53 protein-coding genes and 1 pseudogene (1 of these 54 running past the window's edge) are annotated in these 55,426 nt (G+C 69.1%); 32 read left to right on the plus strand and 22 right to left on the minus strand.

Annotated elements, in window-relative coordinates; all coding sequences use genetic code 11:
• Positions 1-114 precede the first annotated feature (114 nt).
• Both ACFE65_RS04450 and ACFE65_RS04455 read right to left on the minus strand, forming a co-directional pair.
• Positions 115-765: an NAD(P)-dependent oxidoreductase gene (locus ACFE65_RS04450; RefSeq protein ID WP_375381138.1), complete on the minus strand. Its 651-nt coding sequence runs from the start codon at positions 763-765 to the stop codon at positions 115-117.
• The gene (locus ACFE65_RS04455; protein ID WP_375381139.1) at positions 762-1,661 is read right to left on the minus strand and encodes an alpha/beta fold hydrolase; all 900 of its coding nucleotides are present in this window, start codon (positions 1,659-1,661) and stop codon (positions 762-764) included. The genes ACFE65_RS04450 and ACFE65_RS04455 overlap by 4 nt, the downstream gene beginning before the upstream one ends.
• 107 nt (positions 1,662-1,768) lie before the next feature.
• Here ACFE65_RS04455 and ACFE65_RS04460 point away from each other — a divergent pair, with 107 nt between their 5' ends.
• Positions 1,769-2,149, plus strand: a complete 381-nt coding sequence (locus ACFE65_RS04460; RefSeq protein ID WP_375381140.1) for a winged helix-turn-helix transcriptional regulator — start codon at positions 1,769-1,771, stop codon at positions 2,147-2,149.
• Positions 2,150-2,548: 399 nt separating this feature from the next.
• Here ACFE65_RS04460 and ACFE65_RS04465 read toward each other — a convergent pair whose 3' ends face one another.
• Positions 2,549-4,045 (minus strand): replicative DNA helicase, encoded by a 1,497-nt coding sequence (locus tag ACFE65_RS04465; RefSeq protein ID WP_375381141.1) that lies wholly within the window; start codon positions 4,043-4,045, stop codon positions 2,549-2,551.
• A gap of 106 nt (positions 4,046-4,151) precedes the next feature.
• Between ACFE65_RS04465 and ACFE65_RS04470 the strand changes: the two genes are divergently transcribed.
• Positions 4,152-4,646, plus strand: coding sequence for a UPF0262 family protein (locus ACFE65_RS04470; protein ID WP_375381142.1), 495 nt, complete (start codon positions 4,152-4,154; stop codon positions 4,644-4,646).
• Positions 4,639-5,097: a cytidine deaminase gene (locus tag ACFE65_RS04475; protein WP_375381143.1), complete on the plus strand. Its 459-nt coding sequence runs from the start codon at positions 4,639-4,641 to the stop codon at positions 5,095-5,097. Before ACFE65_RS04470 ends, ACFE65_RS04475 begins: the two co-directional genes overlap by 8 nt.
• Here ACFE65_RS04475 and ACFE65_RS04480 read toward each other — a convergent pair.
• Complete coding sequence (locus ACFE65_RS04480) at positions 5,037-5,558, minus strand: hypothetical protein (protein ID WP_375381144.1); 522 nt, start codon at positions 5,556-5,558, stop codon at positions 5,037-5,039. The two genes, ACFE65_RS04475 and ACFE65_RS04480, sit on opposite strands and share 61 nt — an antisense overlap.
• Before the next feature lie 92 nt (positions 5,559-5,650).
• On the opposite strand from ACFE65_RS04480, the gene dcd reads away from it, so the two are divergent.
• A complete protein-coding gene (gene dcd / locus ACFE65_RS04485) occupies positions 5,651-6,205 on the plus strand; it encodes a dCTP deaminase (RefSeq protein ID WP_375381145.1) in 555 nt (184 codons plus the stop codon).
• A 110-nt stretch (positions 6,206-6,315) separates the two neighbouring features.
• Here the strand turns inward: dcd and ACFE65_RS04490 are convergent, their stop codons facing one another.
• From ACFE65_RS04490 to ACFE65_RS04505, 4 genes are all read right to left on the minus strand, one after another.
• Complete coding sequence (locus ACFE65_RS04490; protein WP_375381146.1) at positions 6,316-6,741, minus strand: ExbD/TolR family protein; 426 nt, start codon at positions 6,739-6,741, stop codon at positions 6,316-6,318.
• A 33-nt stretch (positions 6,742-6,774) separates the two neighbouring features.
• On the minus strand, positions 6,775-7,260 hold the full coding sequence (locus ACFE65_RS04495) for an ExbD/TolR family protein (protein WP_375381147.1): 486 nt from the start codon (positions 7,258-7,260) through the stop codon (positions 6,775-6,777).
• 109 nt (positions 7,261-7,369) lie between these two features.
• The gene (locus tag ACFE65_RS04500) at positions 7,370-8,170 is read right to left on the minus strand and encodes a MotA/TolQ/ExbB proton channel family protein (RefSeq protein WP_375381148.1); all 801 of its coding nucleotides are present in this window, start codon (positions 8,168-8,170) and stop codon (positions 7,370-7,372) included.
• An 86-nt stretch (positions 8,171-8,256) separates the two neighbouring features.
• Positions 8,257-8,934, minus strand: coding sequence for an energy transducer TonB (locus tag ACFE65_RS04505; RefSeq protein ID WP_375381149.1), 678 nt, complete (start codon positions 8,932-8,934; stop codon positions 8,257-8,259).
• Positions 8,935-9,155: 221 nt separating this feature from the next.
• On the opposite strand from ACFE65_RS04505, the gene ACFE65_RS04510 reads away from it, so the two are divergent.
• Positions 9,156-10,184 carry a hypothetical protein gene (locus ACFE65_RS04510; protein ID WP_375381150.1) on the plus strand — a complete coding sequence of 343 codons (1,029 nt, stop codon included), beginning with the start codon at positions 9,156-9,158 and terminating at the stop codon, positions 10,182-10,184.
• On the opposite strand, the gene ACFE65_RS04515 is transcribed toward ACFE65_RS04510, so the two are convergent.
• Both ACFE65_RS04515 and ACFE65_RS04520 read right to left on the minus strand, forming a co-directional pair.
• Positions 10,159-10,530: a dihydroneopterin aldolase gene (locus ACFE65_RS04515; protein WP_375381151.1), complete on the minus strand. Its 372-nt coding sequence runs from the start codon at positions 10,528-10,530 to the stop codon at positions 10,159-10,161. The two genes, ACFE65_RS04510 and ACFE65_RS04515, sit on opposite strands and share 26 nt — an antisense overlap.
• A 90-nt stretch (positions 10,531-10,620) precedes the next feature.
• Positions 10,621-11,256 carry a glutathione S-transferase family protein gene (locus tag ACFE65_RS04520; RefSeq protein ID WP_375381152.1) on the minus strand — a complete coding sequence of 212 codons (636 nt, stop codon included), beginning with the start codon at positions 11,254-11,256 and terminating at the stop codon, positions 10,621-10,623.
• Positions 11,257-11,344: 88 nt separating this feature from the next.
• On the opposite strand from ACFE65_RS04520, the gene ACFE65_RS04525 reads away from it, so the two are divergent.
• From ACFE65_RS04525 to ACFE65_RS04540, 4 genes are read left to right on the plus strand one after another with little or no spacing between them, the layout of a single operon-like run.
• Entirely contained in the window at positions 11,345-11,869 is a 525-nt protein-coding gene (locus tag ACFE65_RS04525) for a GNAT family N-acetyltransferase (RefSeq protein ID WP_375381153.1), read from the plus strand.
• 45 nt (positions 11,870-11,914) lie between these two features.
• Positions 11,915-12,511, plus strand: coding sequence for a DUF1285 domain-containing protein (locus ACFE65_RS04530; protein ID WP_375381154.1), 597 nt, complete (start codon positions 11,915-11,917; stop codon positions 12,509-12,511).
• Positions 12,508-13,095 (plus strand): CoA pyrophosphatase, encoded by a 588-nt coding sequence (locus tag ACFE65_RS04535; RefSeq protein ID WP_375381155.1) that lies wholly within the window; start codon positions 12,508-12,510, stop codon positions 13,093-13,095. Before ACFE65_RS04530 ends, ACFE65_RS04535 begins: the two co-directional genes overlap by 4 nt.
• Entirely contained in the window at positions 13,086-14,261 is a 1,176-nt protein-coding gene (locus ACFE65_RS04540) for a CCA tRNA nucleotidyltransferase (protein WP_375381156.1), read from the plus strand. The genes ACFE65_RS04535 and ACFE65_RS04540 overlap by 10 nt, the downstream gene beginning before the upstream one ends.
• A gap of 132 nt (positions 14,262-14,393) precedes the next feature.
• Here the strand turns inward: ACFE65_RS04540 and ACFE65_RS04545 are convergent, their stop codons facing one another.
• Both ACFE65_RS04545 and parC read right to left on the minus strand, forming a co-directional pair.
• A complete protein-coding gene (locus ACFE65_RS04545; protein ID WP_375381157.1) occupies positions 14,394-16,016 on the minus strand; it encodes a putative bifunctional diguanylate cyclase/phosphodiesterase in 1,623 nt (540 codons plus the stop codon).
• A gap of 125 nt (positions 16,017-16,141) precedes the next feature.
• Entirely contained in the window at positions 16,142-18,391 is a 2,250-nt protein-coding gene (gene parC, locus ACFE65_RS04550; protein ID WP_375381210.1) for a DNA topoisomerase IV subunit A, read from the minus strand.
• Between the two features lie 179 nt (positions 18,392-18,570).
• Here parC and ACFE65_RS04555 point away from each other — a divergent pair, with 179 nt between their 5' ends.
• The 6 genes from ACFE65_RS04555 to ACFE65_RS04580 all read left to right on the plus strand — a co-directional run bounded on the left by ACFE65_RS04555 (position 18,571) and on the right by ACFE65_RS04580 (position 25,334).
• Positions 18,571-19,572 carry a hypothetical protein gene (locus ACFE65_RS04555; RefSeq protein WP_375381158.1) on the plus strand — a complete coding sequence of 334 codons (1,002 nt, stop codon included), beginning with the start codon at positions 18,571-18,573 and terminating at the stop codon, positions 19,570-19,572.
• A gap of 160 nt (positions 19,573-19,732) precedes the next feature.
• Positions 19,733-20,650, plus strand: coding sequence for a glycosyltransferase family 2 protein (locus ACFE65_RS04560; RefSeq protein WP_375381159.1), 918 nt, complete (start codon positions 19,733-19,735; stop codon positions 20,648-20,650).
• Positions 20,622-21,416 (plus strand): ChbG/HpnK family deacetylase, encoded by a 795-nt coding sequence (locus tag ACFE65_RS04565; protein ID WP_375381160.1) that lies wholly within the window; start codon positions 20,622-20,624, stop codon positions 21,414-21,416. Before ACFE65_RS04560 ends, ACFE65_RS04565 begins: the two co-directional genes overlap by 29 nt.
• A 1-nt stretch (position 21,417) precedes the next feature.
• Positions 21,418-21,969, plus strand: coding sequence for an RNA polymerase sigma factor (locus ACFE65_RS04570; RefSeq protein ID WP_375381161.1), 552 nt, complete (start codon positions 21,418-21,420; stop codon positions 21,967-21,969).
• Positions 21,962-22,945 (plus strand): FecR domain-containing protein, encoded by a 984-nt coding sequence (locus ACFE65_RS04575; protein WP_375381162.1) that lies wholly within the window; start codon positions 21,962-21,964, stop codon positions 22,943-22,945. Before ACFE65_RS04570 ends, ACFE65_RS04575 begins: the two co-directional genes overlap by 8 nt.
• Positions 22,887-25,334, plus strand: a complete 2,448-nt coding sequence (locus ACFE65_RS04580) for a TonB-dependent receptor domain-containing protein (RefSeq protein ID WP_375381163.1) — start codon at positions 22,887-22,889, stop codon at positions 25,332-25,334. The genes ACFE65_RS04575 and ACFE65_RS04580 overlap by 59 nt, the downstream gene beginning before the upstream one ends.
• Before the next feature lie 10 nt (positions 25,335-25,344).
• Here the strand turns inward: ACFE65_RS04580 and ACFE65_RS04585 are convergent, their stop codons facing one another.
• Together ACFE65_RS04585 and dinB are read right to left on the minus strand one after the other, a co-directional pair.
• Entirely contained in the window at positions 25,345-26,835 is a 1,491-nt protein-coding gene (locus ACFE65_RS04585; RefSeq protein ID WP_375381164.1) for a hypothetical protein, read from the minus strand.
• Between the two features lie 78 nt (positions 26,836-26,913).
• Positions 26,914-28,053, minus strand: coding sequence for a DNA polymerase IV (gene dinB, locus ACFE65_RS04590; protein WP_375381165.1), 1,140 nt, complete (start codon positions 28,051-28,053; stop codon positions 26,914-26,916).
• A gap of 99 nt (positions 28,054-28,152) precedes the next feature.
• Here dinB and ACFE65_RS04595 point away from each other — a divergent pair, with 99 nt between their 5' ends.
• Positions 28,153-28,401: a glutaredoxin domain-containing protein gene (locus tag ACFE65_RS04595; RefSeq protein ID WP_375381166.1), complete on the plus strand. Its 249-nt coding sequence runs from the start codon at positions 28,153-28,155 to the stop codon at positions 28,399-28,401.
• Between the two features lie 5 nt (positions 28,402-28,406).
• On the opposite strand, the gene ACFE65_RS04600 is transcribed toward ACFE65_RS04595, so the two are convergent.
• Complete coding sequence (locus tag ACFE65_RS04600; RefSeq protein ID WP_375381167.1) at positions 28,407-29,489, minus strand: NAD(P)/FAD-dependent oxidoreductase; 1,083 nt, start codon at positions 29,487-29,489, stop codon at positions 28,407-28,409.
• A 104-nt stretch (positions 29,490-29,593) separates the two neighbouring features.
• On the opposite strand from ACFE65_RS04600, the gene ACFE65_RS04605 reads away from it, so the two are divergent.
• The 8 genes from ACFE65_RS04605 (at position 29,594) to ACFE65_RS04640 (ending at position 37,557) form a co-directional block, all read left to right on the plus strand.
• Positions 29,594-30,067, plus strand: a complete 474-nt coding sequence (locus tag ACFE65_RS04605) for a prepilin peptidase (protein WP_375381168.1) — start codon at positions 29,594-29,596, stop codon at positions 30,065-30,067.
• 81 nt (positions 30,068-30,148) lie between these two features.
• Positions 30,149-31,201, plus strand: a complete 1,053-nt coding sequence (gene cpaB / locus ACFE65_RS04610) for a Flp pilus assembly protein CpaB (protein ID WP_375381169.1) — start codon at positions 30,149-30,151, stop codon at positions 31,199-31,201.
• A 1-nt stretch (position 31,202) separates the two neighbouring features.
• Positions 31,203-32,918: a type II and III secretion system protein family protein gene (locus ACFE65_RS04615; RefSeq protein WP_375381170.1), complete on the plus strand. Its 1,716-nt coding sequence runs from the start codon at positions 31,203-31,205 to the stop codon at positions 32,916-32,918.
• A gap of 23 nt (positions 32,919-32,941) precedes the next feature.
• A complete protein-coding gene (locus ACFE65_RS04620) occupies positions 32,942-33,577 on the plus strand; it encodes a CpaD family pilus assembly protein (protein WP_375381171.1) in 636 nt (211 codons plus the stop codon).
• The gene (locus ACFE65_RS04625; protein WP_375381172.1) at positions 33,578-34,888 is read left to right on the plus strand and encodes a CpaE family protein; all 1,311 of its coding nucleotides are present in this window, start codon (positions 33,578-33,580) and stop codon (positions 34,886-34,888) included. It abuts the gene before it with no gap.
• A gap of 67 nt (positions 34,889-34,955) precedes the next feature.
• A complete protein-coding gene (locus ACFE65_RS04630) occupies positions 34,956-35,930 on the plus strand; it encodes a type II secretion system F family protein (protein ID WP_375381173.1) in 975 nt (324 codons plus the stop codon).
• On the plus strand, positions 35,927-36,934 hold the full coding sequence (locus ACFE65_RS04635) for a type II secretion system F family protein (protein ID WP_375381174.1): 1,008 nt from the start codon (positions 35,927-35,929) through the stop codon (positions 36,932-36,934). Before ACFE65_RS04630 ends, ACFE65_RS04635 begins: the two co-directional genes overlap by 4 nt.
• Before the next feature lie 197 nt (positions 36,935-37,131).
• Entirely contained in the window at positions 37,132-37,557 is a 426-nt protein-coding gene (locus ACFE65_RS04640; protein WP_375381175.1) for a hypothetical protein, read from the plus strand.
• A gap of 49 nt (positions 37,558-37,606) precedes the next feature.
• On the opposite strand, the gene ppdK is transcribed toward ACFE65_RS04640, so the two are convergent.
• From ppdK to ACFE65_RS04655, 3 genes are all read right to left on the minus strand, one after another.
• On the minus strand, positions 37,607-40,315 hold the full coding sequence (ppdK, locus tag ACFE65_RS04645; RefSeq protein WP_375381176.1) for a pyruvate, phosphate dikinase: 2,709 nt from the start codon (positions 40,313-40,315) through the stop codon (positions 37,607-37,609).
• A 103-nt stretch (positions 40,316-40,418) separates the two neighbouring features.
• On the minus strand, positions 40,419-42,869 hold the full coding sequence (gene glyS, locus ACFE65_RS04650; RefSeq protein ID WP_375381177.1) for a glycine--tRNA ligase subunit beta: 2,451 nt from the start codon (positions 42,867-42,869) through the stop codon (positions 40,419-40,421).
• A gap of 157 nt (positions 42,870-43,026) precedes the next feature.
• Entirely contained in the window at positions 43,027-43,881 is an 855-nt protein-coding gene (locus ACFE65_RS04655; protein WP_375381178.1) for a glycine--tRNA ligase subunit alpha, read from the minus strand.
• Between the two features lie 134 nt (positions 43,882-44,015).
• On the opposite strand from ACFE65_RS04655, the gene ACFE65_RS04660 reads away from it, so the two are divergent.
• From ACFE65_RS04660 to pth, 3 genes are all read left to right on the plus strand, one after another.
• Positions 44,016-44,909 (plus strand): TraB/GumN family protein, encoded by an 894-nt coding sequence (locus tag ACFE65_RS04660; RefSeq protein ID WP_375381179.1) that lies wholly within the window; start codon positions 44,016-44,018, stop codon positions 44,907-44,909.
• 197 nt (positions 44,910-45,106) lie between these two features.
• Positions 45,107-45,748, plus strand: coding sequence for a 50S ribosomal protein L25/general stress protein Ctc (locus tag ACFE65_RS04665; RefSeq protein ID WP_375381180.1), 642 nt, complete (start codon positions 45,107-45,109; stop codon positions 45,746-45,748).
• Positions 45,749-45,823: 75 nt separating this feature from the next.
• Positions 45,824-46,393, plus strand: coding sequence for an aminoacyl-tRNA hydrolase (pth, locus tag ACFE65_RS04670; protein WP_375381181.1), 570 nt, complete (start codon positions 45,824-45,826; stop codon positions 46,391-46,393).
• Here the strand turns inward: pth and ACFE65_RS04675 are convergent.
• Together ACFE65_RS04675 and ACFE65_RS04680 are read right to left on the minus strand one after the other, a co-directional pair.
• Positions 46,359-47,294, minus strand: coding sequence for an oxygenase MpaB family protein (locus tag ACFE65_RS04675; RefSeq protein WP_375381182.1), 936 nt, complete (start codon positions 47,292-47,294; stop codon positions 46,359-46,361). The genes pth and ACFE65_RS04675 overlap by 35 nt on opposite strands.
• 75 nt (positions 47,295-47,369) lie before the next feature.
• Positions 47,370-48,062, minus strand: coding sequence for a hypothetical protein (locus tag ACFE65_RS04680; RefSeq protein ID WP_375381183.1), 693 nt, complete (start codon positions 48,060-48,062; stop codon positions 47,370-47,372).
• A gap of 228 nt (positions 48,063-48,290) precedes the next feature.
• On the opposite strand from ACFE65_RS04680, the gene ychF reads away from it, so the two are divergent.
• On the plus strand, positions 48,291-49,391 hold the full coding sequence (gene ychF / locus ACFE65_RS04685; RefSeq protein ID WP_375381184.1) for a redox-regulated ATPase YchF: 1,101 nt from the start codon (positions 48,291-48,293) through the stop codon (positions 49,389-49,391).
• A gap of 378 nt (positions 49,392-49,769) precedes the next feature.
• On the opposite strand, the gene ACFE65_RS04690 is transcribed toward ychF, so the two are convergent.
• Positions 49,770-50,297: an AAA family ATPase gene (locus ACFE65_RS04690; protein ID WP_375381185.1), complete on the minus strand. Its 528-nt coding sequence runs from the start codon at positions 50,295-50,297 to the stop codon at positions 49,770-49,772.
• A 151-nt stretch (positions 50,298-50,448) separates the two neighbouring features.
• A pseudogene (locus tag ACFE65_RS04695) lies at positions 50,449-50,922 on the minus strand (DUF5946 family protein); the annotation flags it as partial.
• Between the two features lie 416 nt (positions 50,923-51,338).
• Here ACFE65_RS04695 and ACFE65_RS04700 point away from each other — a divergent pair.
• From ACFE65_RS04700 to ACFE65_RS04715, 4 genes are all read left to right on the plus strand, one after another.
• A complete protein-coding gene (locus ACFE65_RS04700; RefSeq protein WP_375381186.1) occupies positions 51,339-52,400 on the plus strand; it encodes an NAD(P)-dependent alcohol dehydrogenase in 1,062 nt (353 codons plus the stop codon).
• Between the two features lie 172 nt (positions 52,401-52,572).
• Positions 52,573-52,875 (plus strand): hypothetical protein, encoded by a 303-nt coding sequence (locus ACFE65_RS04705; RefSeq protein WP_375381187.1) that lies wholly within the window; start codon positions 52,573-52,575, stop codon positions 52,873-52,875.
• A gap of 92 nt (positions 52,876-52,967) precedes the next feature.
• Positions 52,968-54,314 carry a hypothetical protein gene (locus tag ACFE65_RS04710; RefSeq protein ID WP_375381188.1) on the plus strand — a complete coding sequence of 449 codons (1,347 nt, stop codon included), beginning with the start codon at positions 52,968-52,970 and terminating at the stop codon, positions 54,312-54,314.
• 116 nt (positions 54,315-54,430) lie between these two features.
• On the plus strand, positions 54,431-55,426 hold the 5' portion of the coding sequence (locus ACFE65_RS04715; RefSeq protein ID WP_375381211.1) for an ectonucleotide pyrophosphatase/phosphodiesterase. The gene runs 315 nt beyond the window's last position; 996 of the gene's 1,311 nt are visible here — the first part of the coding sequence; the start codon lies at positions 54,431-54,433; its stop codon lies off the right edge, out of view.

A 55,426-nucleotide genomic window follows, 5' to 3' on the forward strand; every position in this document is an offset into this window, starting at 1 on the left:
TTTCGAGAAAGCGCAATCGAGAACAGGTTTTGGGAAAGCGCACTCGTCCGCGGCCGTCAGGGCGACCAGTAGGGCGGCCTTCCCGCTACAGGTTCGTTTGCGGGAATGCTCCGGTCAAGGTTTGCCAATCGTCATGGTGGTCGCCATCGATCCGCGCTTCTCGGCGCAGCCGACGAGGAAGGCCGCGACGGATTTCTTCGTCGCGGTTTCGAAGGAGGACCAGCGCTTGCTCTTATCCGCCAGGGGCACCTCCTCGTCCTTATCGGTTAGCCCCGGCGGACGCACGATCGTCCACGCGGCGGACGACGCGCGGATCGCCCGTTCGGCGCGATCATGGTCGAGATAGGCGTCGTGGATGCTGCTGAGGCGCAAGATGATGCGGAAGAACAGCGCGTGCCGTTTCAGGTCGTCGCCGACGCCGAACGCGCTCATATAGATGAGGTGCTGGGAGCCGTCACCGATCGCCGTGATGGTGGCGGCGGCGACACGGTAGAGGATGTCGGGCGGGGAGGTGCGTTTGGCGAACAGGCTCTTCGACGCCCGGCTCTGGCCGAGGCAGGAGATGACCGCGTCGCATCCCTCGATCGCGCGCCGCAGGAACGCCACGTCGGTAAGATCGCCGGTGCAAGCCGAGAAGCGCGACGCAGGCGACCGCGGCGGCGCCGGGGAACGCGAGACTGCGACGACCTGATGGCCTCGCGCCATCAGCCGGTCGACGACGAGCGACCCGGTGCTGCCGGTGGCGGCGAGAACGGCGATCTTCATGCGGCTTCACCTTCCTGATCGAAGAATCGTATCAGGCGTGCGGCGGTCCATTCGGGATTGTCGCTGGCAAAGGTATGGCCGGCGCCAGGTACAAGGTCGTGCTCGAGGTCCACGGCGGCCTGCGTGACGCAGGCCAGCGTCTGCGCTTGCGGAATACCGCGCTCGCCACTCAGGACGAGCGTGGGCATCAGCAGCGGGCCCACGAACTGCGCGCGATTGGCGCGGCCGTCCTCGACCAGCGTTTCGTAGTGGCGGAAGCCGGCACGCATCCCGCCGGGCGCTTGGTAGAAGGGCAAGAACCGTCGGGTCGCGGTGTCCGCGGCGGCGGGATCGGCCGACATCATGGCATACCACGGCAGCAGGTATTCCGCTTCGCGACCGGCCGTCAGCATGGTCGCGACATCGACCTGCATGTGGAAGCCGAAATGCCAGTAGCCGCCGTCTGCCGGGTTCATCAGCGCCTCCAGCCCGAAGCCGGGGATCAGCGATTCCGCAAAGACGAACCGTTCCACCTCATCCGGATGGCGAGAGGCATAGGCATAGGCGACCATCGCGCCGATGTCGGCGCCGACGAGGCGGATGCGCTCGAACCCCAGTGAGCGCACGATCCCGCGCACATCCGCCGCGACCGTCGCCTTGTCGTAACCCCCCTCCGCCTTGTCGGAGAAGCCGAGCCCGCGAAGATCGGGAGCGATGACGGTGTAGCCAGCCTCTACAAGCAGGGGCAGCAGGGGCTTCCACACCTCCCAAGTATAGGGATAACCGTGCAGCAGGACGACGGCCGGACCGTGGCCGCCGGTGACGTAATGGAGCCGCGTGCCGTTGGTGTCGGCGAAGGCGTGGTGCAGCAGCAGCGCATCGTCGACGGAACTGCCGGGCGGAGGAGGAGATGGCACGATCTATTCTTTCACTGCGAACAATATGTGCGTAGAACTATACCGATGACAGTTCCTCGCCAAGAACGTACAATCCGGTACCCGACGCACATCGCTGTGCGTATCTGATGACCGTGGAGCCAACCGCGACGCCAGACGCCGCCGGCGAGTGCCGCTCGCTGGGGCAGATCATCGACCGTATTGCGGACAAGTGGGCGGTGATGGTGGTCGGCCACCTGTCGGCGGAAGGCACGATGCGCTTCAACGCGTTGATGCGCGCGATCCCTGGCGTCTCGCATCGAATGCTCACCCTGACGCTGCGCGGGCTTCAACGCGATGGGATCGTCAGCCGCACCGCATTCCCAACGATCCCGCCCCGCGTCGATTATGCACTGACACCGCTCGGCCAGTCGCTGACCGTTCCGCTATCGCACCTCGCTTCGTGGGCGAGCGAACACCGCACTGCGGTCGAAGCAGCGCGCAGTGCCTATGACGTCGAAACGGGTTAACCATAGCCGATCACCCCTGCGGTTGGCTCATGGTCAGATGGGTAAAACCGTAGCAAAAGCGCTGGCGAATGAGCGATCTGCTAATTCGCGGAGCACCATCCTTTTCGGGAAGCGGCAGCGCCGTGCAATGTCGGCTGTCGCCACCTGCCTTCCCAAAAGCCGCCGGACCGCTCGCCACCAACACCGGTCATTGCTGATCACGTTGCGCATCGCTTGCGATGTTGGAAAAGCCATGAGAGCATCAGAACCGCTCTTTCGCAGTTCCGCACATCTCCTCTCCGGCCTGCGCATCGACGCCCGCCGCACTGAACCGCGTTTGGTGTTACCTACTGTTACCTACTTTTTCTTCCCGCTCGCAAAACGCCTCGGCCGACGACGGTAACCGTTCACGCAAATCCCTCAATACCCAGCGTAATCCGAGAACCGCGTCACGCTCGGTTCGAACTTCAGCGTCACCTTGCCGGTCGAGCCGTGGCGCTGCTTGGCGACGATCAGCTCGGCCAGGCCAAACACGCGTTCCATGTCGCTCGCCCAACGCGCGTGGTCGTCGAACACGCGGGCGTCGTCCCCCTCGGTCGGGCGCTTGGGCTCCTTGGCGGCGACGTAGTAATCCTCGCGGTACACGAACCACACCATGTCGGCGTCCTGCTCGATCGAGCCAGATTCGCGCAGGTCCGACAGCTGCGGCCGTTTGTCCTCGCGCTGCTCCACCGCGCGACTGAGCTGCGACAGCGCCAGCACCGGCACGTTCAGGTCCTTCGCCAGCGTCTTCAGCCCGCGGCTGATCTCGGAGATCTCCTGCACCCGGTTGCCGTCGCTCTGCTTGCCCGATCCGGTGAGCAACTGGAGGTAATCCACCACCACCAGCCCGATCTCGTTGTTGTGCCGCCGCTGGAGGCGCCGGACCCGGGTATGAAGCGCACCGATACTAAGGCCGCCGGTGTCGTCGATGAACAGCGGCAATTGCTCCAGCTCGGCGGCGGCGGCGGCGAGCTGGCCGAACTCGGCGCGGCTGATTTTGCCCATGCGCAGCGACTCGGAGCTGATCCGCGACTGTTCGGCCAGGATGCGCGTCGCGAGCTGGTCCGCGCTCATCTCCAGGCTGAAGAACGCGACCTTGGCGCCCACCGACTTGTCGGGCGGGATGCCGTCCGCCATGTCGCGCATCCAGCGGCGGGCGGCGTTGAACGCGATGTTGGTCGCGAGCGACGTCTTGCCCATGCCGGGCCGGCCGGCGAGGATCATCAGGTCCGAATGGTGCATGCCGCCGATCTTGGCGTTGATCGAGTCGAGCCCGGTCGTGACGCCCGACAGATGCCCGCCGGAGTTGAGCGCGCGCTCGGCCATCTTCACTGCCATGGTGGTGGCCTGCGCGAAGGTCTTCACCGCATTCTCGGCGCCGCCGTCGGCCGCGACCTTGAACAGCTCGGTCTCCGCCTGCTCGATCTGGCCGCGCGGGTTCACCTCCTCGCTGGTGTCCATCGCCCGGTCGACGAGGCCGCGCCCCACCGACACGAGCGCGCGCAGCATCGCGAGGTCATAGATCTGCGTCGCGAACTGCCGTGCGCCGATCAGCCCCGCGCCCGATCCGGTGAGCTGCGCGAGATACGCCGGCCCGCCCAGCGCACGCATGCCCTCGTCGGCGTCGAACATCGGGCGCAGCGTGACGGGCGTCGCGAGCATGTCGTTGCCGCGCAGCGTCTTGATCGCGGCGAAGACGCGGCCGTGGACCGGCTCGAAGAAATGCTGCGGCTCCAGCCGGTCGACCAGATCGTCGGCCAGCCGGTTGTCGATCATCATCGCGCCCAGCATCGCCGCCTCCGCCTCGACGTTCTGGGGCAGCGAGACGGCCGCGTCCGGGGTCGCGCCAGGAGCGGGGAATGCGAGGGTAGCCATACGCTGCTTGTGGAGCCGAGCGCCGCCTGCCTCAAGCTCGCTTCGGCGAAAGCTGTGGATAAGCGGGCGGATTGTCGCCGGCCGGCATCGGCTCTACGTCGGGCCGATGGCCGATCCGCGGATCATCGACATCTCGCTCGACGAGCGCAGCATCGCGTGGCGATCGGCGGATATCGAGCAGGAACGGCGGATCGCGATCTTCGACCTGGTCGAGGACAATCATTTCGCGCCGCAGCGCGTCCACGCCGACGGCTATGCCGGACCCTACCGGCTCAAGCTGGAGACGGAGGAGGGCCGGCTCGGCCTCCACATCCACCGCGAGGACGGCAGCCACCTCGAGACGCTGGTGCTTGCGATGGGGCGGTTCCGGCGGCCGATCCGCGATTATTTCGCGATCCTCGACAGTTATTTCCAGGCGATCCGCGCGTCGACGCCGCAGCAGATCGAGACGATCGACATGGCGCGGCGCGGCATCCACAACGAGGCCGCCGAGTTGCTGCGCGAGCGGCTGGAGGGCAAGATCGACGTCGACTTCGACACCGCGCGGCGGCTGTTCACGCTGATCTGCGTGCTGCACATGAGGGGAACGACCCATGACTGACCCTCATCCGCGCGAACGCGAGCTGATCGCGGCCGCTCGCGATGCGGCCAGGCGTGCGCATGCGCCCTATTCCCGCTTCGCGGTCGGCGCGGCGTTGCTGCTGACCGACGGCAGCGTCGTGACGGGCGCCAATGTCGAGAACGCGAGCTACGGCCTGTCATTGTGCGCCGAGACGGTGGCGGTGGCGATCGCGAGCAGCGCGGGGCGGCTCGCCGACATCGTGGCCGTCGCGGTGATCGGCGGAGCGATGGACGCGGCCAGTCATGCGACCGGTTCCGCGCCGGTCGGCCCGTGTGGCCGCTGCCGCCAAGTGCTGAACGAGGCGGCGCAAATGGGTGGGCGCGACCTGCTGGTGATCTGCGCGGCGGCTGAAGGGGAGGCGGTCGACCGTTATGCGTTGTCGGCGCTGCTGCCGCATGCGTTCGGGCCGGCGGACCTGGGCATCGGCTGATCGAGCACCGCCGCGCGGGCGATGTCCTTCGCGCGGCCGAACCGGCGGAACAGCGCGGCGAGCTCCCGCCGCGACGGAACGAACAGCGCCTCGCCACCGACGACGATCCGCTCTCGCGTCTGCGGCAGCACCGGCCGCCAGTGAGTAGCGTCTTGAGGACCGGCATCTCGCGCCTCGAACCCGGCCATCACCTCGATCGTCAGGCCCGACGCCGTCCAGCGACCGAAGACGGCCGAACGGAACCGGCTTGTCGGCACCCCGGGCGCCACAGGCACGTGCCTCGCCTTCAATAGGACAGCGGCGTCGCGTCCGCTCATCAACAGATCGATGTCGCCGATCGGACCCGGGTCGATGGCGTGGAGTGCGAGCGACGCGCTCCCGATGATCCACCAAGGATCTCGAGCTGATCCGGCAGCCTGAGCGACCGCCTTCAGCGCCTCGGCGAGGTTCCCGGGCATCATGTGTGGTTGCCTGTCCACCGGAACGCTCATGCCCCTTTCGCCCTTGCCCGCTGCCCGCCACCAAGCGACAAGGGCACGGAAGGGGTGCCGTCATGTCCGTCATGTCCGATCGCTGGATCCGCGAACGCGCGCTCGCGGATGGGATGATCGAGCCGTTCGTGGAAGCGCAACGCGCCGACGGGTGCATCTCATATGGCCTGTCTTCCTATGGCTATGACGCGCGGGTGGCGGACGAGTTCAAGATCTTCACCAACGTCGACTCAGCGGTCGTCGACCCCAAGAACTTCGCCGCCAACAGCTTCGTCGATCGCAAGACGAACGTCTGCGTCATCCCGCCCAACAGCTTCGCGCTGGCGCGGACGGTGGAATATTTCCGCGTTCCGCGAGACGTGCTCGTGATCTGCTTGGGCAAATCGACCTACGCGCGGTGCGGGATCATCGTGAACGTGACGCCGCTGGAACCAGAGTGGGAGGGCCACGTCACGCTGGAGTTCTCCAACACCACGCCGCTGCCCGCGCGCATCTATGCCAATGAGGGCGCGTGCCAGTTCCTGTTCCTGTCTGGGAACGAGCCATGCGAGACGAGCTATGCCGACCGCGCGGGCAAATACATGCGTCAGCGGGGCGTGACGCTGCCAAAGCTCTAATGTCTAGATATCGACGGCCCTTGTGGAGAATTCGGCAGGCACATGACGTCGACCAACAGAAAAGGGCGGCCCACTTGGCCGCCCTTCTCGATGCTCAGTAATGTCTCAGTTCAGAACGAGGTACCGTACCGCTCGTTGCCGATAAAGCCGAGCTTGGTGATGCCGGACCGCTTGATGACGGCCAGGACCTGATCGACCTTCTCGAACTTGGCCTGAGGATCAGGCTCGAAGTGGAGCTCGGGCTCGACAGGCAGCGCCTTGGAGGCCGCCAGATACTGGGTCAGCGTCACCTGCGTGACCGGCTGGCCGTTCCACGCGACGACACCTTCCGGGTTGATCGTCAGCGCATTCTTGTCCGGCAGCACCGGCGGAGGCGGCGTGTTCTGGTTCTGCGGCAGATCGACCTTCACCGCATGGGTCTGCGGCGGGATCGTGACGATGAACATGATGAGGAGCACGAGCATGACGTCGATCAGCGGCGTCGTGTTCATCTCCATCATCGGCTCGTCGTCACCGCGGCCTGAACTCATGGCCATAGGTAATACTCCTGGTTAGGCGAAAGCGGGATGCTAGAAAGTGGCGCTCTGCTGCTGGTTTCCGGGCGGCTGCGAGATGAAGCCGACGCGCGCAAAGCCCGCCATCTGCATCGTGTAGATGGCCCCGCCGACGCACCGATAGGGCACGTTTACGTCGGCGCGGATATGCGCCTCGGGGAGGTCGAGCCCGGCGGCGTTGACGCCACCCTGACGCGCGATCTCGGTCTTGAGCTTGTCCACGGCGCGGGACAGCAGCTCGGCATGGCCGACCTTGGTCTGGTTCCAATAAACCCCGCACTCGCCGCCGGGCTCGGAAACGACCGACAGCGACACGTTCTCGGGCTTGGTTGTCGTGGGATCGAAACGGACGTCGGGCAGCTTGAGCGGCACGGTCTGCACCGCGATCGTCGTCGTAACGAGGAAGATGATGAGGAGCACCAGCATGACGTCGACCAACGGCGTCGTGTTGATGTCCGACATGGGACGGTCCTCGCCGCCTCCACCAGTGCTCATCGCCATGTGCGAGCTATCCTAATTGCCTGCTGCGGAAGGTGCATTTGACGCCGGACGATCCACGGTCGACCGGCAGGCCGGCACCGCCCGACAGGGCGATGCCGGATAGTTTCGGTTACGGGCGAGCGACGCCGCCGGTCTGGCCGGCCGTCGTGGTCGGCTTGGCACCGACCGTCGACGGGGCAGGCTTGCCGGCCATCGATGCGCTCGGGCGCACCGCGCCGTTCGAGGCGAGGAAACCGAGCACGTCGTTCGAGAAGGCCGAAAGCTCCTCGGCGATCGACTTGTTGCGGCGCTGCAGCCAGTTGTAGGCAAGCACGGCCGGGACCGCGACGACGAGGCCGAGCGCGGTCATGATGAGCGCCTCGCCGACCGGGCCGGCGACCTTGTCAATCGACGACTGGCCCGCCGCAGCGATGGCGATCAGTGCACGATAAATGCCGACCACGGTGCCGAACAGTCCGATGAACGGTGCGGTCGCGCCGACGGTCGCGAGGAACGCGAGCCCCGAGCCGAGCTGCGAGTTGATCATCGCCTCCGAACGGGCGAGCGAACCGTGCAGCCAGTCATGAGCCTCGACCGGATCGGTCAGACGACCGTGCTGCTCCTGTGCGGCGAGACCGTCGTCGACGACCTGGCGATAGGCCGAGTCCTTCTCGAGCTTGGCGGCGCCCTCGCGCAGCGAGTTAGACGTCCAGAAGCCGGTGCGCACGCGCTTGGCCTGGTTCATCACCTTCTGCTGCTCGAACAACTTGGTAAACATGATGTAGAGCGAGATGACGAGGAACAGGACCAGTAGGACGAACACGGTCTGGGAGATCAGGCCGCCCTGTTTGAGCGCCGGCCCGAGGCCGAACTGAGCGGCTGGCTCGCCGCCGGCGGCGGTTCCCGCGGCCGATAGAATGGTGGTGAGCATGTTGATATATCCCTAAGCTATGAAGTGGCTACGTAATCGCGCGGGCTGAGCCGGCTCCATCAGGACGGAACCGAACCAACCTCCCGTCAGTCCTTTGGCACCTGCCACACGATCGAGATCGTGGCGGAGTCGGTGATCGGATTGCCGGCCGTGTCCTTGGCAGGTGCGTAACGCCCCTTGCGCTGCGCGATGCGGCAGGTGGCATCGTCCAGGTCCGAGTTTCCGCTCGACGACGTCACGCTACAGGCGCTGACGCGCCCGTCCGTGCCGATCGTCAGCCTCGCCTGCACACGTCCGGCCGCGTTGGCGCGCAACGCGCCCGCCGGATAATCGTCCGTGCTATACCAGCCATGCGGATCACCCTTCGACTTCGCCGCCTGGCTCTTAACAGCCGGTGGGGCCGGGGGCGCTGCCGCCGGTGGTGCCGGCGGAGCAACGGGCGCATAGACGATTGCGGGAGCAACCGGGACAGACACGACCGGCGGTGCCGGCGACGGCGTCCGAACGATCGGTGGCGGCGACACGACCGGCGGCGGCGTCGCCGTCTGCGGTTGGTCGGGCGGCGGCGGCGGTGGCGGCACGTCCGGCGGCGGCGGGGGTGGCGGCTCCTGCACGTCAAACGTGTTGAGCTTCGGCGCGACCTTGTGGATGAAACTCACCGCAAGGCCGGTGTAGAAGGCATAGCCGACGACCGCGACGATGACCAGGACGATCACCATCGCTACCGTGCGGCTACCCGTCGCGCTGCGATCAGCGTAAGCCATTCAGCTCCCTAACTCCAAGTCGTCGAGGCGGGATCGTCGCCCAATCGAGCCAGGCGGGATGCCGAGCATCCGCCTTCTCCAGACGCCGGCCCCGCCGGGATGCAAATCTGTATCGTCGGGTTAACGGAGACGCAAACGCTTTGTCGTGCGCAACATGCGATCAGTGCGGCCACGCTCGTTTCCACTACTCCGGGCGTGGCGGCGGGAGTAGACGAACGATCATGGCTTTCCCCCTTTCCGCCCGCCGCCCGACCGTCGCCGTCGCGGCGGCGTTGCTGGCCGCATCGGCCCCCGCGCAGACCCTCCCGCCGCCTTCGGCCGGCGCCGATGCTCCGACTGCGGACGCATCGGCCGTCCCCTATGCATTCTATGCCGACCTTGTGCTGGCGGCGCCGGTGATCGTCGATGCGACCATCCGCAGCGCGGCGCGGATCAAGGGGGTGGAGGCGGCGAGCGTCGCGCCCGGACTGACGCGCTACTACGTGGAGGCCGACGTCGGCGCGCTGATCCGCGGCGCGGACGGCCTGCCGACGCGGATCGGCTGGCTGGTGGACGCAGGCGCGGGCCGCGACGGCCGGCCGCTCAAGCTGAAGAAGGCGCGCGTGCTGGTGTTCGGACGGATCGCGCCGGGCGCGGCGGGGCCGGTCGGCCAGGTGCAGCTCGTGTCCCCCGACGCGCAGGTAGACTGGTCGGCGCAAGCCGACGCGCTGGTGCGGCGGATCGCCCGCGCGGCGGTCGCGCCCGACGCGCCGCCGCGGATCACCGGCGTCGGCCGCGCCTTCCACGTACCCGGATCGCTGCCGGGCGAGAGCGAAACGCAGGTGTTCCTGACCACGGCGGACGCGCGGCCGGTGTCGCTGTCGATCCTGCGCCGGCCGGGCGAGCGGCCGAGCTATGCGGTGGCGCTGAGCGAGATCGTCGACGAAGCGGCGGGGCCACCGCCACGCGACACATTGCTCTGGTACCGCCTCGCCTGCTTCCTGCCGCGCACGCTTCCCGGCGGCAGCACCGCGTCGCTGGAGTCGGCGGACGCGGATGCGGCACGGGCGGATTACCGGTTCGTGCTGGCTCAGCTCGGGGCGTGCGGCCCGCGGGCGTTCGTCGCGAGCCGGCGAGAGGCTCCGGTCCAGAACGGAGACGCGTCTCCACCGTCGGACGATCGTCCCACCCCGGCGTCGGCGGACGATAGCCCGGCTGCGCCTTCTGACGGCGGTGGCGCGCCTCCTAGCGGCGGTGGCGCACCAGGGTGACGCCGATCGCCTCGCCTCCTTCGGCGATGGCGAGCTTGACGATCTTGACCCGCACCCGAGCGACGCGCCGGTCCTGAAGGAACAGCGTCTCGCAGATGTGATCCGCCACCGCCTCGATCAGCGTGAAATGCACGCCCGCGGGCAGCGCCGTCGTCGCGGCATGTTTCAGGTCGAGATAGTTCTTGGAAGCGGACAGCGGCGTGTCGGGATCGTACCGGTCGCGGCAGTCGAGATCGACCGTCAACGAGATGCGCAGCGGCTGCGGCAGGTGAGTTTCTTCGGAATAGACGCCGGTGAGCACCGGCACCTCGAGATCATGGACCTCGAGCTGAAGTAGGTCGTGCATGCGGGCCGCTTAGGCGCGGTCAGGCGGCGACGCTAGTTTGATCCGCTCACGCGGGCCGGTGCCGCCCGGTTCGGCGTCGCCGAACCCGCTTCAAGCGGCCGCGCTGGTACGGGCGCTCGCGCGTCCGTACCAGTCCGCCAGCGCCGAGCAGCCGTCGGGCACCGTCAACCGCGCCGCACGCGCGAAATCGATCGTCACCAGCGCGGTGATGTCTGCGAAACCATAGCCGTCGGTCGCGATCCACGCCCGATCCTTGAGCCGCGTGTCGAGCGCGGCGACGAAGCCCTGCCACATGATGTCGGCGCGATCGGCGAGTTCCGGTATCTGCGGCACCGCCGGCCCGGTGCCTGGCAGGCCGCGATCGGCGAAATACGGACGGGTGTTGCGCAGCGCATAGACGGCGGCGGCATAGCCCTCCGCCTCGATCCGGCGGGTCCACTCCTCCGTCCGGGCGAGCGCGATCGGCGTGTCGCCGAGCAGCGCCGGGCTGGGATGCAGCGCCTCCAGATACCGGCAGATCGCCGCCGACTCGGTCAACGGCTCCGCATCGCCCTCGATCACGAGCGCGGGCACGGTGCCGCGCGGGTTCACCGCCAGATACGCCGCCCCCAATTGCTCGTCGGCGCGCATGTCGATCGTGCGGCGTTCGACCTCCAGGCCTTTTTCGGCGAGGAACATCCGCACGCGGCGCGGCGAGGGAGCCCAGTCGGCGTCGTAGAGCAGCATGACCGGCATTCCATTTGCGTTCAGACCCGCCGGGGTTACAGCGCGCGGCCGCGGCAGTCCATGCAGGTGCGAGACGGGAGACATGCCGATGGTGGAGATCGTGCCCTTGGGGCAGGTAGCCGACGCCGACGTCGAGGCGCTGCTCGACCGGGCGTTCGAGCCAGGCCGCCGCGCGCGCGTCTCATACCGCATCCGCGCGGGGATGACGCCGATCGCGGCGCTGTGCTTCGGCGCGATGGAGGCGGGGCGGCTGGCAGGCTCGATCCAGGCGTGGCCGGCGTCGCTGGTGGAGGACGACGGCCGCGCCTGGCCGCTGGTGATGGTCGGGCCGGTGGCGGTCGATCCGGCGGTTCAGGGCAGCGGAATCGGCCAATCGTTGATGACGCGCATGCTCGCCGCGGCGGCCGAGATCGGGCTGGACGGCGCGATGACGCTGATCGGCGATCCCGAATATTACGGCCGCTTCTTCGGCTTCACCGCCGATCGCACGGCCAAGTGGACCGCGCCCGGCCCGGTCGAGCCGCGTCGGTTGCTGGCGCGCGGGGCGGACGTGCCGGCGGTCGCGGGCATGCTGGGCCCCCGCGTCGTGGCGGTTGCCGAACCAGCGCGTTGACCTGCGCGGCTTTACCGGCCCGCCCGGCGCGCTTACCTGATCGCCATGCCCACCGATCCGCTCCCCGATCTCGCCTCCCTGTCGCTCGCGGAGGTGGCACGGCTTGCGGCCGAGCAGAAGCTGCCGCCGGTCGATCGCTGGAACCCCACCCATTGCGGCGACAGCGGCATGCGCATCGCGCGCGACGGGACGTGGTGGCACGAGGGCGCGCCGATCGGCCGGCTGGCGATGGTGCGCCTGTTCTCCACCATCCTGCGCCGCGAGCCCGACGGCAGCCATGTGCTGGTGACGCCGGTGGAGAAGCTGTCGATCCTGGTCGAGGATGCGGCGTTCCAGGCGGTGGAGATGAAGCGCGAGGGCGAGGGCCGCGAGGCAAGGATCGCGTTCCGGCTCGACACCGGCGACCTCGTCACCGCCGGCCCGGAGCACAGCCTGCGCTTCGCCGAGACCGACACCGGTGCCGAGACGGACGGGGGTGGCCCGCGCCCCTATCTGCACGTTCGCGGCGGGCTGGAGGCGCTGGTCGCGCGATCGCTCTATTACGAGCTGGCCGACATCGCGCTGGCGGACGAGGCGGGCACGCCCGGCGTATGGAGCGACGGCGCGTTCTTCCCCCTGGAGCCGGCCGGGACGTCTGTGTGACGCTCGCCGAGCGGCTCGCGACGGCGTTGGCGCAAGGGCCGGGCGACGCGGTGCTGCTGGCGAGCGATCATCCCGATCTCGACCCGCTCGCCGTGCCGACCGAGGCTGCGGTGCTGATGCCGGTCACCGATCGCGCGCAGCCGGGCGTGATCCTGACGCAGCGCACCGACACGCTGCGCCACCACGCCGGCCAGATCGCCTTTCCCGGCGGCCGGCTCGACGCGGGGGAGGATGCGACGGCGGCGGCACTGCGCGAGGCGGAGGAGGAGATCGCGCTGCCGTCGTCGGCGGTGACGGTGGTCGGCGCGCTCGATCCCTATCGCACCGGAACCGGCTATCGCATCGTGCCGGTCGTCGGCGTCGTCGCACCCGACCTGCCGCTGGTGCCGAGCGAGGCGGAAGTCGCGAGCGTGTTCGAGGTGCCGCTCGCCTTCCTGCTCGATCCTGCGAACCATCACGAGGCGAGCGCGAACTGGAAGGGACGCGAGCGGCGGTTCTACGAGATCGTCTGGGGCGAGCGGCGGATCTGGGGCGCGACGGCGGCGCTGATCGTCAACCTGTCGCGGCGGCTGCGGTGGAGCTGAGCGATCCACCCTGGAGCCGGCGGGAAGGCCTGGCGGGGCTGGTCGCGGCACTGGGCGACGGCGCATCGCGCGTCGTCGGCGGCGCGGTGCGCGATGCGTTGCTGGGCATCGATGCCGCCGACCTCGACCTCGCCACCATCCACCCGCCCGACGAAACGATGCGGCGGCTGACGGCGGCGGGCATCCGCGTCGTGCCCACCGGCCTCGCGCACGGGACCGTCACCGCGCTGATCGCATCGGGGCCGGTCGAGGTGACGACGCTGCGCCACGACGTCGCGACCGACGGGCGCCACGCGGTCGTGGCGTTCACCGACGATTGGCAGGCGGACGCAGGCCGGCGCGATTTCACGATCAACGCGCTCTATGCCGATCCCGCGACGGGCGCGCTGCACGACTGGTTCGGTGGCCTCCCCGATCTCGCGGCCAGGCGGGTGCGGTTCATCGGCGACCCGCTGGCGCGCATCGTGGAGGACCATCTTCGCATCCTGCGCTTCTTCCGGTTCCACGCGCGGTTCGGGGATGCGGTCGATGCCGACGGCCTCGCCGCCTGCGCCGCGCGCGCCAACGACCTGATGGCGTTGTCGCGCGAGCGGATCGCGGCGGAACTGCTCAAGCTGCTGGTCGCGCCGGGCGCGGTGCCGGTCGTCGCGTTGATGATCGAGCATGGCATCTTGCTCCCAGTACTGCCCGAGATCGCCGACGCGGCGCCGCTCGCGCGGCTTGCGGCGCGGGAAGTGGCCGCGGGCGTCGCCCCCGACGCGATCCGGCGGCTAGCGGTGCTGGTGCCCGCCGACGCCGCGGCATCGGTCGCCGCCCGGCTGAAGCTGTCCACCGCGGACCGCGGCCGGCTAAAAAGCGCGACGGGGCCGCTCGGCGACGATGGACCGAGGGCGCTGGCCTATCGGATCGGGGTGGAGGGTGCGATCGATCGCCTGCTGCTGCATGGGATGGATGTCGCGATGCTGGCCGGGTGGACGCCGCCGCGGCTGCCGATCGGCGGTGGTGTGCTGGTCGAGCGCGGGCTGCGCAAGGGCCCGGCGGTCGCGGCGACGCTGGCCCGGATCGAGTCGCGCTGGATCGCGGAAGGATTTCCCGATGCGGTGCGCGCCGGGACGCTGGCGGACGAGGAAGTGGCCGCCGCACTGGCGACACCGTCAGGACCATAAGCGTCTGCTAAGCAGTCTTCGATCAAATTGAACCGGTTCGCGCCGAGCTTGTCGAAGGGCATGGCGCGAGCAGGTGCTTCGACAGGCTCAGCACGAACGGAGTTGGTTGGGTCAGTCTGATTGGAAACCGCGCTAGCCGTTGCGCTCCACGATCAGCCGGTACGCCTCGTCCTCGTCCAGCGGCCGGGCGAAGGCATAGCCCTGGCCCCAGGTGCAGCCCATGCCTGCCAGCCGCTGCGCGAGTTCCGGTGACTCCACCCCTTCTGCCACCGTCGCGAGCCCCAGTGCCTGCGCGAGCGACAGGATCGCGCGGACGATCGCCACCTTGTCCGGATCGGTCAGCATGCCGGTGACGAAGCTGCGGTCGATCTTCAGCGTCTCGATCGGCAGCTTCTGGAGATAGGCAAGGTTGGAGTAGCCCGTGCCGAAATCGTCCATCGCGAGCGCGACGCCCAGCGTGCGCAGCTGCTCCAGCGTTCGCGCGATCCGGTCCGGCTCGGCGATCAGCGCGCTTTCGGTCAGCTCCAGCGTCAGGCGATCGCCGGTGAGGCCGTTGTCACGCAACGCGGCCTCCACCGCGGGCGCGATCTGGTCGCGCTGGAGCTGGATGGCGGAGACGTTCACCGCGACCCGCACGCCGCAACCGCCAGCGGCCCCGCGCGCCTTCGATCGCGCATCCCAGCCGGCGAGCGTCCGCGCCGCCTCCGCCAGCGCCCAGCGGCCCAGCGGCACGATCAGGCCCGACTCCTCCGCGACCGGGATGAAACGCGTCGGCGGCAGCTCGCGCCCGTGCTCGTCCGTCCAGCGCGCAAGCGACTCGAAGCCATGGATGCGTCCCGTCGTCAGGTCGCAGATCGGCTGGTAGCTCAAGCGAAGCTGCCCCTGCTCGATCGCGCGTCGCAGCGCCGTCTCGATCCCGAACTGTTCGCGCACCTCGTCGAACGCGTCCGTCCGGTGCGCCTCGGTCCGGCCGCTGTTCTTGGCGCGCTTGGCCGCGAACTGCGCGTTGCGGATCAGCTCGTCGGGATCGTCGGCGCAGTCCGCCCCGAACGCGATGCCGATCGCGCAGGAGACGCGGATCTCGTAATCGGACAGCCGGAACGGCCCGGCGAGCGCGCCGCGCAGCCGCTTGGCGAGGTGATCGGCGTCGGCCGCGTCGTCGACGATCATCAGGATGCCGAACTCGTCGCCGCCGATCCGCGCCAGCATGTCGTTCGCCCGCAGCGCACCGCGCAGCCGGCGCGCGACCGAGATCAGCAGCTCGTCGCCGGTCAGCCCGCCCAGGCACGCGTTGATGCGGCCGAACCGTTCCAGATCGACGACAATGATGGCGCGGCGCGCGCGCTCCGCCGGGACCAGCGCCTCCAGCCGCTCCCCGAAGCCGGATCGATTGGCGAGCCCGGTCAGGCTGTCGGTCGCCATCTCGCGACGCAGGCTGTCCTCGGCGCGCAGCTCCGAAGTCTGGTCGACCAGGCTGACGAGGCAGCGGTCGGAGCCGCTGGCGACGATGCGGGCAAAGGTCACGGTGTACTTGCGAGGATCGACGATCCCGTCGACACCCCATGCGAACTCCTCCCGCGCGCGACCGCCTTGCGCGAAGTCGACAAGGCGTCCCCCCAGCCCTTCGGGCAGCATCGACCCCGGCCGGCGCGGCGTCAGATCGGCCGCGCAGAACGCCCGGTTCACGGCAACGATGCGCAGCACGCCGTCCAGGCAATCGACGAGTGCCGCCGGGATCGGCAACAGCTCGAGCATCGTCTCCTCACCCGTCGCGTCACGAGGTGGCGGACTGATCAATCGCGGTGGCACGGCGGGCAGGGCGGACGACATCGCCCTTCCGCATAGATGCGGTAGGTTAAGACCTCTTGAAAGAACCGAAATCAGAAGCGGTTATCGCGCGGGAAGCCGGTCGGCGGCATCCGCCCGGCGGCACCGCGCGCGGCGCGCCAGGGGCGCAGATCGCTTTCCGTGCGCGTGCGGCCGCTCCCCCCGCCCATCGGCCAGCTCAGGCCCGCGGCGAACACGAACGGCATCGCATCGGACAGGCCGCCGTCGCCATAGCGCTGCAACTGCACCCCCTGCCCGCGCGCGAGCTCGGGCAGTTCGGCAAGCGGGAAGACGAGCAGGCGGCGGTTGTCGCCGATCACCGCCAAGTAATCCGCCTCCGCCGGCACCGGTCGCACCAGCTTCAGCACCGCGCCGGGACGGAGCGTCATTACCGTCTTGCCCTTGCGCGTCTCGGCCAGCACGTCGGCGGCAGGCACCACGAAGCCGCGGCCGTCGCTCGCCGCCACCAGCAGCCTCGCTCCCGGATCGGCACGCAGCAAGGCGACGATGCCGACGTCGCCATCGAGGTCGATCGTCAGCCGCACGGGCTCGCCGAACCCGCGGCCGCCCGGCAGCTTGTCGGCGGCCAGCGTGTAGAACCGCCCGTTGGCGGCCGCGAGCAGCAGCTTGTCCGTCGTCTGTGCATGGAAGGCGAACAGCGGTCCGTCACCGTCCTTGAACTTCAGCGTCTCCGCGGACACGAGGTCGCCATGTCCCTTCATCGCGCGGATCCAGCCGCGCTGCGACAGGATGACGGTGATCGGCTCGCGATCGATCATCGCCTCCAGCGGAATGTCGCGGGTCGGCGGCGCCTCCGCGATCGTGGTGCGGCGCCGGCCGAGCGGGGTCTCCGCGCCGTAGCGGTCGCGGATCCTGCCCAGATCGCGCTTCATCCGCGCGCGCTGCTTCCTGGGATCGCCGAGCAACGCGACGAGCCCCGCCTGCTCCTTCTCCAGCTTCGCCTGTTCGGTGCGCAGCTCCATCTCCTCCAGCCGGCGCAGCGAGCGCAGCCGCATGTTGAGGATCGCTTCCGCCTGCCGGTCCGACAAGGCGAACTCGGCGATTATGACGGGCTTGGGCTCGTCCTCGCCGCGGATGATCTCGATGACGCGGTCGAGGTTGAGGAAAGCGACGATGTAGCCGCCGACGAGCTCCAGCCGGTCGGCGATCTTCGCCAGGCGATGCTCGGTGCGCCGCCGCAGCACCACGAACTGGTGATCCACCCAGGCGGCGAGCGCCGCGCGCAGCGACATGACGCGCGGCGTGCGGTCCTTGTCGAGCACGTTGAGGTTGAGCGGCACGCGGATCTCGAGGTCCGACAGGCGGAACAGCCCCTCCATCAGCACGTCGGCGTCGACGGTGCGGCTGCGCGGTTCCAGCACCAACCGGATCGCCGCGTCGGACTCGTCGCGCACGTCGGCCAGGATCGGCAGCTTGCGGTCGTTCACCAGCGCGGCGATCGCCTCGATCAGCTTGCCCTTCTGGACGCCATAGGGGATTTGGTCGACGACGACCTGCCAGCCGCCGCCCTTCTCGCGCTCGACGCTCCAGCGCGCGCGGACGCGGAAGCTGCCCCGGCCGGTCGCATAGGCCTCGCGGATCGCGGCGGGCGGATCGACCACCAGCCCGCCGGTCGGGAAATCGGGCCCGGTGACGTGCTCCAGGATCGCCGCGTCGTCCGCGTCGGGACGATCGACCAGCAGCATCGCCGCCTCCAGCAGCTCGGCGGCATTGTGCGGCGGGATGCTGGTCGCCATGCCCACCGCGATGCCGGCCGCACCGTTCGCCAGCAGGTTGGGGAACATGCCCGGGAACAGCTCGGGCTCCTGCTCCTCGCCATTGTAGGTCGCGCGATAGTCGGTCGCGTCCTCGTCGAGCCCGTCCATCAGGTCGATCGCGACCTGCGTCAGCCGCGCCTCGGTGTAGCGGTAGGCGGCGGCATTATCCCCGTCGATGTTGCCGAAATTGCCCTGCCCGTCGACCAGCGGATAGCGGAGCGCGAAATCCTGCGCGAGCCGCACCATCGCGTCGTACACGGACTGGTCGCCGTGCGGATGGTATTTGCCGATCACGTCACCGACGACGCGCGCGCATTTCTTGTACCCCGACGCCGGATCGAGCTTCAGCAGCCGCATCGCCCACAACAATCGCCGGTGGACGGGCTTCAAGCCGTCGCGCACGTCGGGCAGCGAGCGGGCGGTGATCGTCGACAGCGCATAGACGAGATACCGGTCCGACAGCGCGCTGTCGAAGGGCGCGTCGAGGATGCCGATCGGCGGCTCGGTGAAGTCGGTGGCGGCCATGCGTATCCATGTACGTAGCAGCAGCGCGAACGCATCGGCAACATTGCCGAGGCCGAACGACAGGTCGAAGCCGACGCGCGGCAAGCGGCAAGAACGGTCGATGTGGTTCACGCAATCGCGCGCCGTCTCTGTTATGGGAGCCGGATGATCGGGCTGATCGAGGTGACGCGATGTATGGCATGACGACCACGGTTGCCGCCTTCCCGACCGCGACGCTGATCCGCGAGAGCCAGCCGATCGGCCGGTCCGTGCGCGGCTGGGCGCTGGGTCCGGGCCGGACGCTCGCCGGACGGTACGCCGGGCCGGCGCTGTCGCTGGCGATCCTGGGTGCGGCGCTGTACGAACTGGGGCATATCGATCTAGGCCGCATCGTGTCGCTCGTCCCCGCGCGGCCGGCCTTCTGGGTGGTGTTCGCGCTCTCCTACATGGTCCAGCCGCTGTGCGACTGGGCGATCTATCGCCGGCTGTGGAACATCCCGGTGTCGGCGGTCGTCGCGACCACGCGCAAGACGATCGGCAACGAACTGCTGTTCGGCTATGTCGGCGAAGCATATCTCTATTCGATCGCCCGCAGACGCGGCCAGGGCGCGGCGGCCGCGTTCAAGGCGGTGCGCGACGTCGCCATCCTGTCGTCGGCGATGGGATCGGTAGCGACGCTCGTCGTGCTGGCGCTCGCCTGGCCGTGGCTGGCGCATCTGTCGCTCGGCGTCACGCCGCTGCTGCTCGCGGCCACGCTGGTCGTGATTGCCACGCCGCCGATCGCCGCGCTGGCCTTCCGCTCGAAGCTCAGCTTGCCGGCATCGCTGCTCGCGCAAATCGCCGGCTGGCATGGCCTGCGCGCTGCCGCCACCGTCACGCTGACGGCGGTGCTGTGGCACCTCGCGATGCCCGCGGTGGCGGTCCATTGGTGGCTGGTGCTGTCGGCGGTCAAACTGCTGGTGTCACGCCTACCCTTCGTCTCCAACCGCGAGCTGATCTTCGCCGGGATCACCAGCCTGATCTTCGGGCGCGCCGCCGATATCGCCGCGCTGATGGCGATGATGGCCGCGCTGATGGTCGCCGCGCACGTCATGGCCGGGATCGGAACGGCCGCCGGCGATGCTGCGGTCTCCGCCATCGCCGGGATCCGCACCAGCCGCCGCACCGCGCGCCATCTCAATCGGCACACCATCGCCGCCTGATCGACGTTTTTCCTTGCCGGTCCGCTGCGGATCGGACCCGAGCGTGACGTCCTCGTCATGATCGGGGGGAACCGGATCGACAGCGCCGATGCACCGTCTCCTGGGCCGTGTAGACCGACGCTTCGATCATCGCCTCCGTCCCCGCCGACGGAGCCTGACGATGTTGCTCGACCTCAACCGCGCCGATATGTGGCCAGGGGAAAGCCCTCGCCCGGCCCCTCGCGGGTCGAGCCGCGCCGGTCGCCGGCCGAACCCGTACTGGTCGGCCGTGCTGCCGTTCTTCAACGAGCGCGCCTATCTGCCGGCGACACTCGCCAGCCTGGCCGCGCAGACCGAGGCGCCGCGGGTCATCCTGATCGACAACGGCTCCACCGACGGTTCCGCCGCGCTGGCGCTCGCGGAATGCGCGCGGCTCGGGCTGGACCACCTGTTGGTCACCGAGCGTCGCCCGGGCAAGGTGGCTGCGCTCGCCGCCGGGCTGGCGCTGGTCGATACGCCGCTGGTGGCGACCTGCGACGCCGATACCCTCTATCCCGCCGGCTATCTCGCCGCCGCGCGCCGCGTACTGGCGCGCGAGCGCACGGTGGCCGCCGGCGCTTTCTTCGCCGCACGGGGCGCGGATGACGAGACGCGGGCGCGTGCCGGTCGCAAGATCGTCGCCACCGCGCGACTGCTGCGCCGCCAGTGCCACACCGGCGGCGCGGGCCAGGCGTTCCGTACCGACGCGCTGCGGGCGGCGGGCGGCTTCGATACCGGGCGATGGGGCTGGGTGCTGGAGGATCACGAGGTGATCCACCGCGTCCTCCATCGCGGACAGGCCGGCGCGACGATGGGTTATGCCGAGGATCTATGGTGCAGCCCATCGCCTCGCCCGCGCAACAGGGCGTCGATCCGCTGGACGGCAGGCGAGCGCTTGCTCTACGCGGTGACGGCGCCGGTCGCCGGCGACTGGTTCTTCTATCGCTTCCTGGCCATGCGGCTGCGGAAGCGCAAGCTGACGAGCGAGCGAATACGCGAGCGGCCGTATCAGGGCCTCGGGGGAGTGATGGGTGGAGCGACGGCTTGTCCTGTGTGCTGACGACTTCGGCCTTTCGCCCGCGGTAAGCCGGGTCATCGCCGACCTCGCCGCCGCCGGACGGATCAACGCCACCGGATGCATGACCGCGATGCCCGGCTGGCGCAGCGACGCAGCGATGCTGCGGGACGTGCCGGCGCGTGTCGACACCGGCGTCCACCTGACGCTGACGCTGGAGGCGCCGCTGACGCGTATGCCGCGGCTCGCGCCTGCCGGCGTGCTGCCCGGCATCGACGAACTGCGGCGACGCGCCGCCGCGCTGCCACTGGATGAGATCGCTGGTGAGGTGACGGCGCAGCTCGACCGCTTCGCGCAGGTGATGGGCCGCGCGCCCGATTTCGTCGACGCGCACCAGCATGCCCATGTCCTGCCCGGCATCCGCGACGTAGTGCTCGACGCGGTCGCCGCGCAGGCGCCCGGCGCGTGGGTGCGCGACTGCGTCGACCGGGCGTCCGCCATCGCCGCACGGCCCTGGCGCGGCAAGGCGGCGGCCAGCGCGTGGCGGTCGCGCGGGCTCGCGCGGGCGGCGGCGGCGCGGGGGCTCACCGTCAATTGCGGCTTTGCGGGCCATTACGGGTTCGCCGGCGACTATCGCGCGATCTTCCCCCGCTTCCTCGCCGCCGCGGGTGACGTCCACCTCGTGATGTGTCACCCCGGCGCGGGGGAACGGCCGGGCGATGCGATCGCGGCGGCGCGTGTGGCGGAGGCGGCGGCGCTCGCGACGCTGCCGGTCGCGAAGCTCGCCGCCGCCCGGGGCCTTGCCTTCTGACATGACGGCGTCGATGGGCGGCCTCAGGCAGGTGTTCCTCGATCGGCGGCCGATGCTGTTGCGGCTACTGACCGCGCGGCTGGGCAACGCGGACGATGCCGAGGACGCGTTGCAGGACATGTGGATCAAGCTCGACGGCCTGGCCGTGCAGCCGATCGCCGATCCGGCCGCGTTCCTGTATCGCATGGCTGCGAACCACGCGAGCGACCGGCGGATCGCGGGCGCGCGGCGGACGGTGCGCGACGACGCTTGGCACGGCGTTCAGCCGGACTCAGCCGAACAGCCCGATGCCGAGCGTGTGCTGATCGCCCGCGACCGGCTGCGCGCGCTGGAGGCGACGATCGCACAGATGCCGGAGCGGATGCAGGCGGCGCTGCGGCTGTTCCGCGTCGAGGAACGCTCCCAGCGCGCGATCGCCGCCGAGCTCGGCATCACCGTGAGCGGCGTCGAGAAGCTGCTGAAACGCGCCTATCTGCAAATAAACGCGGCCCGCGATGCGGAAACGTCGCTGCCGCACCGTCCTGCTATTGAAGGAGGGTCCGATCGTGATTGACCCGATGCTGATGGAAGAGGCGATCGGCTGGCACGTGCGCCAGCGCGACATGACCGAGGATGGATGGGAAGCGTTCGTCGCATGGCTCGAGACGAGCCCGGCGCATGCCGGCGCCTATGAAGTGGTCGCGAGCGGCGACGGGCTGTTGACCGAGGCGCTGGCCACGGTGCCGGCGCCGGTTGCCGCACCGGTCGCCCGGCCGATCATGCCGCGCGCGCCGGTGCTCACGCATCGCCGCTGGGGCTGGATGGCGGGCGCCGGCGCGATCGCCGCGACGCTGGCGGTGGTCGTGGTGCCGCTCGCGCACCGTGGCGCCGCCCAGCCTTACGAGGTGGAGACGCGGCCCGGCGAGCATCGCACGCTGGCGCTGGCGGACGGCACCCAGGTCGAACTCGACGGCGGCTCGCGGCTGCGGCTCGACCATGCCGACCCGCGCGTGGCGGACCTCGAGTCCGGCGAGGCGCTCCTGCACGTACGGCACGATGCGACCCATCCGTTCACGCTCCGCTCCGGCGACGTCGCGATCCGCGATATGGGCACGGTGTTCGACGTCACCCGCACGGGCGCCCGGCTCGACGTGGCGGTCGCGGAAGGATCGGTTATGTTCCAGCCGTCCGCCGACGCGGTGACGCTCACGGCGGGTCGGCGACTGTCGCTGGATGAGACGCGCGCGCACATCACGTTGGGCAGCGTGACGCCGGCGGATGTCGGCGGCTGGCGGCAGGACCGGCTGAGCTTCACGGGCGAGCCGCTGGCCGGCGTCGCCGCGGCGCTGGAGCGTCGTTACGGGACGATTATCGTGCTGGGCGCGGGCTTGCCGGACCAACCCTTCACCGGCATGATCGGCCTGAGTGGTTCGGCGGAACGCGACATTCCTCATATCGCGGCGTTGATCGGGGCGGACTGGCAGCACGAGCGTGGGCAATGGACGTTGGCGTCAAGGAACGGGACGCCGGGCGCGCGCGGTACGCGGTAACGCCCGCGCGCGCCGGCGCGTCGCCGTCGTCTTCGCGCTTCTGACGGTTACAGGATCGGTCGTTCCGGCGCGCGTAGCAGCGCAGAGTTCCAGCCTCTCGATACCCGCCACGACGCTCGACCGCGCGCTCGCCATGCTCGCGCGCCAGTCGGGGGCGGATATCATCAGCACCGAACGGGGCCTCGGCCACGTCCACGTGCCGGCGCTCGATCGGGCGCCGTCGGTCGCCGCGGCGCTCGACCGGTTGCTGGCCAACAGCGGCTATCGCGCGATCCGGATCGACGCGCGCAGCTTCCGGATCGTCGCCGCGCCGCTCCGCGCGCTGCCGCCTGCACCCGTGGTAGTCGCCAGGCCCCGCCCCGCTCCGCCCCCACCCGCGACTCGTGGCGAGGACGTGATCGTGACCGCCAGCAAGCAGCGGATCCCGCTGCTGCGGTTCCCCGGCAGTCTGACGATGGTCGGCGCCGACACCTGGTTGCTCGCCAACCCCACCGCCGACCTGACGGAGATCGGCCGCGACCTGCCGATCCTGCAGAACACCGAGCTCGGGCCGGGCCGCAACAAGCTGTTCATTCGCGGCATCGCCGATTCAAGCTTCAACGGATCGACCCAGTCGACCGCCAGCACCTATCTGGGCGACGTCCAGATCGGCTTCTCCGAACAGGACCCCAACCTCAAGCTGTACGACATGGCGGGCGTTCAGGTGTTGGAGGGGCCGCAGGGCACGCTGTACGGATCGGGCGCGATCGGCGGCATCATCCGGCTGCTGCCCAACCCGGTGGACCTGAACGGCGTCGGTGCGGAGGTGGCCGGCGGCGTGACGCTCACCCGCAAGGGCGAGCCGGGCGGCGATGCGAGCGGTGTCGTCAACCTGCCGCTGCTCAGCGGACACGCCGGGTTGAGGGTGGTCGGCTACGACGAGCATGAAGGCGGCTATATCGACGATCCGGGACGTGGCCTGACGGACGTCAACCGCGTGGACACGGTCGGCGGCCGCGCGACGCTGAAGATCGCGCCGGGTGGCGGCTGGTCGGTGGAGCTGGGCGGCGTGCTGCAGCGCATCTCGGCGGCCGACGGCCAATATGCGGACCTGGCCGTCGGGCCGCTCGCACGCCGTTCCGCCATCGCGCAGCCGTTCAGCAACGACATCTCCGTCGCGAGCGCACGGATCGAGAAGGATTGGGGCAACGGGCTGCAGTTGCTGTCCGTCACCGGCATCGCGCTCTATGGCTCGTCCGACGTGTTCGACGCGACGCCGGCGGCCACCCGCGCAACGCCCGCGCCGCATGTGCAGGTGTATACCAGCATCGGCGACAAGCAGTTGATATCGCAGGAGCTGCGCCTGTCGCGCTCTGCCGTCGACGGCATCTCCTGGGTGGCGGGCGCGTCGGTGCTGCGCGACAGCGACGGCACGACGCGGACGCTGGGCAGCGCCGATGCGCCGGCCGAGATCATCGGCGTCACCAACGTCACGCGCACCGCATCCGTCTTCGCCGAGGCCACCGTGCCCGCCAGCCCCGCGCTGTCGACGACGTTCGGCGGGCGCGTCACCTACGCGCGCACCGACGGAGAGCCGTCGTTCCGGCCGAAGGTGAGCGACTTTGTGGTCGGGCGCTCCACCGCGCGCTTCGATCCCACGGTCGCGCTGTCGTGGCGGCTCGCGCCATCGCTGGCCGCCTATGCGCGCATCCAGTCCGGCTATCGCACCGGCGGGCTGGCGGTCGCGACCGGTGTCGGCCGCGTCGCCAATTTCGCGCCCGACTCGATCCGCGTCGCGGAGGTCGGCCTCCGGCACGTGCGCACCGGCCCGACGGGCATCGCCTTCTCCTCGGCCGTGTCGCTCGCGCGCTGGCACGATATCCAGGCTGATCTCGTCAACCGGAAAGGATTGCCCTACACGCTGACGCTGGGCGACGCGCGCATCCTGGCGGTGGAGGCGCAGGCGGACTGGATACCGATCCGCGGCCTGCGCGCCACCGCCTCCGCGTTGTTCACCGACAACCGGATCACCGGTGACCTGGCGATGCTGTCGAGCCCCTCCCACCGTCGGCTGCCGGACACGCCGGCGTTCGCGAGCACCGGCGACATCGCGTACCAGTGGCCGGTCGGCGCAGGCGTGGTGAGCATCGGCGGATCGGCAAGCTATGTCGGCCGATCGGTGCTGGGCGCGGGCGATCTTCTCGACATCAGCCAGGGAAACTACACGGTCGCGGCGCTGCGTGCCGGCTGGAGCCGACACCGGCTGGAGCTGACGCTCACGCTTGATAATCTGACCGACCAGAGCGCCAATCTGTTCGCGATGGGCAACCCATTCGCGCTGGCGAACCGCACGCTGGTCACGCCGCTGCGCCCGCGGTCGTTGCGGCTGGGGGGCAGGGTGCATTGGTAATCCGGGTGCGTCACCTCGGCGCCCTGAACACCGACAGCATGTTGCGGCCGACGGGGAGCACCGCCACTCTGACGTAGCGGCCGCGTGCGAGCGTGGTCAGGAGCATCGGGCGCAGGTCCGGTCGCTCGAAATCGTCCCACGATTGCACCACGACCGTGTCGGGATCGCGGGCGAGCACGCGGGCGACTTCTGCGTGCTGGTCGACGCCGATCGCGCCGGTCTCGCGATCGAGCAGCAGGTGCGCCGGCATCAGATAGGGCGTCAGCGCCGGCCGGTCGGTGGCGGTGTAGAGCATCGGCGAGCCAGAGTAGACGTAGAGGCTGCCCGGTCCCCGTCCCACCGCCTGAGCCACCGCAGCGAACTCGGCGCGAGTGCCGCGGTGCACCCTCTCGGCCAGGCAGATTGTCTGCCCGGCGGCGAACGTCAGCACCAGCAGCGGCAGCGACACCGCCCGCAGGGCGCGCCCCCACTCGCCCGGTCGCGCGAACGCCCCTGCGGCGCACACGCCCGCCGGCAGCATCACCGGCAGCGTGTAATGGTTGAACCACGACCCGAACACGGCGAGGCCCAGGATCGCGGCGGCGAGCCAGGCGTAGAGGAAGTGGCGCCGGTGCGCGGTCTCCCGATCCTCAGCGCGCGCGACGCCGGCCAGCGCCAGCAGCACGAGCGGCGCGAGGATGCCGATCGCGATCATGCCGTTGCGTGCCTGCTCGCTCCACGGATCGCTCCCGCGCTGCAGGATCGACAGGAAATTGGCGTACAGGAACGCCTGCGTCCGGCCGATCGCGGCGTAGAAGCCCAGCACCATCAGCGTCGGCAGCAGCGCCGCGGCGATCCACGCGCCCCCCCGCGCCAACAGCGACGGCACGGATCGGGCGGCGCGCCACTCCGCCCACAGCAGCCACAGACCGAAGGCGGCACCCTCGAACACCACGGAATATTTGATCTGCAGCGCGCAACCGACGATCAGCATCGCCGCCAGCCCGAGCCGGACCCGCTGGCGCGCGCCCATGTCGGCGTCGCCGGCGCGCATCGTGACCCAGGCGGCGGCGGCGGTGAACAGGTCGTAAAAGGCCGGCGCCTGCCCGCCCTGCCCGTCCGCCAGATCGAGCCACACAATGGTGAGGATCGCCCCTATCAGCGCGCCACGCTGCCACCCCGCCCGATCCGCCAGCGCCGCCGCGACCAGCGAGGTTCCCCAGACGAAGACGCTCGCGAGCAGCTGGTAGCCGAGAACCGCGGCGGCGGGTGGCAGCCAGGCGACGGGCATGTAGAGCAGGAACAGCCCGACCGGCTTCCGGTCCCACACGTCGACATACAACAGCGCGCCGCGCGCCATCGCGCGCGCGACCGTTAGGTAGAACTCCTCGTCGACATGCACGACCGGATCGCCGAACGTCGCCGCGCGGGCTGCGAGCGTAACTGCAAGGAGGATCAGCGCACGCCATCGCCAGAGGAACCCGGCCGGGTCCGCGCGCGCGGCATCGGGAAAACGGGGCACGGGCGTAGGTTCGGCCTTGGACGGGTGACGGGGGTCCTTAAGGCGCGCGGCGGTGTCCGCGCAACGTGCCTCGCGTCGCTACAGCGGCAGGCTTCGCTGGACCGGCTCCGGCTCGGCGACCACCTCCACCCCTCCGATCGCCGACAGCGTCAGCCCCAGCAGGCGGATGCCCATCTCGAGCGGGAACAGCTTGTCGAGCAGCGTGGCGCCCGCGGCGGCAAAGGCGGCGCGGGTCGCGAAGGGCGCCGGCTGCGATCGGGCGCGGGTGATCGTGCGGAAATCGGCGTAGCGGACCTTCAGCGTCGCGGTGCGCCCCGCCCGCCCCCGCTCCAGATGCCGCTCGATCCGGATCCAGGCGGCGTCCACCACCACGGCCAGCGCGTCGTACAGCGCGGCCGGCTCGGACAGGTCGGTGGAGAAGGTCCGCTCCGCGCCGATCGACTTGGGTGTACGATGGCTGCGCACCGGGCGGTGATCCTCGCCGCGCGCCGCGCCGAACAGATAGCCCGCGCCGCTGCCGAAATGCTGCTGGAGGAACGCCAGCGTCCGCTCGCGCAGGTCCGCGCCGGTCGATATGCCCAGCCGCTCCATCCTCGCCGCCATCACCGGGCCGACGCCGTGGAAACGCGACACCGGCAGCGACGCGACGAACGCGGCGCCGTGCGCGGGCGGGATGACGCATATCCCATTGGGCTTGTTCTGGTCGGATGCGAGCTTCGCGATGAACTTGTTGTACGATACGCCCGCCGACGCGGTGAGGCCCGTTTCGGCGTGGATGCGCGCGCGGATCTCCTGCGCGATCGCCCGGGCCGAGCCGAGCCGGGTGCGATCGCCGGTCACGTCCAGATACGCCTCGTCGAGCGACAGAGGCTCGATCAGGTCGGTATAGTCGGCGAAGATCGCGCGGATCTGCGACGAGACTTGGGCGTAGACGTCAAACCGCGGCTTCACGAACACGAGCGCGGGACAGCGACGCAGCGCTGTGACCGACGGCATCGCCGAGCGGACGCCGTCGACCCGCGCCTCGTAGCTTGCCGCCGCGACGACGCCGCGCGCCCGCGCGCTGCCGACCGCTACCGGCCGTCCCCGCAAGGTCGGGTCGTCTCGCTGCTCCACGGACGCGTAGAACGCATCCATGTCGACGTGGATGATCTTGCGCTGCGGCGGCGAGAGCGGCGGCGGACACGGCGGCGGGTCGACGGAGTCGCTAGACGACATGCTCGGTCAGATGGCGTGTCCTGCCCAGACCCGCAACGGAAAGGGAACGAAGCCGCACGCCCGGCGCTTGTCGCGGCGTCCCTATCAGAGGAACCGACGATGGCCACGAAGCCGCAAGCGACGCTTTACCGCATGGTCCTGCCCGATCACACCTGCCCGTTCGGCGTCCGCGCCAAGCAGTTGCTCCAATCGGCGGGCTATGAGGTCGACGATCATATCCTGCGCACCCGCGAGGAGGTCGACGCGTACGAGCAGCAGGAAGGGGTGGAGACGACGCCGCAGGTGTTCATCAACGGCGAGCGGATCGGCGGCAGCGACGCGCTGGAGGCGTATCTGGCCAAGGGATGACGGCGCTACCCGAACCGCGTCGCCGCATAGGGGGCCGGATCGAGCGGCGACCCGTCGCCCAGCAGCAGCCCCGCGGCCAGCGCCGCCGCCGCCGGCGCGGTCTGGATGCCGAAGCCGCCCTGGCCTGCGAACCAGAAGAAGCCGGGTGCGCGTGCGTCGAAGCCGTATACGGGCCGCCGATCCGGGGCGAAGCTGCGCAGGCCCGCCCAGCGCCGCTCGACCGCCGTCACGCGCCAGTCGACCGCGTGTTCCAGCCGGTCGATCGCGGTCGCTACGTCCAGTTCCTCGGGCGCGGCGTCGCAGGGATCGGTCGCGGTCTCGTCGTGCGGGCTGAGCCATAGCCGTCCCCCCGCCTCCGGCTTGAAGTAGAAACGACCACCAAGGTCCGCCACGTGCGGCAGGCCGGCGGGCACCGGAGGATCGGTGCGCAGTTGCACCATCGTGCGGCGGTAAGGGCGGATGCCGAGCGGAACCACGCCCGCACATCGCGCCACTCCATCGGCCCAGGCGCCGGCCGCGTTCACCAGCACCGTCGCGCGATACTCGCCCGCCCGAGTCGCGATGGCCCAGCCGCGGTCCGCCCGCGTCGCCGACCCGATCGCGGCGTCGGCCACCAGCACCGTCCCCGCCCGCCGCGCCGTCGCCAGATAGTCGCCGTGCAACCGACCGACGTCGATATAGGCGCAGGACGGCTCGCTGATGCCGATCGTCCAGCTCGTGCGCAGCCCCGGCAGCACCATCGCGGGATCGACGCGCTCCAAAGCCACGCCTGACCCCTCGAACTCGGCGAGGAACGCGTCCGCGCGCGCCGCATCTTCCGCCCGGCCGATGTGGAGCGAGCCGAGCGGCTCCAGATAGCCGCCCGCGCGCAGGGCCTGACCGGACAGGCTGGTCAGTGGCTGGATCGCCGGGCCACCATAGGTTTCGGACCAGAAGGCGGCGGAGCGGCCCGTCGCATGGTAGCCCGGCTGCGACTCCGCCTCCAGCAGCAGCACGCGCGCGCGGTCGCCGATCGCGGCCGCGAGGCTCGCGCCTGCGATTCCGGCGCCGGCGATGGCGATGTCATATTGATCGGCGGGGCTGGTCATGGCGGACCCTTCATATGGGCAAGCGGCACGCGATCAGGAAGGCGCCCCGGCGCCCTCCGAACATGGTTACGGTTTCGAAAGCCGCGTTCGCTATCCCGAGTCGCATGGGGTGGATCAATCCGACGATTGCGTTGCCGGTGCTGCTGGCGATCCTGCTGGTGTCGGCCGGGATCGAGGACGCGCGCCGACGCGAGATCGCCAATTGGAAGAACGCAGCCATTGCGCTCCTCGCACCCGCCTGGTGGTGGGCGCTCGGCTATGCCGCGTGGCCGGACATGGCCGCGCAGGTTGCGCTGGCGGGCATCGTCTTCGCCTTGTTCTGCGGCGCGTTCGCGCTCGGCCAGATGGGTGGCGGCGACGTGAAGCTGATCGGCGCGCTGGCGCTGTGGCTGCCGCTTCAGCCGCTCGTCTGGATGCTGATGGCGATGAGCCTCGCCGGCGGCGCGCTGACCCTCGTCATGCTCGCCGACCATGCATGGAAGCGCGGCAGCGGCCGGATCCCTGGACCGATCGAGGTGCCCTACGGCGTCGCGATCGCGGTCGCCGCGCTCCTCGCCCTACCCCGAACCGGTTCTTAACCATTTCCGGCCGATACGATCCCGGCGGGTCGACGGCCTCGATCCCTTCGACCCACGCCGCACGAAAGGCACGAGTTCACCATGGATAGTCGCAAGGTCCTCCTGATGGTCGGCGCGTTGATCGTCGCAGGGCTGACCGCCTTCTTCGCCCGCGCGCTGCTGGTCGGCAGCGCAGCGCCGCAAGCCTCCGCGCTGGCGCCCGCCGCCGTGGCGGTGGACGGGCCGATGGTGCTGGTCGCCACCCGCGCGCTGCCGGTCGGCACCATCCTCGATGCGACGGCGCTGAAGTTCCAGCCATGGCCCAAGGAGCTGGTCGACAACGCCTATTTCATCCAGGGCCATGCGGACCTCCACTCGCTCCAGGGCACGGTCGTGAGGAACGCGATCACCGCGGGCCAGCCGGTGACGCAGGGCGCGCTGGTGAAGCCGGGTGACCGCGGCTTCCTGGCCGCCGCCCTCGGACCGGGCATGCGCGCCGTGACCTTCCCCGTGTCGGCGCAGAGCTCGGTCGCGGGCTTCGTGTTCCCGGGCGACCGGATCGACCTGGTGCTGACGCAATCGGTGCCCGGCGGCGGCGACGGGCCACCGTTGAAGGCGTCGGAGACGGTGATGCGCAACCTGCGCGTGCTCGCGACCGACCAGCGCACCGACAACACGGTGGGCGAGGACGGCAAGACCAAGGTATCGACGTTCGGCACGGTGACGGTCGAGGCGACGCCCAAGATCGCCGAGGACCTGGCGGTCGCGCAGACGATCGGCTCGCTGTCGGTGTCGCTGCGCTCGATCGCGGACAATCCCGGTGAGCTCGAGAGCGCGATCGCGTCCGGCGCGGTGAAGGTGCCCGATGGCACCGATCCCAAGGCGGAAAAGGCGATGATGATCCAGCTCGGCCGCCAGCCGCAGGCGGGCAGCGCATCCGTCTCCACCGGCGCCGATGTATCCCGCTTCCAGCGCAGCACCGTGCCGGCGCGGGGTGGGAGCGGCACGCCGATGGGCGGCGGCGGAGCGATGCCGCCTCCGATGGGGGGTGCCCACGCCGGCTCGATCGCGAGCGACGGCGTCGGCCATGGCCCCACGGTACGCATCGCACGCGGCAATTCAGTGACCGAAGTTCCGGTCGGGGGGACGAACTAAGATGCGTATCGCAAGCCTGCCGCTGGCGCCGGTGATCGCCACCGCGCTGATCGGTGCCGCCGCCGTGCCGGTGATCGCCGGACCCGCCCGGCCCTACCATCCGCACCAGGCCGCCGGCGTCGCATCGCTGCCGTCCGGCACCCAGCGTCCGACCCTCGAGGTGCGGCTCTCGGTCGGTGAGGGTCAGCTCATCACGCTGCCGGTCGCCGCCGCGAACGTCTGGGTGTCGAACCCCGAGGTGGCGGACGTGTACGTCAACAACCCGCACCAGGTGCATCTGTTCGGCAAGGGGTTCGGCGAGGCGACCGTGTTCGCGACCGGCGCGAACGGCGCGGTGATCTATTCGGCGTCGATCCGCGTCAGCCAGAACATCACCTCCGTCGACAAGATGCTGCACGCGGCGATGCCCGATGCGCAGATCCAGGTCGTGACGGTGGGACAGGTCGCGGTGCTTACCGGCACGGTTGCCTCCCCCGACGATGCCGCGACCGCCAAGCAGCTCGTCACCGCGTACCTCAACCCCGGCGTGGACGTGACGGCATCAGGCGCGATGCTGAAGATTGGCGTCATCAGCCGGCTGAAGACCGCGACGCCGCTGCAGGTGAACCTGCGCGTTCGCTTCGCGGAGGTCAGCCGGAGCTGGATCAAGAACATCGGCGTCAATCTGACCAACCGAGCGAGCGGCAAAACACTGTTCAGTATCAGCCAGGGTCGGCAGGGCACCATCTCGACCGTGACCGGCAACCCCGTGGCGGGGTATATAAACGGCGCGCCCGTCGACGCAGCCGGCGCTCCAATTGCCGCCACCGCGAGCGGCCTGCTTCCAGGCCAGACGCTATTCACCCAGCCCGGTACGACCGGTATCGGCAGCACCCTGGGCCTCGCCGGCCATCTTCTGGGCGCCGATATCCTGAGCTCGCTCGATCTGGGCGAGACGCTGGGCCAGGTCTCGACGCTCGCGGAGCCCAACGTCACGACTCTGTCGGGCGAGACCGCGACGTTCCTGGCCGGCGGCGAGATCCCGATCCCGGTCAGCCAGGGGCTGGGCGCCGTGTCGGTCGAGTACAAGCAATATGGCGTGTCGCTCGCCTACACGCCGACGGTCCTGTCGAACGGCCGCATCTCGCTCCGGGTCCGGCCGGAAGTATCGCAACTGACGTCCGATGGAGCCGTGACCATCTCGGGCACCACCATTCCGGCACTGTCCACGCGGCGGATCGAGACCAGCGCGGAGCTCGGCTCGGGCGAGAGCATGGTGATCGGCGGTCTGCTGCAGAACGACCACAACAACTCCATCACCAAGACGCCGGGGATCGGCGATGTTCCCGTGCTTGGCGCGTTGTTCCGCTCCAACTCGTTCCAGCGCAACGAAACCGAGCTGGTGGTGGTCATAACGCCGTATCTGGTGAAGCCGGTCAACGCGAACGACATCGTCCTGCCGACCGACGGCTATGAGGCACCGACCGATCTCCAGCGCGTCTTCCTGGGCGCGCTGGGCGGCGGCAAGACCGGTGGCGACCGGCCCAAACCGACGCTCGCCCCCCCTGTGTCGGGACAGGGCCCCATGGGACAGGGTCCGGCGCAGCCCGGGATCGGCGCGGTTGCCGCCGTGCCGCCCGTGCCCAGCGCCGACCCAACCCCCGATCGCAAGACCGACAAGCGCACGAAGAAGGACCGCAAGACGGACCCCGCCGCGCCCGGTTTCTCCAGCAACTGATGCCGGCCCGAGGACTTAGCATGATGATCGGACGCTCCCTCCTTCTAACCGTCCTTCCGGCGCTGGCGCTCGCCGGCTGCACCGGGACGATCAACCGCAGCCTCGACTCGGTGCACCAGCCCGTCGTCAGCCGCGCGGACTACAGTTTCGACGTCGGCATCGACGGCGCCGGGCTTGCCCCCGGCGAGGCGGCCCGCCTTTCGGGCTGGATGGGCTCGCTCCGGCTCGGCTACGGCGACCGCGTCTCGGTCGACGATCCGGTCGGCGATCCCCGCGCACACCAAGCGGTGGCCGTCGAGGTCGCGCGCTACGGCCTGCTCCTCGCCGACACCGCGCCCGTAACCGGAGCGCCGGTCGCGGCGGGCACGGTGCGCGTAGTCGTCAGCCGCGCCACGGCGCGTGTCCCGAACTGCCCCGACTATAGCCGGATGGGTGGCAGCGAGTTCAACGGCAACAGCTCATCCAATTTCGGTTGCGCGTCCAACGCGAACCTGGCCGCCATGGTCGCCGACCCGACGGACCTGGTGCGCGGCGAAGCCGGCAGCGGCACGACCGACCCGGCCACCAGCTCTCGGGCGATCGACGCCTATCGCAGGGCGGCACCGACGGGCGGGGGAGGAGCCACCATGAAGACCGACAGCGCCACGGGAGGCAAGTAGATGAACGCGCCCTGGAAACCCGCCGCCACGAGCATGCGCGAGCCCTTCGTCGCCTATCTGTGCGACGATACCACCGTCGAGCTCGTCCGGCCGATCATCATCGAGCTCGGCTGGTCGCCGGACAAGGTGAACAAGGGCGGCCTACGCAACGCCGTCCAGTCGCTGTCGGTCTCGGCCAGCCCACACGTCCTGTTCGTCGACCTGTCCGAATCGGGCGATCCGCTGAACGACATCAACGCGCTCGCGGAAGTCTGCGAGCCGGGGACGGTCGTGATCGCGGCCGGGCAGGTCAACGACGTGCGCCTGTATCGCGACCTCGTGGCGTCGGGCATCCAGGATTACCTGCTGAAGCCGCTGCACCCCGATGTGCTGCGCGACGCCTTCGTCCACGCGCAGGCGATGCTGAACGCGCCCAAGCAGACCGAGGCGTCCGCCGACCGGCCGCATTGTTCGGCGGCGGTGATCGGAACGCGCGGCGGCGTCGGGGCATCAACGATCGCGACCTCGCTCGCATGGCTGTTCTCCACGAAGGAGGCTCGGTCGACCGCGTTGCTCGACCTCGACGTCCATTTCGGCACCGGCGCGCTGGCGCTCGATCTGGAGCCGGGCCGGGGGCTGACCGACGCGATCGAGAACCCGAGCCGCATCGACGGCCTGTTCATCGAACGCGCGATGGTCAAGGCGTCGGACAAGCTCGCGGTCCTGTCCGCCGAGGCGCCGATCAACACGCCGGTCGTGACGGATGGCGCCGCCTTCTACCAGTTGCAGGAGGAGATGCGCGCGGCGTTCGAGACGACGGTGGTCGACCTGCCGCGCGCGATGCTGGTGCAGCACCCGCACCTGATCGCCGACGTGCAGCTGGTGGTCGTCGTGACCGAGCTGACGCTGGCCGCCGCGCGCGACTCGATCCGAATCCTGTCGTGGCTCAAGACGCATGCGTCGGCGACCCAGGTCTTCGTGGTCGCCAATCGCGTGCATCCGGGCGCGGCCCTGGAGATCAGTCGCAAGGACTTCGAGGGCTCGATCGAGCGCAAGATCGACTATGTCATCCCCTTCGACCAGAAGCTCGCGGCTCAGGCCGCCAAGCTCGGCAAGCCGCTGGCCGAAGCTGGCAAGAGTTCCAAGACCGCCGCACCACTGCTCGACCTCGCGCGGGCGATGGTGGGCGCGTCCGACGGTGCCGACGACGCGCGTGCGACCGGCAAGGACGCCGGCAAGAAACCGGCGGGCGGCAGCAAGCCGGGCGGCACGTCGCTGATCGGCAAGTTCGGCGAGCTCAAGGGGCTGATGCCCCGTCGCGCCAAGAAGTGACGCCCGCCCGTCCGGATCGGCCGGAGCGCGGGCTTAGCCATAGGATGGGCCAAGGGATGGACGCGTCGTGCAACTGATGCCGGTCATGGTGCTATCGCTGGGCACGATTCTCGTGCTGGCGATGGTGATCTTCGCGTTGGCTGGCCCGTCGGCGGGCCGCGCCGGCAATCGCCGGCTCGCGACCCTTCGCGAGCGTCACTCCGCGTCGGCCACGGCCGCCGTCGATGCGCAGTTGCGACGGATCACGGCGGGTCGCGCGACGCGCATGGACCTGGCCGCGGGACGCCTGCTGCCCAACGTCGAGCAACTGAAGAAGCGGCTTGCGATGACAGGCAAGGGCTGGTCGGTCGGCCGATATGGCATCGCCTCGGGTGGACTTGTGGTCGTCGTGGCGATGCTGCTGTGGCTCAAGGGCCTGCCGGGGCTGCTCGCGCTGCTGGTCGGCCTGTTCGTCGGCGCGGGCTTTCCGCACTGGTGGGTCGGGCGCACGATCAAGAAGCGGGTGGGCAAGTTCACGGGCAAGTTCCCTGACGCGATCGAACTGCTCGTCCGGGGCTTGCGCTCCGGATTGCCGATCAGCGAGACGATGACGGTGGTGGGCGCCGAGCTGCCGGGGCCGGTCGGCGAGGAGTTCCGTTCCGTGTCCGACAAGATGAAGATCGGCCGGACGATGGACGCCGCGCTGCAAGAAACCGCGGATCGGATCGGTACCCCCGAGTTCCAGTTCTTCGTGATCTCCATCGCCATCCAGCGCGAGACCGGCGGAAACCTGTCGGAGACGCTGGCGAACCTCGCCAACGTGTTGCGCTCGCGCCACCAGATGAAGCTGAAGATCCGGGCGATGTCGTCCGAATCCAAGGCGTCTGCCTATATCGTCGGCTCGCTGCCGTTCATCGTGTTCGTCATGATCTGGTTCGTGAACTCGCATTATCTGATGCACTTCTTCACCGACCAGCGGCTGATGGTCGCCGGGATCGGCGGCCTCATATGGATGGGCATCGGCGCGTTCATCCTGGCCAAGATGGTGAGCTTCGAGATATGACACCGTTGGATCCCGCCCATCCGACGCTGCTCGGCGTCGACGTGTTCTGGGTCGCGACCCTGCTGTCGGGCGTCGCCGCGTTCATGGTGCTGTTGGCGATCTATACAGCCACCAGCGTGCGCGATCCGATGGCGCGACGCGTGAAGGCGCTGAACGATCGGCGCGAGCAGCTGAAGGCCGGCATCACCGCTTCCACCTCCAAGCGGCGCGCGAAGCTCGTCCAGCGCAACGACACCACGGACCGGATGCGTGTCCTGCTTTCCTCGCTGAAGGTGCTGCAGGACAGCCAGGTCAAGGCCGCGCAGGTGAAGCTGATGCAGGCCGGCATCCGGTCCAAGGAATGGGCGGTCGCCGTGATCTTTGGCCGGATGGTGCTGCCGGTGGTGATCGGCGGGCTCGCAGCGGCCTGGGTGTATGGCCTGGGCGCGTTTCCCAACTGGGCGCCGTGGAAACACTCGATGTTCGTCTGCGCCGCGCTCACGCTCGGCTACAAAGCCCCTGACATCTTTTTGAAGAACAAGATCAGCAAGCGATCGGATGCGATCCGCAAGGGCTTGCCCGATGCGCTCGACCTGCTGGTGATCTGCGCCGAGGCCGGGCTGACCGTCGACGCCGCCTTCCACCGCGTCGCGCGCGAACTCGGCCGCGCCTATCCCGAGCTTGGCGATGAGTTCGCGCTGACCGCGATCGAGCTCGGCTTCCTGACCGACCGGCGGTCGGCGTTCGAGAACCTGGCCACCCGCGTGGCGCTGGACGCGGTCAAAGGCGTGACGACAACGATGGTGCAGACCGAGAAATACGGCACCCCGCTCGCCAGCGCGCTGCGCGTCCTGTCCGCCGAGTTCCGCAACGAGCGCATGATGCGCGCCGAGGAGAAGGCCGCACGGCTTCCTGCGATCATGACGATCCCGCTGATCCTGTTCATCCTGCCGACGCTCTTCGTCGTGATCCTGGGACCCGCGGCATGTTCGATCAAGGACGCGTTCATCGACGGCGGACACTAACGGCCGCAGGTGCCGACGGCGCCGGTGCGCGACGCGCAGCGGCCGGCTCGGCCAGCGGGACCGTGCAACGGAACCAGTCTGACGTGCCGCGACGGTGTTGCCGTCGCCGCTCCGCTTGGCGCCACATGGTGGAGCGCTGACGAGCGGCAACCGGAACCGCAGCCGATCGTTATCCTACCGTAACAGGAGGCGAAGCGATGTTGTTCACCACCCCGACGCAGTTCATCGTTCTTGCGCTGGCGCTCGTCGGCGGATGGCTCCTGGGGCTCGCCAGCCATCCGGGCGGCCGCCGGTGGCGTGAGCGCTACGCGGCCGAGCGCGATGCGCATGCCGTGACCAGGCGGGACGCCGAGACGAAGCTTGCCGAGTCGAACCGCCTGACGACCGACGCGCGCCGCGGAACCGACGATCGCCTGATCCAGGCCAACGCGCGGATCGCCGAGCTGGAACGCGAGAATGCGCGGCTCGCGAAGGGCACGACGGTCATCCATGTGGCGCGCGACGAGGCCGAAGCGCCGGGCGACACGCCAGTCTTTGCCGCGCGGGCTGCGCATCCTGTCTATGTCGCCCCGTCATCAAGGAGCTCGGCAGGTACGAAGCGAGGGTGGTTCGACTGGGCCTGACCGGTGCCGTCGTCCCGACGGTAGGCCGGGGACGCCGAACCGCCCGATGCTACTTCCGCATCGCGGCCTGCGCCGCCGCCAGCCGGGCGATCGGCACGCGATAGGGTGATGCGCTGACGTAATCGAGGCCGACGCCCTCGCAGAAGGCGATGCTCGCCGGATCGCCGCCATGTTCGCCGCAGATGCCGAGCTTGATGGTCGGGCGCGTCGCGCGTCCACGCTCCACCGCCAGGCTCACCAGCTCGCCCACGCCATCGACGTCCAGGCTGACGAACGGGTCCTTGGCATAGATGCCCTGCTCCACATACACGCTCAGGAAGCGCGCGGCGTCGTCGCGGCTGACGCCCAGCGTCGTCTGCGTCAGGTCGTTGGTGCCAAACGAGAAGAACTCGGCCTCCTCCGCGATCTCGCCCGCCTTCAGTGCGGCGCGCGGCAGCTCGATCATCGTGCCGACCAGATAGTCGATCGTCCGCCCGCGCTCTGCGAACACCTCCTGCGCGACACGGTCGACCAGCGCCTTCATCAGCTCCACTTCGCGCCGCGTGGCGACCAGCGGGATCATCACCTCCGGGATCGGCGCCGCGCCCGATTTCTCCGCCACGTCGATCGCCGCCTCGAAGATGGCGCGCGCCTGCATCTCGTAGATTTCGGGGTAGGTCACACCCAGCCGGCAGCCGCGATGGCCCAGCATCGGGTTGAACTCGTGCAGCTCGGACGCGCGGCGGCGCAGCGCCTCGACCTCGAGCCCCGTCGCCTTGGCGACCTCCGCGAACTCGGCCTCCTCGTGCGGTAGGAACTCGTGAAGCGGCGGATCGAGCAGGCGGATGGTCACGGGCAGTCCCGCCATCACCTCCAGTATGCCGACGAAGTCCGCGCGCTGCTCGGGCAGCAGCTTGGCGAGCGCGGCACGCCGGCCCGCCTCGTCGCTCGCCAGGATCATCTGGCGGACGGCGGTAATGCGCGCGGCGTCGAAGAACATGTGCTCGGTACGGCACAGCCCGACGCCCTCCGCGCCGAAATCGCGCGCGACCCGGCAGTCGGCGGGCGTTTCCGCATTGGCGCGCACCTTCAGCCGGCGCGACGCGTCCGCCCAGGTCATCAGCGTCTGGAAGTCACCCGACAGTTCGGGCAGCACCGTCGGCACCTCGCCCATCATCACCTCGCCGGTCGCGCCGTCGATGGTAAGCCGGTCGCCTTCACGCACCTCGCGTCCGCCGCAATGCGCGACGCGCGCCCTCATGTCGATCGACAGCGATCCCGCGCCCGAGACGCACGGCCGCCCCATGCCGCGCGCCACGACCGCGGCGTGGCTGGTCATGCCGCCGCGGGCCGTGAGGATGCCCTTGGCCGCGTGCATGCCGTGGATATCCTCGGGGCTAGTCTCGGTCCGCACCAGGATCACCGCCTTGCCGTCGGCGGCCCATTTCTCCGCGGTGTCGGCGTCGAACACCGCCGCGCCGCTCGCCGCGCCGGGGCTGGCGGGCAGCCCCTTGGTCAGCACGTCGCGCGGGGCCTTGGGGTCGAGCGTCGGGTGCAGCAGCTGGTCGAGGCTGGCGGGATCGATCCGGCCGATCGCCTCCTCGCGCGTGATGAGGCCCTCGTTCGCCATGTCGACCGCGATCTTGAGCGCCGCCTTGGCGGTGCGCTTGCCCGAGCGCGTCTGGAGCATCCACAGCTTGGTCTTCTCGACCGTGAACTCGATGTCCTGCATGTCGCGATAATGCGTTTCGAGACGGTCGAAAACGCCTGCGAGCTCGCCGTACACCTGCGGCATCGCCTCCTCCATCGACGCGGGCTTGGCGCCCGCCTCCTCGCGCGCGGCCCTGGTCAGATATTGCGGCGTGCGGATGCCGGCGACGACGTCCTCGCCCTGCGCGTTGATGAGGAACTCGCCGTAATAGGCGTGCTCACCCTTGGCGGGGTCGCGGGTGAAGGCGACGCCGGTGGCGGACGTGTCGCCCATGTTGCCGAACACCATCGCCTGCACGTTGACGGCGGTGCCCCAACCGGCGGGAATGTCGTTTAGCCGGCGATAGACCTTGGCGCGATCGGATTGCCACGATCCGAACACCGCGCCGACCGCGCCCCACAATTGGTCGTGGACGTCCTGCGGAAACGGCTTGCCCCACTGATCCTGCACCAGCTTTTTGTATTCGGCGACCAGCCCTTTCAGGTCCGCCGGCGACAGCTCGGTATCGAGCGTCAGGCCGCGATCCTCCTTGGCCACCTCCAGCGCTTCCTCGAAGCTGCCGTGGTCGAGCTCCAGCACCACGTCCGCATACATCTGGATGAAGCGACGATAGCTGTCCCAGGCGAACCGCTCGTCGCCCGACCCGCGCGCGAGCCCCTCGACGGTCTCGTCGTTGAGGCCGAGGTTGAGCACCGTGTCCATCATCCCGGGCATCGACACGCGCGCGCCCGAGCGGACCGAGACGAGCAGCGGATCGGCGGGGTCGCCGAAGCGGTGCCCGGTGATCCCCTCGATATGCGCGATGCCGGCCGCGACCTCGTCGCGCAGCGACTGAGGAAAGCGCTCGCCTTCCTCGTAATAGCGCGTGCACATCGCCGTGCTGATCGTGAAGCCGGGAGGCACGGGCAGGCCGATCGACGCCATCTCGGCGAGGTTGGCGCCCTTGCCGCCGAGCAGGTTCCGGTTGCCCGCCTCGCCATCCGACGCGCCACCGCCGAAGCGGAAGACGTAGCGATCGTCCGAGCCGGAAGACTCGCGATCGGGCCGCTCGTTCACCACAGACGCCATCGGTTGAGTCCTTTCGAAATATTTTCCGCAATATTGCACTGCACCAGCCCCGGCGGCAAGCGACGGTCCCAAGGCCGCCGTCCCGCAACGGGCCGCGCCATCGTCAGCCCTCGATCCGCGAGAAGTCCGCGACCGCATGCACCGCGTCGCGCACACGTGCGAGCAGCGCGAGGCGGCCGGCGCGGGTGGCGGGATCGGGATCGTTGACCGTCACCTGCTCGAAGAACGCGTCGATCGGTGCTCGCAGCGAAGCGAGCGCGGTCATCGCGCCCTCGAAATCCTCCCGCGCGATCGCCGCGGCGGCGGCCGGCTCGGCCGCGTCGAGCGCGGCGACGAGGGCGGCTTCTGCCCCCTCTCCCATCGGGAGAGGGAGGGGCCCGCTCGGCGCAGCCGAGCGGGAGGGTGAGGGTGACGAGGCCGACCGCTCACCCTCGCCCTCACCCCGCGGCGCTGACGCGCCTTGCCCCTCTCCCACAGGGAGAGGGGAAGAAGCCCACCCCTCCTTCTTCAGGATATTCGCCGCCCGCTTGTACCCGGCGAGCAGGTTGACGCCATCGGCTGTCGTGACGAACGCCTGCAACGCTCGCACCCGGGCGAGCAGGCGGACGAGATCGTCCTCGCCGCCTAGCGCAAACACCGCGTCGATCAGGTCATGCCGGACGCCGGCTTCGCGTTGCTGGACCTTGAGGCGGTCGGCGAGAAAGGCAAGCACTTCCCGTGCGACAGACTCTGAGCGGGCAAGCAAGCCTTCTCGCAATGTTTCGAAATCCGCTCGGACCTTCTCGTCGTCGAGTGGATCGTCTGGCATTCCGCGGGCTTTCTCGCCCGCGCTTTCGGCCGCCTGCTCATACTGCCCGCGTACTATTCCATAATTGAACCCGGCCCGGTACAACGCGCCGGTTATGCCCTCGGATATCAGGAGCGGCTCCAACCGAAGTCGTAAACTGTTAGCCGTAACCAAAGCGAGAACCGCTAAAGCCTGACGCCGCAGTGCGAACGGGTCCTTTGATCCTGATGGCAGCAGCTCTTCGTGGAAGAAGGACAGTACGGTATCCAGCTTGTCCGCCAAGCTAACCGCCACCGTAACCGGCGCGGTCGGGACCTCGTCGCCTTGGCCGACCGGCTTGTAATGGTCGCGGATCGCGGCGGCGACGCGAGGGTCCTCGCCTTGGGCGGCGGCGTAATAGCCGCCCATCACGCCCTGGAGCTCCGGGAACTCCCCCACCATGCCGGTGACGAGGTCCGCCTTGCACAGCCGCGCGGCACGTTCGGCGAGGTTGGCGAGTTCTTCTCGATCCTCCCCGAGCTTGTCTCGGGGAGGGGGACCGCCAGCGAAGCTGGTGGTGGAGGGGCTGGACGCACCCTTCGCTTCGCTGCGGGCCCCTCCACCATGCTGCGCATGGTCCCCCTCCCCGAGCAAGCTCAGGGAGGATTGCACTACGCCCTCCTCCACCAGCCACCGCGCGAGTTTCACGACGCGCTCCACCTTGTCCGACACCGTGCCCAGCTTCTCGTGGAACACGATCCGGTCGAGCTTCGTCGCCTGATCCTCCAGCGGCACCTTGAGGTCCGTCTCGTAGAAGAACCGTGCATCCGACAGCCGCGCGGCGAGCACCTTGCGGTTGCCCTCGACGATCGCAGCACCGCCGTCGATCGCCTCAATGTTGGCGGTGCAGACGAACGCGTTCGCCAAGGCGCCGCCGGCGTCGCGGCACACGAAATACTTCTGGTTCACCCGCGCGGTCAGCTGGATCACCTCGGGCGGCACGGCGAGGAACGCCGGGTCGAACCGGCCGAGCAGCGGCACCGGCCATTCGGTCAGCCCGGCGTTCTCCGCCACCAGCCCCTCGTCGGGGATCAGCTCCAGCCCGGCTTCGGCGGCGAGTTCCCCCGCACGCTCCCTGATGAGCGTCCCGCGCTCCTCCGGGTCGACGATCACATGGCAGGCGCGCAGCTTCGCGGCATAGTCGCCGGCCGAGCCGATCGTGATGGGGCCGGGATGGTGGAAGCGGTGGCCGAGCGTCGCCGCGCCGCTGGTGATGCCCGCGATCTCGACCGGCACGATCTCCTCGCCCAGCAGCGCGGCGATGCCCTGCAGCGGGCGGACCCAGCGCAGGCTCTCCATCGAGGTGGAGGCAGCGCCCCAGCGCATCGACTTGGGCCAGGGAAAGGCGCGGATCACGGCCGGGATCGCCTCGGCAAGCACGTCCGCGGTGGGACGGCCGGGCCGCTCGACGACCGCGAACAGCACGCCGTGGCGCTCCACCAGCTGGTCGCGGGCGAGGCCGGTCTTGCGCAGGAAGCCTTCGAGCGCCTGCGGCGGCGCGGACGCGCGCGGGCCCTTGGTCTCCTCGCTGACGGCCGGCGTCGTGTAGGGAAGGCCGCGCGCGATCAGCGCGAGCCGCCGCGGGGTGGCGTAGGTGATCGTGTCGGTCGCGGCGAGGCCGGCCTTCGCCAGCTCGGCGGCGATCAACCGCGCGAGGTCCTCCCGCGCACGGGCCTGCATCCGCGCCGGGATCTCCTCCGAGCGGAGTTCGAGGAGGAAGTCGGTCATGATCTTGATCCTCCCCCAGCTTGCTGGGGGAGGGGGACCACGCACAGCGTGGTGGAGGGGCGGTGACACAACATCGCCGTCTGCGACGGCTGCCCCTCCACCAGCCTTCGGCTGGTCCCCCTCCCCGAGCGGAGCTCGGGGAGGATGATATCGTCGGTCACGACGCCCACCCGTTCGTCTCCATCCACGCGCCGCACGCGCCTTTCGCCAGATCGCGGACCCGGCCGATATACGCCTGACGCTCCGCCACCGAGATCACGCCGCGTGCCTGCAACGTGTTGAAGACGTGGCTGGCCTTGATCGCCTGTTCGTACGCCGGGATCGGCAACTTGGCGTCCAGACAGTTCTCGCATTCTGCCGCCGCCTTGCGGAAGGCGTCGAACAGCGTATCCGTGTCCGCGACCTCGAAGTTCCAGCGGCTCATCTCGCGCTCGTTCTCCAGGAACACGTCGCCATAAGAGACACCTCCTTGCCCTTTTGGCGCATCGTTGAACGCGAGGTCGTACACATTGTCGACGTCCTGGATGTACATCGCCAGCCGTTCGAGCCCGTAGGTCAGCTCGCCCGCGACCGGCTTGCAGTCGAACCCGCCCATCTGCTGGAAATAGGTGAACTGCGTCACCTCCATCCCGTCGCACCAGACTTCCCAGCCCAGCCCCCAGGCTCCCAGCGTGGGGCTCTCCCAATCGTCCTCCACGAAGCGGATATCGTGGCGCGTCGTGTCGACGCCGATCGCCGCGAGGCTGCCGAGGTACAGTTCCTGCAGGTCGGGCGGGCTGGGCTTCAGGATCACCTGATATTGGTAATAGGCGCCGAGCCGGTTGGGGTTCTCGCCGTAGCGGCCGTCGGTTGGCCGGCGGCAGGGCTGGACGAAGGCGGCGTTCCACGGGTTCGGCCCCAGCGCGCGCAGCGTCGTGGCGGGATGGAACGTGCCCGCGCCCATCTCCATGTCATAGGGCTGCAGGATGACGCAGCCCCGCTCGCTCCAGTAATCGTGGAGCGTGAGGATCATGCGCTGAAAGGAAAGCGGCCGGGGGGGAGACATGCGCGGGCCTTGCCGGATGGCCGTCGCCTAATCAAGCAAGTGGCGCCCAGTCGCACCGTCGCCTAGACGGGCGCGTCCGTCCCGCGAAAGGCCCTGCCCCTGTGTCCCTGCTGCGTCGCCTCGCTCCCCTGTTCCTCCTCACCGCCGCACCGGCCTGCGCGCAGACGTCGCCCGCGCCCAAGCTCCAGGACGCCGATCCCGCGCTGTGGGTGGTCAGGAGCCCGACGACCACCGTCTATCTGTTCGGCACGATCCATGTGCTGAAGCCCGGCCTCACTTGGTTCGACGAGGCGGTGCGCCACGCGTTCGACAAGTCGGATCAGGTCGTGCTCGAGCTGGTGCTGCCCGACCCTGCGAAGATGCAGGCGATCGTCGCCGCCAGCGCCACCAAGCCGACGGGCCCGACGCTGACCGATCGCCTGCCGCTTGCCCGCCGCAAGCAGTTCGTCGATGCTGTCACCAGCCTCGGCCTGCCCGCGGGCACGTTCGACCGGGTGAAGCCTTGGTTCGCGGCGACCAACCTGTCGATCCTGCCGCTGATGAAGCTCGGCTACGATCCCGCCAACGGCCCCGAGTCGATCATCACCGCGGAGGCGAAGGCGCAGAACAAGCCGGTGATCGGGCTGGAGACGGCCGAACAGCAGATCGGCTATTTCGGCGCGCTGTCGGACAAGGCGCAGATCAGCTTCCTCGACTCGACGCTGGACGAGCTGCCCAAGGTCGGCCCGCAGATGGCGACGATGGTCGACGAATGGGCGAAGGGCGAGCCCGATGCCCTGGCCCGCGAGATGAACGACAGCCTGAAGGACTCGCCCGAAGTCGCCAAGGTGCTGCTGGTCGACCGCAACAAACGCTGGGCCGGGTGGATCCAGAACCGGCTGGCGACTCCGGGTACGGTGTTCATCGCGGTCGGCGCGGGGCATCTGGCGGGGCCGCAGAGCGTCCAGCGGCAACTGGCAAAGCTCGGCATCCGGGCGGAGCGGGTGAAATACTGACGTCGTCACCCCGGGCCTGACCCGGGGTCCCGCTTCTATCGCAGCAAGAGACAAGCGGGAGCCCGGCTCAAGGCCGGGATGACGGTCGCTACGATAATTGCGTGTCCGCCATTTTTCCGCTACCCGCGCCCACTTCCGGCCATGGTCATCCCTGGAGGCGTGGGCGGAAACATACCAACGTCTAAAGGAATACCGCAATGAGCGATCAGCTGACGCTCGCGGCCGAGACGCGCGAGCGGGTGGGCAAGGGAGCCTCCCGCGCGCTTCGTCGGACAGGCCGCGTCCCCGCCGTGATCTACGGCCTCAACCAGGCCCCGGCCTCGATCCATCTCGAGGAAAAGGCGCTCGTCCGCGCGCTGGGCACCGGGCACTTCATGAACTCGGTGATCGTCGTCGCCGGCACGCGCACGCTGCCCAAGGACGTCGCGTTCCACCCGGTCACCGATCGGCCGCTGCACGTCGACTTCCTGCGCATCGACGAACATGCCAGCGTCCATGTCTCGGTGCCCGTCGTGTTCACCGACGAGGAGCAGTCGCCGGGCCTGGAGGCAGGCGCGGTGCTCAACATCGTGCGCCACGAGCTGGAACTCGTCGTCGACGCGGCCGAAATCCCCAGCGAGATATCCATTTCGCTCGCGGGCAAGGAGATCGGCGACACGATCCACATCAGCGAGGTCTCGCTGCCGAGCGGCGCGACGTCCGCGATCGAGGACCGCGATTTCACCATCGCGACGATCGTCGCCCCGTCGGCGATGCGCTCCGAGGGTGCGGACGCCGAGACGCCGGGCGCCGAGCTCGCCGCCAAGGATGCCGGGGTCATGCCCGGCGACGCCGGCTGATCGCCTTCTACGGTACGATATCGGGGGCGGGAGAGCGGCGACGCTCTTCCGCCCTTTCTCGTTGAGGATAGGGCGATGCAGCTGTGGGTGGGGCTGGGCAATCCCGGGCCGCAATATGCGATGCACCGGCACAATATCGGCTTCATGGGCGTGGACGCGATCGCCGCCACCCACGACTTCGGCGCGGTGAAGAAGCAGTTCCAGGGCTGGACGCAGGAGGGGCGGATCGGCACCGACCGCGTGCTGCTGCTGAAGCCGGCGACGTTCATGAACGAAAGCGGTCGCTCGGTCGCCGAGGCGCTGCGCTTCTACAAGCTCGGGGTCGAGGCGCTGACCGTGTTCCACGACGAGCTCGACCTCGCGCCGTTCAGGATGAAGGCGCGGGTGGGGGGCGGCCTCGCGGGTCACAACGGGCTACGCTCGATCGACCAGCATCTGGGACCCGAGTTCCGCCGCGTCCGGCTCGGGATCGGTCATCCCGGACACAAGGACCGGGTAACCGGCCATGTGCTCGGCCCCTTCGCCAAGACGGAGATGGAGCCGTTGAGCGACCTGCTCGGCGCGGTGGCGGCGGAGGCGGGCTGGCTGGCGGCGGGTGACGACGTGCGCTTCATGAACGAGGTGGCGCTGCGCCTGCGGGACTGAAGGCGGCGCGCTCATCCTGGTGCCGGAGCAGATGGTCACCTGCCAGCCCCAGCCGCCGCGATGCCTGGGCGTACGGCGCGGAGGGGATGTGCGTGCGCTCCGCCACGGCGGCGAGCAGGCGAAGCGCCGCCCGCTCCGGCAAGGTCGGACGGCGTTCGCGATCCAGTCCGAGGCGGTGGCGCAGATCGGCTGGGAGGAGTTCCACCGCCGCGGCCGCCAGCGCGGGCTGCAGCGATCGGAGCGGCCCCGGCAGGATCGCGGCGGTGCGCAGGATCGCCAGCAGTTCGTGGAGGATCGACGAGGGCTCCAGTCGCGGCGCGGTGGCGTCGGCCAGCGCCTGCCAGTCGCGCAGGCTGAGTGGCGGATCGATCACGCCGTACAGCGCCGCCCCCGGCGCGCCCTCGGCGAAATAACGATCCGCCGCGGCCGCATCGACCGGCCGCACCCAGCGGCGATATGCCTCGAGGAACGTCCAGGCCGCCGTCGCCTGCACCCAGCGCAGCAGCTCGGGATCGCCGGCCGCATAGAGCTTGCCCGCCGGCGTCGTGCCCCTCACCTGCTCGTGCATCTTGGCGACCCTGGCCGCCAGCGCCTCGAAGCTCGATCGCGCGCCGTACACCGTCACCATCGCGGCCGCGCCGGTGCGGCGCAGACGGCGAGCGGGATCGCGGCGGAAGCTCGAATGGTCCCACACGCCGTGGCGTACCCGCGGCTCACCCAGCTCGAGAAGCACGCCCGCGACCCCGCCGACGTACATGCTGATTGGGTTGCGGAAGATGCGCCAGGACACCGAGTCCGGCCCAGCCAGTCCCTGCTCGCCGAACGGCCCGCTGACGTCGACCCCCGACGGCGCCAACTCGGCGAGCGCGCGATCGAGCGATGCAGGGAGGGTCCAGTACACGTGACCCGAACGCTCGGAGTGTCCGACGGTCCCGCTCAGGCCGCCGGGAACGCCAGCCGCGGGGGAGATTAATTCCTAGAAATGATAGCCGAAGGTCATCCGCGCGACCTGGCTGAGCCGGCTCGCGCCGTCGCTCAGGCTGTCGCCGCGCAGCCGCGGCGCGTGCGCGAGCGATCCGGCCAGGGTGTCGAACTTGCCGAGCATCGCGCCGCCTTCGACACCCAGAGACATCCCGCCCTGGATCAGCTTGGTGTAGCCCAATGTCAGCGCGGGCGCCATGCGGCGGCTGGCACGGGCCAGCATCGCGCGCGGCGAGTACAGCAGCGTGACGTAGCGCATGTCGACGAGGCCGCGAGGATCGACCACGCCGGCGCGCGCCGGGCCGTGGCTGTAGAACCGGCTGCCGCCCGAGACGTGGAAGCCGTCGATGCCGAGCGGGTAGAAATCGGCCATCGCGCCGCCGAAGCCGCGACGCAGACGGGCCGTCTGGCTGTCGAGCATAGAGCCCGGCTGGGCGGGCAAGGTCGCGATCAGCGGATGGAGGCGGTAGTCGGCCTGGGCTGCGGGAGTGCCGATCGTGGCGATGCCGAACTTCGATAGGTCGGTGCCCGGACGGGTCATCGTGCCGCTGGTGCCGGCGGATGCCGGCACGACGCTGGCAAGGTCGACGATGCCGACCGACAGATCCGAAGCGAAGGCGGGCTGAGCGATCCCCGTCGCCGCTACCGCTGCCATCGCCATCATCGAACATCCGACCAGTCGCCGCATCGTCAATTCCATCACGAAAGAGGAACCGGCAGCCAACACCCTGCCCGATACGATGACGGCACCGCTTCGTAAAAGCCGCAGCAACCATCGGAACTTTTTTGCAAGGGTTGCAAATAAATGGAAAACACGTGTGTGGAGGCGTGACGTTCGGCCAGGCTCCATGCTGGCGTAGCGCCGCCTGACACCTTAAAGGCGTCGCATCACCTTCTTTTATCAGACGAGACACGCATGGGTTTCCGCTGCGGCATCGTCGGCCTGCCCAATGTCGGCAAGTCGACGCTCTTCAATGCCTTGACCGAGACGGCCGCCGCGCAGGCCGCCAACTATCCCTTCTGCACCATCGAGCCCAACGTCGGCCAGGTCGCGGTGCCGGACGAGCGGCTGTCCGCGCTCGCCGGCATCGCGCACTCCGCAAAGATCGTGGAGACGCAGCTCGGCTTCGTCGACATCGCCGGGCTAGTCCGCGGCGCGAGCAAGGGCGAGGGGCTGGGCAACCAGTTCCTGGGCAACATCCGCGAGGTCGACGCGATCGTCCATGTGCTGCGCTGTTTCGAGGACGGCGACGTGACGCACGTCGAGGGCCGCGTCGATCCGGTCGCGGACGCCGAGACGGTCGAGACCGAGCTGATGCTGTCGGACCTCGAGAGCCTGGAGAAGCGTGTCCCCAACCTCGCCAAGAAGGCGACGCAGGGCGACAAGGAGGCGAAGATCGGCGCGGCCGTGCTGGGGCAGGCGCTCGACCTGCTGCGTGAAGGCAAGCCCGCGCGGCTGACGAAGCCAAAGGACGAGGAGGAAGCGCGCGTGTTCGCGCAGGCGCAGCTCCTCACCGCCAAGCCGGTGCTGTACGTCTGCAACGTCGACGAGGGCGACGCGGGACAAGGCAACGCGCTGTCGGCGCGGGTGTTCGAGAAGGCGAAGGCCGAGGGCGCGGAGGCGGTGGTCGTCTCCGCCGCGATCGAGGCGGAGATCGCGACCATGCCCGCCGACGAGCGCGCCGAGTTCCTCGCCGAGCTGGGGCTGGAGGAGACCGGCCTCGCTCGCGTGATCCGCGCCGGATATCGTCTGCTGCACCTCATCACCTTCTTCACCGTGGGGCCGAAGGAGGCGCGCGCGTGGACGGTGCCGGTGGGCGCGAAGGCACCGCAGGCCGCCGGCGCGATCCACTCCGACTTCGAACGCGGCTTCATCCGCGCCGAGACGACGGCCTATGACGATTATGTCTCGCTTGGCGGCGAGGCGGGCGCGCGCGACGCGGGCAAGCTGCGCCAGGAGGGCAAGGAGTACGTCGTCCACGACGGCGACGTAATGCTGTTCCGGTTTAATGTGTGAGGGGGCAACTGAACCTGCCGAAGAAGGCGCGTTTGGGCCGTGTTGCGGAAAGTAGGTAACAGTAGGTAACACCAAAACGCATTTGCGCGTCGGCTCCTGGCGAGCGGGCCCGGCGGGCAAAGGGCTGTAGCGATGGGAAAGAGCCCGTTCAGGCTTTCACGGGCCTTCCTACATTGCAAGCCGAGACTCGGGGCCGAGATATGGGAACGAGGCTATCGAATGTTTCGGTCGGGCCGGTTCCGGAGGCTGCTTTATTGACCGCCAACCGCTGAACGTTGGTGGGAGCGGTCCGGCAGCTTTTAGCGATGCCGCTCAAATAGCCGACCTTTAGCGCTGCTACCTTTCCCGAAAAGGATCGAGAAACGAGAATGCGGTGGCTCAACGCTTCAAGCCGTTCGATCGGTAGAACGCTGCCATTGCTTTGGTCGAATTGATCTGCACCTTCGGCAGGCTGATACCCTCAACCATGGTCCGGTAACGGTTGCGATTGGCCCTCGTCGCGGCAGCAATGTGACGGATCATATCCCACTTCACACTATCGCGTCCTCCCTCCAGCGCGCCGCGACGATCGCGCTCGAACCAGCAGCGCCGGAAATAGCGGTAAAGGCTCGTTGCCGTAGGAACATCAAGGAGGATGAACCCAGTCGCCTTTTCCAGCCTTTGCGGTAGCAGCCGAGAGTAGTTGCCTTCGATCACCCAGCGCGCGCCGGTGATCGCCTCGTCGTGAAGCGCAGCGAACTCGTCCGCCGGCCGGGGAACCCAATCGGTATGTGGGAGGTGGTGAAGCTGATCGAGGTGAACGACCTCCAAACCCTTCGCCCTCGCTATTGCCTCCGCCAGCGTGGACTTGCCGCTGTTCGACGGCCCCATGATGTAGATACGTTTCCCCAGCTCGTCCAGCGTCATGGCGCGACATACCTCCTCGCGCGCCGCAATATGTCTGCGCGAAGGTTCTCACAACGATCCAATATCGGGAAAGTCGCGACCGTGGTGCGATCAGAGCCCTATCCGATTGAGAAGCCCCCTTGACCGGCTGATTTAGATCGCTCCAAGCGTCATAGGCGCAACGCGCCCAATCACCCACCAAAGCGGAATGGTTGTCGAGTGGACCAGCGATCACGTCGGCGTGAGTAACCGCAAATCTCGCGGGGATCGTCGGCAAGGGCGGGAAACTACCCCCCGCCAACTTCTGCATGACCGGCGGAATATCCGCGAGCGGACGTTTATGCTCGAAAGCTAATTGGAGGGCCGCATAATGCACCCACACCGACTGGATAGCTCGACGGTCGTTGGTATCGCCCGGATGCTGTAGCGCATAAGCATCAACGGTAAGTCTATGGACGGCTCCAAAAAGCGCCGGGTTCTCATACTCCCGTGCCAGCAGATCGCCGTATGAGGACCAGCAACCTGCGGTGGACAGCATATATTTATGTGTCGTGCCCGACATTTCAGAAAATAGGCCGCCACAGCCAAAGCATTTCTGCAAAGAGGTTTCGCTAACGCTGTCTGTGGCCACATCACCTCTCCGCATCACGACATCAGGGATATCCTCTGCCACGGCGCGCCGCAATCAACCCCGCCAGAGTGGCAAGGGATCAGCTTCCCGATTGGGAACCCATAGCGAGACAGTCGCCACGCAAATCGCGCCAACAGCCGTCGAGAGCAACCGCTTTCCCGAAATCTATTCCCGATTGCTCGTTCCCGAATTGCCGCTCGGAGATGGGGTAACGGGAAGGATCGCCCGTCGAGAATAACTGCTGTCTGGCTCGCGTATCGCAAACCTGAGCGCCCTATAATGGCCGATGGCTGACGTGCCCCGGCGACATGCCACCCACAGGCCCGACCGACCCGCCGCACCGAAATCCGCGGCAGGCGGGATAGTCCGGCGCTCCCGACCGTTCTCCCCTCGCTTCCTTGAAGCTCAGCACCCGATCCGAGGAATACTCCATGCCGACCCAGACCCACGGCTACGCCGCCCATGCGGCCACCACGCCGCTCGCCCCTTTCTCGTTCGAGCGGCGGGATCCGTTGCCGGGCGACGTCGCGATCGACATCCTGTTCTGCGGCGTCTGCCATTCGGACCTGCACACCGCGCGTGGCGAGTGGGGCGGGACGATCTACCCCTGCGTTCCCGGCCACGAGATCGTCGGCCGCGTGAGCGCGGTCGGCAGCGACGTGACGACCTTCAAGGTCGGCGATCTCGCGGGCGTCGGCTGCATGGTCGACAGTTGCGGTCACTGCCCATCGTGCACCGACGGCGAGGAGCAGTTCTGCGAGACGACCGGCTTCGTCGGCACCTACAACGGCCCGGACAAGGAAAGCGGCGGGCACACGTTCGGCGGCTACAGCGACCATATCGTCGTCGATCAGGGTTTCGTGCTGAAGATCAGCCACGAGGAGGGAGCGCTGCCGGCGGTCGCGCCGCTGCTGTGCGCCGGCATCACCACCTATTCTCCGCTGCGCCACTGGAAGGTCGGGCCGGGCAGCAAGGTCGGCATCGTCGGGCTGGGCGGCCTCGGCCACATGGGCGTCAAGATCGCCGCCGCGATGGGCGCGGAGGTGTATGTGTTCAGCACCTCGCCGGGCAAGCGCGATGATGCCAAGCGGCTCGGCGCCAAGGACCTGATCGTGTCCAAGGATGCCGACGCGCTGGCGACCCATGCCAACAGCTTCGACTTCATCCTGGACACGGTCGCGGCGTCGCATGACCTCGATCCGTTCGTCGCGCTGCTGAAGCGGGACGGGACGCTGACTTTGGTCGGCGTTCCCGAGCATCCGCATCCCAGCCCGACGGTCGGCGCGCTGATCTTCAAGCGCCGGGCGATCGCCGGCTCGCTGATCGGCGGCATCGCCGAGACGCAGGAGATGCTCGATTTCTGCAGCGAGCACGACCTCGTCGCCGACGTCGAGATGATCCGGATCGACGAGATCGACACCGCCTACGACCGGATGGTGAAGAGCGACGTGAAGTATCGCTTCGTCATCGACATGGCGACGGTGGCGGGCTGATGCTCCACGTTCACATAAGCGACGACCGTATGACGCCAATCGTTACGCCTGCGGAAGCGGGAGCCCATCTCCTGCGGTGACGATGCCGATCGCGCGATGGGTCCCCGCTTTCGCGGGGATGACGGCGGGTCGGGCGTTGTGCCCATTTCCCGAGGGGCGTACACGTGCAAGGGTGATCGCGCGGCTCCTCCTCGTTCTGATGCTCGCCTTGGGCGCGATCCCCGGCATGGCCGCGGGCGCGGCGTGCCATGAGTCCACGTCGGTGATGGCGGCGGCGATGCCCGGCATGGCGCCCCATCACGGCCATCCGGCACCCGCCGAGCATCGCTGCATCGGCTGCACGCCGCTGCCGGACCTCCTCGCCGCGCGCCGGCCCGTCGCGCCTGCCCGGACGCGGCCGCCGCGACCGATGCCGGCACGGCTTGATCTGAGCACCGCCGGCCCGCCTGCGCTGCCGCCACCCCGGATCGGGTGATCGCCGGCGGCCCAAGCGCCGCCGCGTCCGTCCCCGATCCGAAAGACTTGACGATGTTACGATACGGCTTGTCCGTGGCGCTCGCCACGGCCGTGCTGCTGCCATCCCCGGCGGCGGCGCAGATGCAGAGCATGCCCGGGCAGACCATGCCCGGCATGGCAATGCCGACGCCGGCCCAAACGCCCACCCCGACCCCTACGCCGGCCCCCGCTCCCGCATCCGCCACGCCCGATATGTCGATGCCGGCTATGACGATGCCCACCATGACGATGGGCGTGGGCGGCGATGCGTATCAGCAGGGCTCCGGCACCGCGCGGCTGCCCGGCGACGAGGGCATGATGCGCGGGTACATGTTCCGGGCCGGCGACTGGACGCTCATGGCGCACGGCTATGCCTGGGCGACGCTGACGCATCAGGCGGGGCCGCGCGGCGACGACGATCATTTCATCACCTCGATGGCGATGCTGATGGCTGATCGCGAAGCGGGCGAGCGCGTCCACCTGCAACTCAAAGGCATGATGAGCCTCGACCCGGCGCTCGGCGAGCGCGGCTATCCCGACCTGTTCGCGAGCGGCGAGACGGCGCACGGTGTGCCGCTGGTCGATCGCCAGCACCCGCACGACCTGTTCATGGAACTGTCCGCGCGCGCCGACTACCGGCTGGCGCCCGGCGGGACGACGAGCATCTTCCTCTACGGCGGCCCGGTGGCGGAGCCGGCGCTGGGTCCGTCCGCGTTCATGCACCGCGCGTCGGCCGCGCTGCTGCCGCTCGCGCCGATCAGCCACCACTGGTTCGATTCGACGCACATCACCTACGGCGTCGTCACCGGCGGCCTGGCGAGCGCCCATTGGCAGTTCGAGAGCAGCGCCTTTCGCGGGCGCGAGCCCGACGAGCACCGCTGGAACATCGAGACGCCCGCGCTCGATTCATGGAGCGTGCGCGCGACCTGGACGCCCGACCCGCATTGGGCGGTGCAGGCGAGCACCGGCCACCTCCACTCGCCCGAGGCGCAGGAACCCGACGCGAACGAGCAGCGGACGACCGCCAGCGTCCAATATGCGACGCCGCAGGCGAACGGCGGCGGCCTCGCGACTACCTTCGGCTGGTCGGTGAAGGACAAGCTGCCCGGCCGCGCGCTGACCGCATGGCTTGCGGAGGCGAACTGGAACCTCGGCCGGCACCACAGCCTGTTCGGCCGCGTCGAGAACGTCGATAACGACGAGCTCTTTCCCGACGTCACGAGCCCGCTCCACGACCGACCGTTCCGCGTCACCAAGGCGGAGGGCGGTTATGCCTATCGGCTGCCGATCGCCGGGCCGGTGGGCGTGGCGCTGGGCGGGTCGCTCGCGGGCTATATTAAGCCCGCCGCGCTCGATCCGGTCTATGGGAACGCACCCGTCAGTTGGACGCTGTTCGCCAAGTTCGCGGTCGGGCTATAGGGCGGCGGAGCGATCGAGGAACGACGATGACCAGCAGGCGCGGATGGCAGGCGACGGGTACCGTGTTGGGGGCCGCGCTGCTGCTGGCGGGATGCTTCCCCTATACGCCGGCGGACATGCGACCGCCCGCGGACGCGCCCGCCCCGCCGCTCGTCCCGCCGCCTCCGGTGTCGGTCCCCACGGCCGCCGCCGGGCAGGCATCGTCGAGTGCGCCCGTCACCATCCTGATCTCGATCGACGGCTTCCGCGCCGATTATCTCGACCGTGGCGTGACGCCGGTCCTGTCCGGCCTCGCCGCGCGCGGGGTGCGCGCGTCGATGCGACCGTCCTTCCCGTCGATCACCTTCCCCAATTACTGGACACTCGTGACCGGCCTACGGCCGGATCGCAGCGGCATCGTCGGCAACAGGATGGAACGGCCCCTCTCTGATCCGGCCGCAGACCGGTCCCGCGATCCGTCGCATTCCGCCGACACGTTCACGATGCAGACCGACGACGCATCATGGTGGAACGCCGCCGAGCCGATCTGGGTCAGCGCCGAAAAGGCGGGCATCCGCACCGCGACGATGTTCTGGCCCGGCTCCAACGTCGCCTGGGGATCGACGCGGAAGGGCGACCATGGCGTGGCGATCGGCGGGACGCGGCCGGAGGATTGGGCGCAGTTCAACCAGGCGGTGACGGGGCCACAAAGAGTAGCGGCGGTGATCGACTGGCTGCGCCGTCCGGCGGCGACTCGGCCGCGACTGGTGACGCTCTATTTCGACACGGTGGACACGGCCGGTCACCGATACGGCCCCGACACGCCCGAGGTGACGGCGGCGGTGGCGGACGTCGACCGGTCGATCGGGATGCTGGTCGACGGCCTGTCGCAGCTCGGCCAAGCGGCGAACCTGGTGATCGTCGCCGATCACGGCATGGCAGGCACCTCGTCGATGCGCACGGTGGCGCTGGACCGGCTCGCCGATCCGGCCGACTATCGCGTAGAGGACACCGGCCCGTTCGCCAGCCTGGCGGCGGTGCCGGGGCATGAAGCGGCGCTGGAGGCGCGACTGCTCGGCGCACACCCGCACGTCCGCTGCTGGCGCAAGGCGGAGATCCCGGCGCGCCTGCAT

The organism is uncultured Sphingomonas sp., from assembly GCF_964237335.1.
GTDB lineage: Bacteria > Pseudomonadota > Alphaproteobacteria > Sphingomonadales > Sphingomonadaceae > Sphingomonas.

Excerpts from the sequence above, each read along its gene's own strand:
- ychF (WP_375381184.1), top strand. The coding sequence starts at position 48,291 with ATGGGTTTCCGCTGCGGCATCGTCGGCCTGCCCAATGTCGGCAAGTCG.
- ACFE65_RS04490 (WP_375381146.1), bottom strand. The coding sequence starts at position 6,741 with ATGGCCATGAGTTCAGGCCGCGGTGACGACGAGCCGATGATGGAGATG.
- ACFE65_RS04450 (WP_375381138.1), bottom strand. The coding sequence starts at position 765 with ATGAAGATCGCCGTTCTCGCCGCCACCGGCAGCACCGGGTCGCTCGTC.
- ACFE65_RS04545 (WP_375381157.1), bottom strand. The coding sequence starts at position 16,016 with ATGCTCGAGCTGTTGCCGATCCCGGCGGCACTCGTCGATTGCCTGGAC.
- ACFE65_RS04500 (WP_375381148.1), bottom strand. The coding sequence starts at position 8,170 with ATGCTCACCACCATTCTATCGGCCGCGGGAACCGCCGCCGGCGGCGAG.
- ACFE65_RS04600 (WP_375381167.1), bottom strand. The coding sequence starts at position 29,489 with ATGACCAGCCCCGCCGATCAATATGACATCGCCATCGCCGGCGCCGGA.
- ACFE65_RS04625 (WP_375381172.1), top strand. The coding sequence starts at position 33,578 with ATGAACGCGCCCTGGAAACCCGCCGCCACGAGCATGCGCGAGCCCTTC.
- dinB (WP_375381165.1), bottom strand. The coding sequence starts at position 28,053 with ATGTCGTCTAGCGACTCCGTCGACCCGCCGCCGTGTCCGCCGCCGCTC.
- ACFE65_RS04525 (WP_375381153.1), top strand. The coding sequence starts at position 11,345 with ATGGTGGAGATCGTGCCCTTGGGGCAGGTAGCCGACGCCGACGTCGAG.
- ACFE65_RS04495 (WP_375381147.1), bottom strand. The coding sequence starts at position 7,260 with ATGGCGATGAGCACTGGTGGAGGCGGCGAGGACCGTCCCATGTCGGAC.
- ACFE65_RS04555 (WP_375381158.1), top strand. The coding sequence starts at position 18,571 with ATGACGACCACGGTTGCCGCCTTCCCGACCGCGACGCTGATCCGCGAG.
- ACFE65_RS04615 (WP_375381170.1), top strand. The coding sequence starts at position 31,203 with ATGCGTATCGCAAGCCTGCCGCTGGCGCCGGTGATCGCCACCGCGCTG.
- ACFE65_RS04470 (WP_375381142.1), top strand. The coding sequence starts at position 4,152 with ATGGCCGATCCGCGGATCATCGACATCTCGCTCGACGAGCGCAGCATC.
- glyS (WP_375381177.1), bottom strand. The coding sequence starts at position 42,869 with ATGACCGACTTCCTCCTCGAACTCCGCTCGGAGGAGATCCCGGCGCGG.
- ACFE65_RS04480 (WP_375381144.1), bottom strand. The coding sequence starts at position 5,558 with ATGATGCCCGGGAACCTCGCCGAGGCGCTGAAGGCGGTCGCTCAGGCT.
- ACFE65_RS04595 (WP_375381166.1), top strand. The coding sequence starts at position 28,153 with ATGGCCACGAAGCCGCAAGCGACGCTTTACCGCATGGTCCTGCCCGAT.
- ACFE65_RS04510 (WP_375381150.1), top strand. The coding sequence starts at position 9,156 with ATGGCTTTCCCCCTTTCCGCCCGCCGCCCGACCGTCGCCGTCGCGGCG.
- ACFE65_RS04475 (WP_375381143.1), top strand. The coding sequence starts at position 4,639 with ATGACTGACCCTCATCCGCGCGAACGCGAGCTGATCGCGGCCGCTCGC.
- ACFE65_RS04700 (WP_375381186.1), top strand. The coding sequence starts at position 51,339 with ATGCCGACCCAGACCCACGGCTACGCCGCCCATGCGGCCACCACGCCG.
- ACFE65_RS04605 (WP_375381168.1), top strand. The coding sequence starts at position 29,594 with ATGGGGTGGATCAATCCGACGATTGCGTTGCCGGTGCTGCTGGCGATC.
- ACFE65_RS04520 (WP_375381152.1), bottom strand. The coding sequence starts at position 11,256 with ATGCTGCTCTACGACGCCGACTGGGCTCCCTCGCCGCGCCGCGTGCGG.
- ACFE65_RS04460 (WP_375381140.1), top strand. The coding sequence starts at position 1,769 with ATGACCGTGGAGCCAACCGCGACGCCAGACGCCGCCGGCGAGTGCCGC.
- ACFE65_RS04570 (WP_375381161.1), top strand. The coding sequence starts at position 21,418 with ATGACGGCGTCGATGGGCGGCCTCAGGCAGGTGTTCCTCGATCGGCGG.
- ACFE65_RS04560 (WP_375381159.1), top strand. The coding sequence starts at position 19,733 with ATGTTGCTCGACCTCAACCGCGCCGATATGTGGCCAGGGGAAAGCCCT.
- ACFE65_RS04680 (WP_375381183.1), bottom strand. The coding sequence starts at position 48,062 with ATGCGGCGACTGGTCGGATGTTCGATGATGGCGATGGCAGCGGTAGCG.
- ACFE65_RS04640 (WP_375381175.1), top strand. The coding sequence starts at position 37,132 with ATGTTGTTCACCACCCCGACGCAGTTCATCGTTCTTGCGCTGGCGCTC.
- ACFE65_RS04620 (WP_375381171.1), top strand. The coding sequence starts at position 32,942 with ATGATCGGACGCTCCCTCCTTCTAACCGTCCTTCCGGCGCTGGCGCTC.
- ACFE65_RS04665 (WP_375381180.1), top strand. The coding sequence starts at position 45,107 with ATGAGCGATCAGCTGACGCTCGCGGCCGAGACGCGCGAGCGGGTGGGC.
- ppdK (WP_375381176.1), bottom strand. The coding sequence starts at position 40,315 with ATGGCGTCTGTGGTGAACGAGCGGCCCGATCGCGAGTCTTCCGGCTCG.
- ACFE65_RS04690 (WP_375381185.1), bottom strand. The coding sequence starts at position 50,297 with ATGACGCTGGACGAGCTGGGGAAACGTATCTACATCATGGGGCCGTCG.
- ACFE65_RS04515 (WP_375381151.1), bottom strand. The coding sequence starts at position 10,530 with ATGCACGACCTACTTCAGCTCGAGGTCCATGATCTCGAGGTGCCGGTG.
- cpaB (WP_375381169.1), top strand. The coding sequence starts at position 30,149 with ATGGATAGTCGCAAGGTCCTCCTGATGGTCGGCGCGTTGATCGTCGCA.
- ACFE65_RS04465 (WP_375381141.1), bottom strand. The coding sequence starts at position 4,045 with ATGGCTACCCTCGCATTCCCCGCTCCTGGCGCGACCCCGGACGCGGCC.
- dcd (WP_375381145.1), top strand. The coding sequence starts at position 5,651 with ATGTCCGTCATGTCCGATCGCTGGATCCGCGAACGCGCGCTCGCGGAT.
- pth (WP_375381181.1), top strand. The coding sequence starts at position 45,824 with ATGCAGCTGTGGGTGGGGCTGGGCAATCCCGGGCCGCAATATGCGATG.
- ACFE65_RS04530 (WP_375381154.1), top strand. The coding sequence starts at position 11,915 with ATGCCCACCGATCCGCTCCCCGATCTCGCCTCCCTGTCGCTCGCGGAG.
- parC (WP_375381210.1), bottom strand. The coding sequence starts at position 18,391 with ATGGCCGCCACCGACTTCACCGAGCCGCCGATCGGCATCCTCGACGCG.
- ACFE65_RS04635 (WP_375381174.1), top strand. The coding sequence starts at position 35,927 with ATGACACCGTTGGATCCCGCCCATCCGACGCTGCTCGGCGTCGACGTG.
- ACFE65_RS04655 (WP_375381178.1), bottom strand. The coding sequence starts at position 43,881 with ATGATCCTCACGCTCCACGATTACTGGAGCGAGCGGGGCTGCGTCATC.
- ACFE65_RS04505 (WP_375381149.1), bottom strand. The coding sequence starts at position 8,934 with ATGGCTTACGCTGATCGCAGCGCGACGGGTAGCCGCACGGTAGCGATG.